This is a genomic window from Streptomyces sp. NPDC097595 (assembly GCF_044761525.1).
Lineage (GTDB): Bacteria > Actinomycetota > Actinomycetes > Streptomycetales > Streptomycetaceae > Streptomyces > Streptomyces drozdowiczii_A.
In genome coordinates this window covers 1-55,668 of sequence record NZ_JBIWCN010000014.1, presented here as the reverse complement: position 1 = coordinate 55,668, position 55,668 = coordinate 1, and the positions used below count along the sequence as shown (strand labels likewise).

Genomic DNA, 55,668 nt, shown 5'->3' with positions numbered 1-55,668 from the left:
CGTCCAAGACCCGCCCCGAGGTGCTCGACCAGTACATGGCCAACGCCGACCACGCGCTCGGCAACCCGTCCTGGGTGGTGGGCCGCCTCGTCGACGCGACCGGCTCGGCCGGCGCCCACTTCCTCAACGCCGTCTACGCGCAGCTGGCGGTCGCCGCGGTCTGTGTCGCGGTGTACCAGCTGCGCAACGTGGCGAGGGACCGCCGCTTCCCCGGCCACCACCTGGTGCGCACCTTCCTGGTGATCGGCCTGCTCGGCCCGGCGATCTACATGATCTTCCCGGTGGTCGGCCCGATCTTCGCGTTCGGCTCCGACGGCGGCCACTGGGCGGTGGCCGACATGTGGCCGGAAACCGCCGTGCCGATCGGCACCCCGCACCACATGCCGTTCGACGGGATCACCCCGCGCAACTGCATGCCCAGCCTGCACACCGCATGGGCCACCGCGATCTTCATCCACTCCCGCAAGGGCCCGAAGTTCCTCCGGTACGCCGGTACCTTCTGGCTCCTCGCCACGCTCGCCGCGACCCTGGGCTTCGGCTACCACTACGGCGCCGACCTCGTCGCCGGTGTGGTGTTCACGCTGACCATCGAGACGGGCATGCGCGCGCTGGAGCGCGGCTGGGACCGGCCGGCCGCCGGCCTGGTCGCCTACGGCACCGTGGTCTTCGCCGCGCTGCTGGTCTCGTACCGCTATCTGTCGCTGGAGATGGCCCACCACCCGTGGGTGTTCGGACCGCTGGTCGTCCTGTCCATGTGCTCGGTGATCTACGGGTACGTACGGATCGACCGGCGCTGGGAGCCGAAGGCGGCCACCGTTCCGAAACTGGAGCCGCAGCCGGAGATGGCCTGAGCCGCCGTCCACGTCCCTGGGTAACGCGTGACGTCGCACCATCGCCCCGCCGGTTCGCGAACCGGCGGGGCGGTGCCGTCAGAGGCCCGAGGCCCCAGGCCAGACCGTCAGAAGTCGCCCCGCGCGGTCCGCTCGGCCAGCTTCTGGAACTCGCCGAGGTCGTAATTGGCCAGCACCTTGTCCAGGCCGGTGAGGGCGCCCAGATACTCCACGAAACCCTGCGGTTCGTACTCGATCTGGAGGGCCACCCGGCTCGACTCGTCGTCCAGCCGGTGGAAGGTGACGACCCCGGCGTGGTGAACGCCCTCGATGGTCTTCCAGGCGATCCGGTTCTCCGGGATCACCTCGGTGAGTTCGGCGACGAACTCCTTGTCGGCACCGGGGAGGGAGAGCTGCCAGGCGAACCGGCGCGCGTCCAGCGGGTCGACGCGATTGACGTGGCTCAGGAAGGCTGGCCAGCGGGCGACATCGCTCCACAGGGCCCAGCTCACGGCGACCGGGGCCTTGATATCGACGGTCTCGACGATCGAGGAAGACATGGGGACTCCTAGTCGTGGTAGGTGCGATCAGTGCCGGCCGACACGCGCTGGGCGCGCGCGGCCAGGGTGAAGGGGTGTCCGGCGGGGTCCGAGTAGAGGCGGGTGTCGCGTGCGCCGCCGTTGTCCTTCGTGTCCAGGGGACGTGCGCCGAGGCCGACCGCTTCCCGTTCCGCCTCGTCCATGTCCTCGCGGGCGACCAGGATGCGCAGATGGGCCTGTTGCGAATCGTCGGGCCTCGGCCAGCTCGGCGGTGCGTAGCCGTGGTCCATGCGTAGGGCGAGGTGGATTCCGGCCGCGCCCACCACCTCGATCACATCGAGCTCGTCACCGGGACGGACCTCGGCGCCCAGCAGGGCGGCGTAGAAGTCCGCCAGCTCCTGCGGTTCGGCGCAGTCCAGCACCAGCAGACCCGTTTTCGGCACCGCCATGACCGTCCTCCTGTTCGCGGCTACTCGTTCTCCGGACGCCGCTCCACGTACCCGCACCTCCTCCGGTCACACCCGGTCACCTGCGATTTCATGGCCACAGCTCGTTCCATGCCTGCCCGGCGGATTACGGGGCAGACGGCCGTGCACCGGAAGGCAGAAGCCTTCCCCACCGCCGAGCAGGGGGGAACCCATGTCTGCCACTCAGCCGGAGAGACCCGTCCGGCCGACGGAGCCCCGTGCCCCCGCCGGTCCGGGCCGCTCCCCCGCCCTGAGGACCGGTGTCCGCACGGCAGGGCTGCGCCTCGCCGCGCTCACCGTCTGCCAGGCCGCTCTGATGGTGGGACTCGGGCTCCTGATCACCGGGCCCGCGCACTCCATCTGGCCGCTGAGCGTCGAGGACGAGGTCAACGAGGGGTTCGAGCGCCTGCGGACCGGCCCCCTGACCGATATGTCGTTCGTCGCGTCGGAGGCCGGCAACACCCTCACCATCATCGCGATCACCGTTCTGGTCTGCCTGGGCCTGGTGGTGCTCCCCCGGCTCCCGAAGTGGCGGCAGGCCGTCTTCCTGGCCGTCGGTGTCTCGCTCCAGTCCCTGGTGTTCCTGGTCATCACCATATGCGTGGACCGCGACCGGCCCGATGTGGACCGGCTCGACGCGTCTCCGCCGACGGCGAGCTACACCTCCGGGCACACCGGCGCGGCGACGGCCCTCTACGCGGGTCTCGCCGTGCTGGCCCTCCTTCCCGGCGGGCGCACCCGACGCAACAAGGTGCTGGCCGGGCTGCTGCTGCTCATCCCGCTCCTCGTGGGGCTCGCCAGGCTCTACCGGGGGATGCACCACCCCACCGACGTGCTCGGCGGCATGCTGAACGGCGCCCTGTCCCTCCTGGTCGCGGGCCGCGCCCTGCTGGCCGAGGGCACGAGCCCGGCCCCGGTCCCCAAGAACGCGATGGAGATCGCCCAGGAGGCGGCCGCCGAGCATGCCGAGCAGATCCCCGGCCGCACGGTGGTCGTGGTCAACCCGACGGTGACGGACGAGGTGCAGCGCGAGACCTTGCGGCTCGTCCTGGAGCAGCACGGGCGTCACGCGGCGGAGTTCGTCGAGACGACCGCCGACGACCCCGGCGGCGGGCAGGCCGCGGAAGCGGTGCGCGAGGGCGCGTCGCTCGTCGTGGTGTGCGGCGGCGACGGGACGATCCGGGCGGCGGCCGACCGGCTGGCCGGCACCGGCGTCCCGCTGGCCGTGGTCCCGTGCGGCACCGGCAATCTGCTCGCCCGGAACCTGGGCCTGCCGGTGGCGCCCGTCGACGCGCTGGCCGCCGCCCTTTCGGGCGCCGAGCGCCGGATCGACCTCGGCCGGATCGAGGGCGACGGCCTGCCCGCCACCCACTTCACCGCGATGTCCGGAGCGGGCCTGGACGCCGCCATGCTGGAGAACACGGGCAGTGCGGCGAAGGCCGCGATCGGCTGGCCCGCGTATGTGGTGGCCGGGCTGAGGAGTCTGCGGGCGCCGCGCATGTCGCTGTCGTTCCAGCTGGACGACGGGCCGGTGGTCCGTCGTACGGCGCGGATGGTGCTGCTCGCCAACATCGGGGACGTACAGGGCGGGGCCACACTCGTCCCGTCCGCCGAGCCGGACGACGGGCTCCTGGATCTCGCGGTGTTCGACCCGCACGGCCCGGGCGGCTGGCTGCGCGCCGTCGGGGCGGTGCTGCGCGGGCGTCCGAAGCCGGGCGGTTCCGCGGACACAGCCGTGGAGTACTTCACCTTCCGCCGCGCCGAACTCCGTTTCGCCTCAGCGCAGTCGAGGGAGCTGGACGGCGACCCGGTCGACCGGGGCCGCCGACTGGTGGCCGAGGTGCGTCCGGGGGCACTGACCGTGCTCCTGCCGTCCGGAGGTGAGTGATGGGTACGGCGACGCGGGTGCCGCAGACCCGTCACATGACGGGCGACGAGCTGACCGCGGACGAGGCGCTGGCATCGCTGCGCCGCTACGGGCGCTGGCCGTTGGTGCGTGACTCGTTCGTACGCTTCCGTTACGCCGACGGTTTCAGCCACTCGCGGGCGCTCGCGCTCCAGACGGTCCTCGCGGTGATACCCCTGGTGATCGCCTTCGTCGGCCTGTCGGCCTCGCTGCACACCGAGAACGTGGGCAGGCTCGCGGAGTTGACGATCCATCGGATAGCGGCGGGGCCGAGCGCCGAGGTGGTGGACGACGCGCTCGACCGCAGCCGCCGGCGTGCCGGTGAGGGGTCGCAACTCACGCTCTGGTTCGGTCTGCTCTTCTCGCTGGTCAACGTGACGACGGCAATGTGCCAGATAGAGCGCGGGGCCAACCGGATATACGGGGTCGAGCGCGACCGCCCCTTCCACCAGAAGTATTTCCGGGGCCTGGTGATGTCGCTGACGGCCGGCATCCCGCTGGGGCTCGGGTTCATCCTGATGGTCGTCGGCGGTGACCTCGTCACGGCCGCCGCGACGGTGTACCACCTCAGTGACACCGCGCGGTTCACCTGGGACCTGCTGCGCTGGCCGATCGGTCTGCTGCTGGCCCTGATGTCGGCGAGCGCGATCTTCCGGCGCTCCCCGCGCCGCAACCAGCCCGGCTACACCTGGCTGGCCTTCGGCGCGGCCCTCTATCTGGTGCTGTGGACGGCGCTGACGTATCTGCTGAGCCAGTACCTCTCCCTCAGCGGCTCCTTCGACACGGTCTACGGGCCCCTGAGCGCCTTCATGTCGCTGCTGCTGTGGGCGTATCTGACCTCCATAGCCCTGTTCCTCGGGCTGTCCTTCGCGGCGCAGCTGGAGGCTGCCCGCGCCCGTCGGCCCGGGCCGATTCAAGACGATCCGGGAGCATGAATGGTTGTACGAGCCACCACACGCCTGCTGCGGGAGCACCGCCGCCGGGCCGCCGACCGCGCGTTCGGGATGCGCCTGCTCGGGGCTGCGGCCGTCGCGGCGGTGTCGGCGGTGCCGTTCGCGCTGGTGCTGGTCCTCGTGGAGGGGCACTGGCGGCCGTTGCGGGCGGTGGACTCGGGTGCGGCCGGCCGGCTGCACCGGGCGGCGCTGGACCACCCGGCCTGGACGAGCGCGCTGCGTTTCCTGTCGGACTGGGTCTGGGACCCGCTGACGCTGCGCTGCGCGGTCGCGCTGCTGACCGGCTGGCTGCTGTACCGGCGGGCCTGGCGGCTGGCGGCCTGGTCCGCCGTCACGGCGGTGGCCGGGGGTCTTACGGGCCTCCTGGTGAAGGTGGTGGTCGAGCGGGCCAGGCCGTCGCTGGAGGATCCGGTGGCGCGAGCGCCCGGCTTCTCGTTCCCTTCGGGGCATGCGATGACCGCCACGACGACGTTCGCGGTGCTCCTGCTGGTCCTGCTGCCGCTGGTGCCCCGGCGCGGCCGGATGGTGTGCTGGGCGGCGGCGGTGCTGTCGGTGCTCGGTGTCGGCTTCACCAGGGTCGCCCTGGGGGTCCACTGGTTCAGCGATGTGGTCGGCGGCTGGCTGCTGGGGCTCGCCGTGGTGGCGTGGACCGCCTGGGCCTTCGAGGCGTGGCGCGCCGAATCCGGTCTGGGGCGCAGCGATATGACGGAGGGTCTGGAGCCCGAGCTGACGGGCACGGCCCCGGAACGCTGAGCGGCCGGTCTCAGCCCTCCGGGGCGGCGCGCTTGAAGTAGGCGGTGACCAGGGCGGATTCCACGCGTTCGACGCCGCCGAGGGTGCCGACGCGCTCGGTGAGGTACGTGTCGAGGGCCGATGCGTCCCGGCAGACGGCGACGGCGACCAGGTTGTGGGAGCCCGTCATGGTGCCGACGAAGGCGGCTTCGGCGTCCTCCGCCAGGTCCCGGGCCACCTGGCCAAGGCTGCCGGGCGCGACGGAGAGCCGCAGCATGCACTGCACGGAGAAGCCGAAGAGGGCCGAGTCGATCTCGACGTCGAGCTGGAGCACGCCCATGCGGCGCAGTTCGTGCAGCCGCCGGCGTACGGCGGATTCCGACCAGCCGATCCGCCGGGCCAGGTCCGGGTAGGCCGCGCGGCCGTCGGCGGCCAGGGCAGGCAGCAGCCGGTGGTCGAGGTCGGTCAGCTCCACCGGTTCGGCATCGACGGCCGGCTCGGGCGTGAGGGCGGCGATCTGGTCGTCGGTCAGCGCCAGGTTCCGGCCGGCCCAGCGCCGTTCCATGACCGGGCGCAGCACCCGGTGTGCCTCGACGTGGCTCACGTACGGCAGGCGGCCCAGCGCGGCGAGCGGCGCCGGGCCCTCCCCGGCGACACGGAAGACGCAGCCGATCTCGGTGCCGCTCGACAGTGCGGCCACCCAGGCGGTGTCGGGTCGGTGGGCCAGGGCGCGGGCGAGGGCGGCGCTCCGGGCGGGCGGGACGCGCAGCCGGACGAGCCATTCGGCGTGGCCGAGGCGGTGGCTGTTGGTGACTCCGGCGATGCGTGCGATGCCGGCGGACCGGAGTTTGCCGAAGCGCCGGGCGACGGTGCGGTCGGAGACGTCGAGCACTGCGGCGATCCTGCTGAAGGGGGCCCGGCCGTCGAGTTGGAGGGCGTGCAGGAGCCGCAGGTCGAGTGCGTCCAGCGGGACCGATTCCATCCGGGCAGTGTAGGCCGGTGTCGAATGCCGTCTCCGCGAGGCGGGTTGGGGCTGAGGGCCCGTGCGGGCCGGGAAGCATGGCGGGCGCGCTGCTCGCGGCGGGGCGCCCCGGTGTCCGCCTCCGGGAGCGCCGGGCGCGCGCCGGGGTTTCAGCGGAGTGAAACTTCTCACCCGGTTGGCGGTGTCGCCCCAGCTCGGCGGATTCTTCACTGGACTGGACCACAGAGGCCGATCCAAAACCCTTTACGACTCAGTGGTGTTCATGCGTCACTCGTGTCGTGCCCTCGTCAATTGAGTGGCTCCCCCGCACTCCGTGACAGGCCATCCCCCGCACCCGCCGCTACGCTCGGAACCGCTCCACGTGCTACGCGAGTAGACCCCCTTCGTGCCGCTCACCCCTGGAGGCTCCCGTGTTATCGATCCGCAGCCGCAGACCCGCACTCCGCAAGCTGGTGGCCCTCGGGGCCGTCGGCCTCGGCATGGTGGCGGTGCCCACCGTGACCGCGGTGCCGGCCTCGGCGTCGCCGCAGCCGCCCGCTTCGTCCAGTGGGGCCATCCCCCTCGGTGACGGGTACATGGGTGCCGGCTACCTCGCCGACGGCGACACGTTCGCCCCGGACAACCGGCACGTCGATCTCACTCCGGAGAGCAGCGCCTCCATCCAGGCGACGACGCTCCCCGGCATCGACATCTCGCACTACCAGGGCTCGATCAACTGGTCGTCGGTGAAGTCGGCGGGCATCAAGTTCGCTTACATCAAGGCCACCGAGTCCACCACGTACAAGGACCCCAATTTCAACGCCAACTACCTCAACGCCTACAACGCGAAGGTGATCCGGGGCGCGTACCACTTCGCGCGTCCCAACCTGTCCAGCGGAGCGGCCCAGGCCACTTACTTCGCCGGCCACGGTGGCGCGTGGTCGCGGGACAACCTGACGCTTCCGGGGATGCTCGACCTGGAAGGCGGCTGCTACGGCAAGTCGGCGTCCGCCATGCAGTCGTGGATCCTCGACTTCTACAACACGTACAAGGCCAAGACGGGCCGCGACGTCGTCATCTACACCAGCGCGAGCTGGTGGAACTCGTGCACGGGCGGCTGGAGCGGCATGTCGGCGCGCAGTCCGCTGTTCACCGCGCACTGGACGAGCGCGGCGAGCCCGACCATCCCCACGGGCTTCCCGTACTGGACGTTCTGGCAGTACACCGACTCCGGTTCGGTGGGCGGCATTTCGGGAGCCGTGGACCGCGACCGGTTCAACGGCGACGCCACCCGGCTGCTGGCTCTGGCCAACAACACCTGAGACACCGGCCGGACAGAGGGCGGCCACACGGTGCGGGCTCGGCTCGCACCGTGTGGCCGCCCTTCGGTCTCAGCGGGTCCCGGCGAGCCATTCGTCGTACGAGGTCGTGGCGATGCGCGCCCCGGGGCCCGCGATCAGCATGTCGCCCTCCACGGCCGCGAACATGCCCGCCCGGTCGTCCGTGACGACGGTGCGGCGGTCGCCCCGGGCGGCCAGCGTGAGGCGCCCGAGCTCGTCGAGGGGATACAGGTCCGGCCCGGCCACGTCGAGCGTCCCGTTGAGCGGCGCGCCGGTGGCGGTGTCCGCGAGGGCGGCGACCACGTCGGCCGTCGCGATGGGCTGGAGGCGTGTGGCGGGGAGCCGGACGGTGTCCTCGTCGGAGGTCCACGACATGATCGCGTCGATGAACTCGAAGAACTGCGTGGCCCGCACGATGGAGTACGCGGTGGGCCCGTTGCGCAGCAGCTCCTCCTGGAGCGTCTTCGCCCGGTAGTAATCCAGTTGGGGCACCCGGTCGACTCCGACGATGGACAGCACGACCTGGTGGCGTACACCGGCCTGCTCGCCGGCCGTCAGCAGGTTCCCCACGGTCGTGCGGAAGAAGTCGGGGGACGCCGCGTCGAAGGTGGGCGAGTTGGTGACGTTGACGACCGTCTCCGCACCGGTGAGCGCCTCGCCGAGGCCCTTTCCGGTGAGCAGGTCGACACCGGTCGACAGGGAGGCGGGCTCCACCGTGTGCCCGGCCTCGCGCAGCTTCGACACGAGCTGGGAGCCGATGAGTCCGGTACCGCCGATGACCGTGATCTTCATGGACGAGCCTTCCGTGAGCCGGGGGTGGCCGGCCGCCACCGTAAGCCCGGGGCCCCCGGCGGCAGGTGCCGGAACCCGGCCGTCCGGCAGCTCATGACCCGTACGGCTCAGCGCAGGATGCCGGCCTGCCGGGCGGCCCGCAGCCAGGACGGGAACTCCGAGAGGAGGCGGTCGTACAGCTCCTGGTCGGAGACCTGCTCGATGTCGTCCACGGCGAAGAAGCCGACGTTGTCCACCCGGCGGCCGGGCATGGTGTCGAACCGCTCCAGCACGCCGTACTGTGCCCGGCCGAGGCCGATGAACTGCCAGAAGACGGGTTCCTCGACGGCCGCGCGCAGCTCGCGCTCGATCTCGTCGTTCCGGTACACACCGCCGTCGGAGAAGAACAGGACGAGCGTGGGCGCGGGCACCGGGTGGGCGCGCACGTAGTCCCGGACCTCGGCGATGACCTTCTGCTCCTCGTTCTGGATGCCGACCGCGCGCATGTCGACCTGCCCGGGGACCAGCCCCTTCGGGGGCCTCTTCCGTCCGAAGAGGCCGACCTGGCCGACCCGCACGTGCAGCCGCAGCCAGTCGGGCAGTTCACCGATGGTCAGGTCGGGGAGCCGGGCCGGGTTCGAGGCGAAGGTCCACGCCTGCATCTCGCCGTCGTCGTCCAGCTGGGCGGCGACGGCCGCCATGCGCTCGGTGACACCCGCGACGGTGCCGCGTGTGTAGAGGGTGCTCATCGATCCGGAGGCGTCGAGGACGAGGATCACCCGGGCGGTCAGCCGGTCCAGGCCGTGCTTGCCGAGGCTGACGGCCACCTGCTCCTTGCGCAGTGAGAGCCGTTTGCGCATGTCGACCGGCAGCTGCTCCTCGCCCTTGCCGAGGCGCGGCGCGCCGGGAGCGGCGGGCGCCGGTGTCGTGCGGGGCTCGTCCACGGTGATGCCGAAGTCCGTCGCCAGGCCGGCGAGCCCGCTCGCGTACCCCTGGCCCACGGCCCGGAACTTCCAGCCGCCGGTCCGCCGGTAGAGCTCCCCGCACACAAAGGCGGTCTCCGGGCCGGCCGCCATGTCGAACCGGGCCAGTTCCGCGCCGGACACGGCGTCCAGCAGCCGCAGATGGAGACCTGGCACCTGGCCGAAGGTGCCGCCGTCCGCCGAGGCGCACAGGGCGACCCGTTCCACCTCGGGGCCCAGCGCGGCGAGGTCGGCCTCCAGCGTGTCGGAGCCGGGCTGTTTGCCGGGGTGGCGGACGGCCCCGGAGGCGTGCCGGGGCTGGTTGTAGAAGACGAAGTCGCCGTCCGAGCGGACCCGGCCGTCCACGCCCAGCACCAGCGCGGAGGCGTCGACGTCGGGCACGCCGGGCCCCGCCGTCCAGCTCAGCACGGCTCGGACGGCGGATGCGGCCACCGGCATGTTGGCGCCCTTGCTCAGTGTCGTCACGGGTCCCAGTGTGCCTGCCGGTGTTCCGCGCGGTCGACCGGGTCCGGGAACGCTATCCGGCGAGGGCCGCGTGGATCTGCCGGGTCGTCTGCGCGGCGATGCGCGGGTCGGTGGCGCCGTAGAAGGAGTAGGCGTTCAACCCGGTGGCCAGGGCCCAGCCGCGCCCCCGTGTCCAGGTCGCGTCGTCCGGGCCGAGCGCTTCGCGGAAGGCGGCCCGGCTGCCCGCCGACAGCAGGGTGTGGGCGATCATCAGGTCGCAGGCCGGGTCGCCGAGGCCGAACCCGCCGAAGTCGATGACCGCGCTGAGCCGGCCGTCGCGGGTCAGCAGATTGCCGGTGTGGAAGTCGCCGTGCACCCAGACCGGGGGCCGGTCCCAGGCGGGCGCGTCCAGTGCCGCGTCCCACACCTTCGTGATGGCCCCGGCGTCGAACACCCCGTCCAGCGCGGCGATCGCCGCGCGCGTGGCGTGGTCCCGGCCGTACAGGGACTCCGAGCTGCGGTCGATGTCGGGGGTGAGCGGGAGCCCGCCGCGCTCGAAGCTGTGCAGGGCCGTCAGGAATCCGGCGAGCGCGACGGCGGCCTCCTCCGAATCCCCCAGGGCCTCGACGGTGGCGGGCTCGCCGTCCAGCCAGCGGGTCACCGCCCAGGGCCACGGGTATCCGAGGCCCGGCTGCCCCACCGCGACCGGCTCGGGGACAGTCAGCGGAAGGTGCGGGGCGAGCCGGGGCAGCCAGGTGAGCTCCTTGCGGGCCTGCCCGATCGCACCGGCGTAGCGCGGCAGCCGTACGGAGAGCTCGCGGCCGAGCCGGTGGATCACATGGTCCGAACCGGTCTGGGCGAGCCGTTCCAGCGGCAGTCCGGCCCATTGCGGGAACTGGCTGTCGACCAGCCGCCTGACCAGTGGGGTGTCGATCGCGGGGCGGTCGCTCGTGGCTGCCAACGGCGGTTCCCTGTCCTCGGCCCACTGCGTGCGGCGGGCGCTCCGGGCCATCACACGGCCCCGCGCGCCGGCATGTCGAACCCTTTTCCAGGACCATGCGGCCCTTTCCGGCCAGGCTGTCAGAATTGCGCCATGGCTCAGCACGAATCGGATCACGGCTATCTCCTGGACAACCAGCAGTCGGAGGCGGGCATCCGCTTCGGCGCGCTCTCCGCACTCTTCGACCCGGTGACGTTCCGCCATGTCGATCAGCTGGGCATCGGGCCCGGCATGCGGTGCTGGGAGGTCGGTGCGGGCGGGCCGTCCGTGCCGCTCGGTCTGGCCGAGCGGGTCGGCCCGGACGGGGCGGTGGTGGCCACCGATATCGATGTGTCCTGGACCGAGGGCGTCGCCGGCGGGGTGATCGAGGTGCGGGCCCATGACGTGGCCGCCGACCCGCCGCCGGAGGGCGGTTTCGACCTGGTGCACGCGCGGCTGGTCCTGGTGCACGTCACCGACCGCGCGGAGGCGCTGCGCCGGATGGTCCGGGCGCTGCGGCCGGGTGGCGTGCTGCTGCTGGAGGACGCGGACCCGGGCTTGCAGCCGCTGCTGTGCCCGGACGAGTCGGGGCCGGAGCAGCGGCTCGCCAACCGGCTGCGCTCGGGCTTCCGGTCGCTGATGGCCGGGCGCGGCGCGGATCTGGAGTACGGCAGGACGCTGCCCCGGCTGCTGCGCGAGGCGGGTCTCGACGATGTCCGGGCCGACGCGTACTTCCCGGTCACCTCGCCGGCGTGCACGGTCCTGGAGGCGGCGACGGTGCGGCAGATCCGTGGCCGCCTGGCGGCGGCGGGGCTGGCCACGGACGAGGAGATCGACCGCCATCTCGCGAACGTGGAGACCGGCCTCCTCGACCTCGCGACGGCGCCGATGATCTCCGCGTGGGGGCGCCGGCCGCGGCAGCCGTGAGCAGGCGCTGGTCACCCGTCAGGCGGCCGCTTCCGCACGCGCCAGAAGAGCCGGGAGGCCGGCGAGGAGCGGGGCCTCACCGCACGCCGAGGCGACGACCACCTCCTCCAGCGCCCACAGGTGCGCCCTGATCCTGGGCGGCGGCAGGTAGGCGGTGTCGGCGGTGAGCATGACGGCGAGGACGCCTTCCTCCTCGGTGACGTGGACGCAGTACCGGCAGCCGAGCTTGTCCTCGGTGGCCGGGAAACCGAACTCCGTACGGGCCCGTGCGGAGCGCAGCTCCGCCGCGCTCGGTGGTGGCCCTTCGTCCGGCGGGCGTACGAAGAACCGCTGGTCGTTGTAGCAGCAGTACGGGTGTACGGGGGTGCCGCGCTCCCGGCCGACGCGCTCGCGCAGGGCCTCCCAGGCGACCGGGTCGTAGGACGCGGCCCGGTATCCCGCCAGGGCCGCGCGCCAGGCCACCGGCAGCAGGTCCGTGAACCGTTCGGCGCCGGTGGTGTCGAGCAGGAACGGCGCGTCCTGGGAGAGCATCGCCACCAGGTCGCGCCGGTCCTCGGCGGCCCGGTTGGCGACGATGGGCATCATGGCGGCCGCGGGGTGGCCGCCCTCGGCGGCGGCCAGGGCGGCCAGGGCGGTCATCAGGACCGTCGATCCGCTGATCCGGTGCGCGGCCGCGAGTGTGTCCGTCCCCCGCATCAGCGCCTCGGACACCAGCCGGCCGCTCCAGAAGCGGGGGGTGCGGGGTGCGGCGGCCTGCCGGGGGAACATCGTCGGCGGCATGGTCCGGTAGAAGGACTCCCAGCGGGCGAGGGCCCGTTCGCTGCGACGTACACCGGCGGGTGTGTGCTGGTCCCGGGCGAGGTCGAGGGGGTTGGTGCGCGGGGGCCGCCCGGCCGAGCCCCGGCGCACCAGCAGCCGCAGGTCGCGTACGACTTGCTCTGCGGCCTGGCCGTCGGCCGCGAGGTGGCAAAGGACCAGGGCCGCGTGCGTGACCCGGCCCCGGTGGCAGACGGCGCCGACGCGCAGCGGCCATTCCCGCGCGTAGTCGAAGCGGGTGGCGGTCAGTTCGTCCAGCAGGGCACGTGCGGTGGCCTCGGTCCGGTCGGCGTCGGGCTCGTCCACCACGGTGACCGGCAGGGCGCCGCAGTCGGTGAGCGACTGGCGGGGTTCGCCGCCCTCGCCGTCGTAGAGCCGGGTGCGCAGCGCCTCGTGGCGTTCCAGCAGGGCGGTGAGGGCGGTGGCGAGCCGGGGCAGGTCCGTGACCCGTCCGCGCTCTCCCAGTGGGAGCAGGCGCCCGATGTTGAAGTAGATGTCGTTGGGCGCGGTGCGCAGAATCGCGTTCCAGATGGCCCGTTGGCCCCAGGTGAGGGGTGCCGTGCCCGCCCTGTCGCCCGCGAAGGGGATGTGCAGGGTGCGGGCGGTGGCGAGGCCGTTCATTCCGCCACCAGCCGGGCCGCCAGGCTGTCGACGCTCTCCTGGTAGAACGCCGGGTCGGCCAGGTCGAGTTCCACGCCGTACTCGTCCTCCAAGGTGTCGGCTAGGCGGAGCAACGCCAGGGAGCTGACACCGAGTTCGGTGAGGGTGCCCCGGGCGGTGAGGATCTCGGCCGCGGCGAGCTGCCCGTCCATGGCGTCGCTGATGAGCCCGGCGATCCGGGCGCGTGGATCGGTGACCGGGTCCTGCGCGGTGCTCAACTGTCCTCCCTCCCGGCCAGTCGGCGGCGCAGGCTCAGGGGCCTGATGTCGGGCCACACCTGGTCGACATGGGCCACGCACTCGTCCTCCGTGCCGCTGAACCCCTCGGCACGCCAGCCGGCGGGCAAGGGTGTTCCGGCGGGCCAAAGGGCGTGCTGTTCCTCGTCGTTGACCGCCACCAGATAGCGGAGGGCGGGTGTGTTCACTGGTTCTCCTCGATGAGTGCGGCGACGCACGCGGCGACGCCGTGGACGGTGGGGCTGTCGAAGAACACGTCGAAGGGCACGGCGACGCCGTACTCCTTGCGGATACGGCCCGCGATGGCCGTGATGGTCAGGGAGTGGCCGCCGAGGTCGAACAGGTCCTCGTCGGGGCCGAGGTCGTCGAGATCGAGCACTTCGCGCCAGATGGCGAGGACGGTGCCGGTGATGCCGTCGTCGCCCGCGTCCGCGACAGGGGTTCCGCCGGTGGCCCGTTCACGCGGCGGTTCGGGCAGGGCGGCCCGGTCGAGTTTGCCGTTGGGGGTGAGCGGCATGGCGTCGAGGGTCACGTACGCGTCGGGCAGGGCCGCCGCCGGCAGCTGACGGGCCAGGTGCTCGCGCAGGGTGTCGGGCGTCGGCGGTACGCCGGCCGGTGCGGGCACCACGTAGGCGACCAGCCGTCCGGGCTCGCCGTCCGGGGCCTCCCGCAGCACCGTCACCGCCTGTGCGACCTGGGGGTGGCTGCCGAGGGCGGTGTCGATCTCGCCGAGTTCGATGCGGTGGCCGCGCACCTTCACCTGGGTGTCGGACCGGCCCGCGAAGGCGATGCGGCCGTCGGCGGTGAGCCGGACGAGGTCGCCCGTGCGGTAGAGGCGGGCGCCGGGCGGGCCGAACGGGTCCGGGACGAAGCGGGATGCGGTGAGTCCGGGGCGGCCCCGGTAGCCGTGGGCGACGCCGTCGCCTCCGATGTACAGCTCGCCGGTCAGCCCCTGCGGCAGGGGCTCAAGACGGGCGTCCAGGACATAGGTGCGGGTGTTGGCCAGCGGGCGGCCGATGGTGACGGGGTCATCGGGTCCGAGCTCGGCGGCCGTGGACCAGACCGTCGTCTCGGTCGGCCCGTACACGTTGACCAACCGGCCGACGGAGGCGCGCAGTTCGCGGGCCAGGGCATCCGGCAGGGCCTCTCCCCCGGTCAGGGCCACCAGGTCCGATGCGTCGAGCCCGGCGGCGAGCATGGTGCGCCAGCCGCTGGGGGTTGCCTGTACGTGGGTGAGGCGGTGCCGGCGGACCAGCTCGGCGAGGGCCGTGCCGTCGCGGTGGCGGCCCTCGGGGACGAGGACGACGGTGCCGCCCGTGACCAGGGGCAGGAAGAGTTCGGCGGTGGAGATGTCGAAGGAGAGCGAGGTGAGCCCGAGCCAGCGGCTGCCGGGGCCCGTGCCGGTGGTGTCCCGCAGGGCGGCGAGGAGGTTGGCGAGGGCCGCGTGTGACACTTCGACGCCCTTGGGCACACCGGTGGAGCCGGAGGTGTACAGCACATAGGCGGGGTCCGTGAGGGCGGGCGGCGCGGCCGCCGGCGGGGCTTCGGGGAGCCGGCCCAGGTCCTCCGGCCCCGGGTCGCCGGCGGCCTCCAGTGTGATCCCGGAGTCGGTGCGCAGGAACGCCAGGCGCTCCGCCGGGTGGTCCGGGTCGAGCGGCAGGTAGGCGGCACCGGCGGTGAGCGTGCCGAGGGCGGCGATGAGTTGGGCGGCCGAGCGGGGCAGCGCGATACCGACGAGGGCACCGCGCCCGGCCCCCTGGGCGCGCAGCCGGTGGGCGCGGCGGCGGACGGCCGCGTCGAGTTCGGCGTACGTGAGGCTGGTGTCGCCCTCGATGACGGCGACGGCGTCCGGGGTCGCGGCGGCCTGGGCGGCGAACAGCTCGGGCAGGGTGGCGGGGGCGTTGCCCGGGGCGCGGGTGGTGTCGGCGAGCAGCGTCGCGCGTTCCCGGGGTGGCAGGACCGGCAGCCGGCCGAGGGGGGTGTCCGGGGCGGCGACGGCACCGTCGAGCAGGGTGAGGAAGTGGTCCAGGACGCGGACGGGCGCCTCGCTCTCGAAGGCGGCCGTGCGGTACTGAAGGCTGCCTTCCAGGCTGTCGGAGGCGTCGACCAGTTGGAGGTGCGCGATGTTCCGGGCGGTGTGCGCGAAGCCGGTCCACTCGGTGCGCACATCGAGGCCGGGGCCGAAGTCGGCGGGCCGGGAGGTGTCGCGCCGCCGGTAGCTGAGGGAGACCGGGCACAGCGCGGTGCGCGGGGTGAGTCCGCGCACCGCACGGCTGAGGGGGACGGTGCGGTGGGCGTAGAGGGCGCGCAGCTCGGTCCGGACCTGGTGGGCGAAGTCCGCGAAGGTGAGGTCCGGGCGTGGGTGGGTGAAGAGGGGCAGTTCGTTGACGTGGAGGCCGGCCTGCCGGGGCGCGCCGGGCACGCGGGTGGAGAGTTCGACCGCGGTGGCCGGGGCGGTGGTGCCGTAGCGCAGCAGCAGGGCGTGCCAGGCCGCCGTGAGGAGTTCGAACCGGGTGACGCCGAGCGTCGCGGCGGCGGTCACCAGCCGGGCGTGCCACTCCCCGTCGCGCCGGAAGCCGCAGGCGCTGCCGGGGGCGGGGGCGACGGGGTCCGCGTGGTGGGCGGTGAGGCCGGGGAGGGCGGGTGCGGGGCTGTCGCGCCAGCGATCGGCCCAGAAACGGGCCGCGTCCTGGACGGCCGTCTCGCAGACGGGCTGCGGGGGCGTCGGCGCCTCGGCCGTCAAGGGCGCGTCGCGCTCCCCCGTCACCGCCCGGTACGCCGTGGCCAGTCCGGTGACCAGGAGATCCTTGGACTCGCCGTCGAACACGAGGTGGTGGGCGACCACGAGCAGCAGGTGCCGGTCCGGGGCGGTGGTGAACAGCGTGGCGCGTATCAGGGGCTCGCCCGGCCCGAAGCGGGCGCCGGTCTCCTCGTCGCGGAGCTTGCCGAGGTCGTCGGACGCGGCGGTGACCAGCCGCAGGGGCGGTGCCTCCCCGGGGAACAGGCCGGGCCCGGCGGGATCGGTCCGGGCGGTGAGCACGGGCGTGGCCCGTGCGCAGTCGCCCCAGGCCGCCGCCAGGGCCGCGGGGTCCAGAGGCCCTTGGAAGTGCAGGGCCAGGCTGAGGTGGTACGCCGAACCGGTGTCGAGCGTCTGCTCGGTGACCCAGAGGCCGTGCTGGGCCGGGTCGAGCGGGGCCGGTGCTTCGAAGGAGGGGGTCATGGGGTCGCCTCGTCGTCCAGGAGCCGGTGGAGTTCACGTTTGAGGACCTTGCCGCCCTCGTTGCGGGGCAGGGTGGCGCGGAAGAGGATCCGGGCCGGCAGCTCGTGCGCGGCGAGCCGGTCGAGCAGGAACGCCCGCAGCCGGGTGGTGTCCGGCTCCTCCCGCCGGGGCACGACGACGGCGGCGACGACGCTGCCCAGCACCGGGTGCGGGATGCCGAAGGCGGCGGCGTCGGCGATGTCCGGGTGGGCGTGCAGCGCGTTCTCGACCTGGAGCGTGGACACCTTGTGGGCGCCGGACTTGATGACGTCGCGCTCCCGGTCGAGCAGGTGGAGGTGGCCGTCCGCGTCGAGCCGCCCGATGTCCCCCATGCGCACCCAGCGGCCCCGGAAGACCTCGGCGTCCGTGTCGGGGGCGCCCAGGTAGGCGCGGGGCGCGGTGGGTGAGCGCAGCCATATCTCGCCCGGTTCACCGGTGGCCGCCGGGCGCCCTTCGGAGTCGGTGATGCGCAGGTGGTCGAGTGCGGCGGGCCGGCCGGGTGAGTCGGGGTGGTCGGGGTCGAAGAGCAGGGTGATCTGGGCGGGCGCTGCCTCGGTGGAGGTGTAGTAGTTGACGATCTGCGCGCCGGGGAACGCCTGCGACAGCCGGAGCGCGACGGGTTGCGGGAGTGCCGCCGCCGTCGAACCGACCAGCTTGACCGTGCTGAGGTCGCGGCGGGTGAGGGCGGTGGAGGCGAGCAGTTCGATGGCGGTGGCGGGCACCAGGAAGAGGCTGCCGACCGCGTGCTCCTCGATGAGCCGGGCGAACCGCAGCGGGGTGAACTGCGGGGCGGCTACACCGCAGGCCGCCGTGTCCAGGCAGTTCACGAGCATCGTCTGCCCGGCGTTGGTGCCGATCGGGAAGCTGTGCAGGAAGGTGCGCGAGTGGCGCAGGGGCCTGCGGCGTTCGTCCAGCGTGCAGCCGTGGGCGAGGTTGGCGTGGGTGGCCCGGACGCCCTTGGGCAGGCCGGTGGTGCCGGAGGTGTAGAGGTACTGCGCCGGTGCGGACGGGTCGGGCAGCGGCAACCCGTCCCCGGCACCGGTCTCCCCGGACTCGATGTCCTCTGCGGACGCCTGCCACACCCCTGCGGGCAGCCGGGACGGTGGCCCGCCCTCGCCGTGCAGGACACCCGCGCACCGGCTGTCCTCGACGATGTGCGCGGTGGCGGCCGGGGCCAGCCGGTCGGACAGGGGTACGGCGATGCCGCCCGCCCACTGCACCCCGCAGTAGGCGACCGCGTAATCGGTCCACCCCGTACTGCCGTAGCGCAGCCCGACCGGGTCGCCGGGGCGCAGACCACGGGCGAGCAGGCCGTGGGCGAGGGCGGCGGCCCGGTCGTGCCAGGTGCCGAAGTCCAGGGCGCGCGGCCCGTTGCGGAGGGCGACGCGGTCCGGGTGGAGGGCGGCGCGGTGGACCAGCAGCTCGATCAGGGAGCCCGGGGGCGCGATACGGGTCATCGGTCGTCCCCCGCGGAGGCGGTGAGCGCGGCCGCGCGTTCCCGGAGTCCGATGAGGTCGTCGGGTTCGGCGTCCGGCACATCGCGGTCGAAGCGGGCGAGGACCGGCAGCCGCAGGGCGAGGGCCACCAGCGCCAGCATGACCAGGCAGCACAGCAGGTACATCAGCCCGATCCCGCGCCCCGGCCCCGTGCCCAGCACCCGGCCCACACTGTCGGCCAGCACCCCGTCGTCGGCCAGCAAGGGGTCGAACAGCCGCGCGCCCAGGGGTGCGACGAGTCCGTGGCCGATGGGGAGGGTCGACCAGGCGACCATGGTGTTCAGGGCGAAGACGCGGCCGTGGAAGCGCTGCGGGACCTTCACCTGGACGATGGTCGAGTACACCCCGTTGACCAGGGCGATGGCGCAGGACATCCCGAAGGCACCGGCACCGATCACCCAGAGGTCGGCGCGCAGCCCGGTCACGGCCCCGGCCAGGGCGAACACCCCGGCCAGCGCGAGCATCCCGCGCACCCGGTGTCTGCGGGGCCCGCCCCACACCCCCATGATCAGACCGCCCGCGACGGCCCCGGCCCCGCCCGCCGTGGCGACCGCCGCCGCCCCGTCCAGGGTGTCGAAAGACAGCACCAGGGGCGTCACCAGGAGGAACAGCGGCGACAGGAAGAGGTTGAGCGCGGCGAACCACAGGAGCATCGACCGGAAGCCCCGGTGCCGCCAGGTGTAGGCGAAACCCTGTTTGATCTCCTCGATGACCGGTTCCCGGCGGGTCCAGGGCAGGGTGCGGGGAAACCTCACACAGACGAGTACGGCGACCGCGACCACGTAACTCGCGATGTCGAGGATCAGGATGCCGCGCAGACCGATGCCCGCCATCAGCGCCACCGCGACGAGTGGCACGACGAACTGAGCTGCACCGAAGGCGAGTTGGACGATGCCGTTGGCGTGGCCGAGATAGCGCTTGGGGACCAGTTGCGGGATCGCGGAGCTGTACGCGAGGCGCTGGAAGGTGAGCGCCACGGAGAGGACGCCGAGCAGCACGTACAGATACCAGGTGTCCAGTGCGCCGCCGAGCAGCAGGCACAGCATGGCCACCTGGCTGAGCCCCGCCGCGAGGTCGCCCGCGAGCATGACCTTGCGCCGGTCGAACCGGTCCACGACGGCACCGGCCAGCGGGCCGACGAGGATGCCGGGCAGCATCGCGACGACCGAGTACAGCGCGAAGCGGGCCAGGGAGCCCGTCTCCAGCAGTATCCAGACGGGCAGGGCGAATTCCGTGAGCGCGGAACCCAGGATCGAGCCCAACTGCCCGAGCACGACGGCCAGGAAGCGCGCGGCCCCGGGGGCGGGGGCGCCCGCGGCCTTCACGTCGTCACCGTCCGGCGGGTCCGCCTCGGCGTCACCCGGCGGTCCGGTCTCCGCGTGGAACCACCAGGCCGCGTCCGGGGAGCGTTCGGGCAGGGCTTCGGTGGTCTCCTCGCGGATCGCCTGATGGACGCTCGTCACCGCCTCGGCGACCTCGGCGGCCCGGTACTTCACGAAGAAGTGGCCGCCCTGGTCGATGACCGCTACCGCCGAGCGCTCGGCGAGGAGCAGCCACTCCCGGTAGCGCTCCTGGTAGAAGTCGGCGGCCGGGTCGCGGTCGCCGACGAGCGACACCAGCGGGGCCCGCAGCCTGGGGGCGCCGGCCTCGACGTCCGCGATCGCCCCGGTGAAGTACTCCTCGGCGGCCTGGCTGTCGCGGCGCATGTTGCCCACGATGAACTCGGTCTGCTCCCGGTCGAGCTGGGAGGTGTCGACGCCCATGCCCGTGAGCCAGTTGACGTACACCCGGTTGCCGAGCAGCGACTCCAGGGACGCCACCTTGGAGAGGGCGCCGAGCACGCGTCCGCGCGGCTTGGCGAAGGGGAACTGCGCACCCGCGTACACCGCTTCGAGCTCGCGGCCCGACGCTTCGAGCAGCCGTGCGGTCGCCACGGCAAGGGCGGTGCCGACACCGCAGTGCCCGTACACGATCAGCGGGCCTGTGACCCGTTCGCGTATCTCGGCGGCCAGGCTCTCCGCGAGTTCCCCGAACGGCAGATGCTCCTCCGTCACACCGACGTCATGGCCCGGAATGGCGACGGACCACAACTCGTAGCCCTCCGGCAGGAGGTCGGCGACGGGCTGGTACACGACCGCGCTGCCCCCGCCGTACGGGACACAGACCAGGGTGGCGCGCAGGCGTCCGGCCGGGGCCTGCGGGGTGAGGCGGTGCAGCAGTCTGCGGGGGCCCCGGGCTTCCTCGGGGGTGTCCGCAAGCGCGGCCAGGTCCCTGACGGTCCGACAGGTGAACAGGTCCATCACACTGACCGGCCGGGCGCCCGCCTCCGGGAGCAGTCTGCGGGCGCGGGCGACGACCTGGGTGGCGAGGAGCGAGTGGCCGCCGAGGTCGAAGAAGTCCTCGTCCACACCGACCGCGTCCAGCCCGAGCACCTCCCCCCAGATCGCGGCGAGCACCCGCTCCGCCGGGGTCCCGGGCGCACTGGCCGCGCCGGTCGCCCGGTGGATCTGCGGGGCGGGCAGCCCCCGCCGGTCCAGCTTCCCGTTGGGCGTGAGGGGAAGGGCGGGCAAGGCGGTGAAGGAGGCGGGCACCATGTAATCGGGCAGCACCTGCTTGAGCGCGGTGCGCAGCTCCTGCGGGTCGGGCGCGGGCCCTTCGCCTGCGGTGACGAGGTAGGCGGCGAGCCGCTTGTCCCCCGGGGTGTCCTCGCGTACGACGACGGCCGCCTCGCTCACCGGGGGCAGGGCGCGCAGGGCCGCCTCGATCTCGCCGGGTTCGATGCGCAGGCCGCGCAGCTTGAACTGCTGATCGGTGCGGCCGAGGTGTTCCAGGGCCCCGTCGGGGCGGCGTCGGCCCAGGTCGCCGGTGCGGTAGAGCCGCGAGCCTGGCGGGCCGTACGGGTCCGGGACGAACCGGCTCGCGGTGAGGCCGGGGCGCCGGTGGTAGCCGAGGGCCACCCCGGTCCCGGCGATGTGGATCTCACCGGGGGCGCCCGGGGGCACCGGCCGCAGCGCCCGGTCCAGGACGTAGAGGCGGATGTTGTCGACCGGGAAGCCGATGGGGACCACATCGGACGGCCCCGCGCACTCCCAGGCCGACACGTCGACCGCCGCTTCGGTGGGCCCGTACAGGTTGGCCAGGGCGCAGCCGGGCAGCGCCTCGCGGAAGGCACGCACCGCGTCGGGCGGCAGCGCCTCGCCGCTGCACACGACGCGACGCAGGGCCGTGCACCGCCCCGCCCCCTCCTCGGCGAGGAAGAGCGGCAGCATCGAGGGGACGAAGTGGGCCACGGTGACGGGTGCGGAACGGATGAGTTCGGTCAGATAGGCGGCGTCCTTCTGACCCCCGGGACGGGCCAGCACAAGGCGCGCGCCGGTCATCAGCGGCCAGAAGAACTCCCATACGGAGACGTCGAACCCGGCCGGCGTCTTCTGGAGCACGGAGTCCTCGGGACCGATGGGATAGCTCCGCTGCATCCACAGCAGGCGGTTGACGATGCCGCGGTGGGTGTTCGGCACACCCTTGGGACGGCCGGTGGAGCCGGAGGTGTAGATGAGGTAGGCGGGATCGTCCGGTGTCGGAACACCCGTCGTGGGAGCGCTCCCGCGAAGCGGATCGTCGTCTTCGAGGTAGAGGACAGTGGCACGGCAGCCCTCGGGGACGGGAATGTCCCGCTGAGTCAGGAGCACCCGCGCGCCGCTGTCGTCCAGCATGAACGCGAGCCGTTCGGGCGGGTATTCGGTGTCGAGCGGGGTGTAGCAGGCGCCGGTGCGCAGTACGGCGAGGAGTGCGGCGACCAGGTCCGGGGAGCGTTCCGCGCCGACGGCGACGACGTCCCCTGGGCCGGTGCCGGCCGCGACGAGCCGGGCGGCGATGCGGTCGGCGGCGGCGTCCAGTTCGGCGTAGGTGAGGCTGCGGTCGTCGCCCGTCACGGCGGTGGCGTCGGGGGTGCGCGCGATCTGCTCGGCGATGAGGGAGACCAGGGTGGCGTCGGCCGGGACCAGCACCTCCGTACGGTTGAAGTCAGCGATCTCCAGGGCGCGTTCGTCATCCGCGAGCAGGTCGAGTCCGGACAGCGGCACGTCGGGCTCGTCGGCCACCGCGTGCAGCAGCCGGTGGAGGTGGGCGGCGAGCCGGGCGATGTCGGCCTCGGCGAAGAGGTCGGTGTTGTAGTTGAAGGCGCCGCGCAGCCCGTCCGGCCACTCCATCAGGAAGAGTTCGACATCGAAACGGGTACCCGAGGCGCGCAGGCCGTAGGTCCCCGCGTCGAGTCCCGGACCGGCGGTGGCCTGGCGCCCGGTGGCGTAGTTCTGGACGGCGAGCACCGCCTGGAAGACCGGGGAGCGGGAGACATCGCGTTCCACGTTCAGCTCGGTGACCAGCTGCGCGAACGGCAACTCCTGGTGGGCGTAGGCCTCCAGGCAGGTTTCGCGGGTGCGTTCCAGCAGCTCGGCGAAGGTGGGATCGCCGTCGAGCCGGGCGCGCAGTGCCAGGACGTTGACGAACATGCCGACCAGGCCTTCGAGTTCCGGCTCGGGGCGGCCGGCGACGGGTGACCCGACGGCGAAATCGCGCTGTCCGCTGAACCGGGCCAGGAGGTCCTGGAAGGCGGCGAGCAGCACCATGTGGATCGTGGCGCCGTGCGCCTTGCCGAGGGCGGCGAGCCGGTCGAGGAGTTCACGCTCCACCCGGAATCCGTAGCCGGCCCCGTCGAAGGTCTGCCGTGCCGGGCGGGGCCGGGCGGTGGGCAGGACGAGCGGTTCCACTCCGGCGAGCTCGTCCGCCCAGTAGGCGACTTCGGCGGCGAGCGCGTCCCCGCTCAGCCGGTCCCGCTGCCACTGCGCGAAGTCGCCGTACTGCACGGGTAGTTCGGGGAGCGGGTCGCCGTCCCCCTCGATGCGGGCCGCATAGCAGCGCAGGATCTCGGAGACCAGGATCTCGCTGGACCAGCCGTCGCTGACGCTGTGGTGGACGACCAGCAGCAGGATGTGGTCGCGGTCGGATACGCGTACGAGCAGGGTCCGCAGAAGAGGACCGGCGGCCAGGTCGAAGGGCTCGGCCCCCGCCTCGTCGACGAGCCGGGCCGCGTGCTCCTCGTCCTGAGCCTCCACGAAGGGCAGTGGCGCGGGCGCGGGCTCCGCGATCTCCAGCACCGGGCGGCCGTCGTCGGTCACCGGATAGCGGGAGCGCAGCGTCTCGTGGCGGGCGGTGACGGTGTCCAGGGCGCGGGCCAGTGCCTCCCGGTCCAGTTCGCCGCGCAGCCTGCGCGCGACGGGGATGTTGTACGCGGCGGTGCCGGGCGCGAACTGCTCCATGAACCACAGGCGTTCCTGCGCGAAGGAGAGCGGCGGCACGGCGCCCTCGGGTCTCCGGGGCACGACGGGGCGGGACGCGGCGGCGCGGCCGGTCTTGAGCCGGCGGCTGAGCAGGGCGCGCTTGGCGTCGGAGAGGCCGGCGGGGGATGTGGTGGTGTCGCTCATGACGGCGTTCCGGTTCCTTCCAGGGTGGCGCCGTCCGAGGCGAGGAGGGCGGCGGCCTCCTCCTCGGACAGGGCGTCGATCTCGGCCATCAGGGCGGCCTCCACGGCCCCGGCGAAGGCGGCGACCGTGCGGTGGGTGAAGAGGGTGCGCAGGGGAACGGTGAGTTCGGCGGTGGCCCGGACGCGGGCGATGACCCGGGTGGCGAGGAGCGAGTGCCCGCCGAGGTCGAAGAAGTCGTCCAGGGCGCCTACCCGTTCGACGTCCAGCACCTCGCGCCAGATGTCGGCGACCAGCTCCTCCGCCTCGGTGCGCGGGGCCAGATAGCCGGCGCGGAGTTCGGGGCGCTGCTCGGGCGCGGGCAGGGCCGCGCGGTCCAGCTTGCCGTTCGGGGTGAGCGGCAGCCGGTCCAGGACGAGGACGGCGGCGGGCACGAGGTGGGCCGGTAGGAGCGCTCCCACGGCGCTCCGCACGGCGGCGGGATCCATGCCCGAGGCGGCGGGGACGACGTAGGCGACCAGGGTGTCGCGGTGGGCGACGACCACCGCCTCGGCGATCCCGGGCTGGGCGAGGAGCGCGCTCTCGGTCTCGCCGGGCTCGACGCGGTAGCCGCGCACCTTGAGCTGGCCGTCCAGCCTTCCCAGGAACTCCAGGGCGCCGTCGGGCCTGCGGCGCACGAGGTCGCCGGTCCGGTAGCGGCGGGCGCCCGGCGGGCCGTACGGGTCGGGGACGAAGGCGCGCGCGGTGGCGCCTGGCCGGCCGGTGTAGCCGTAGGTCACCCCCGTACCGCCGATGAGGAGTTCGCCGGGGGTGCCGGGCGGGACCGGGCCGCCGTGCTCGTCGCACACGGTGGCGGTGACGCCACCGATCGGGGTGCCGATGGGTGGACGGGCGCGGGAGTCCGCGTCGCCGAGGTCGGCGGTCGTGGCGATGACGGTGGTCTCGGTGGGGCCGTAGGAGTTGACGAGGCGTACCCGGTCGCCGAACCGCTCGCGCCAGGCCCCGACGGCGGCGGCCTGGACCTGGTCGGCGCCCAGGATCAGCAGCCGCAGCCCGTCCGGCCAGGGGACGACGTCCGGGTCGCCGACGAGGTGCTGCCAGTACGGGGTGGGCAGGTCCATGACGGTGACGTCGGAGGTGAAGTCCTCGGTCAGCTGGTCGGGCAGCGGGGCGCCGGGGTCGGCCACGACGAGGGTGGCCCCGGCGGCCAGCGCGGGGAACAGTTCCTCGGCGCAGGTGTCGAAGCTGAGTGAGGCGCAGTGCAGGACGCGGTCGTCGGCGGTGATTCCGTACCCCTCGCGCATCCAGCGCACCCGCTCGGCGAGCGCCCGGTGCGGGACGAGGACGCCCTTGGGCTTGCCGGTCGAGCCGGAGGTGTAGACGAGGTACGCGGGGTCGTCGGGGTGGGGCGCGGTGGGGTCAGTGGGCTCCGCCCCCGCCGGGCCGGTGTGGGCGGCGTCCTCCACGTACAGCGTCCGGACGCTCCCGGGCAGCTCGGGCGATGGGGTGTCGCGGGTGGTCAGGACGGTGCGGGCGCCGCTGTCCGCGACCATGTACGCGATCCGGGCGGGCGGGTAGTCGGGGTCCAGGGGGAGGTAGGCGGCGCCGGCGCGCCAGGCGGCGAGCATGGCCACGACGGCGTGCGGTCCGCGCGGCAGCAGCACGCCGACGGTGTCCCCGCGCCGCACCCCCTCGGCGGCCAGCCGTCCGGCGAGGCTGCCCGCGCCGTCCCACAGTCCGGCGTACGAGAGCGAGGTGTCGCGCCCGCGCAGGGCCTCGCCGCCGGGGCGGTCGCGCACGGTCAGGGCGAGGGCGTCGTGCACGGTGGACGGGCCCCCGGGCAGCGCGGGACCCCGGCCGGCCGCGTCCAGGGCGGCGCGCTCCTCCTCGTCCAGCAGCGGCAGGAGGTGGACCGGGGTGTCGGGGCCGTCCGCCGCTCCGCGCAGCAGCATCTCGAACCAGCGCGCGAGGCGGGCGACCCGGTCCCCGTCGAGCAGGTCCGTGCGGTAGCCGAAGACGGCGACCACGTCCTCGCCGTCCCGGCGCACGTCGAGGGTGAGGTCGAACTTGCAGGCCCGCATGGCGGGGTCCAGCTCGGTGCAGCCGAGACCGGCGAAGGACGCGTCGCGCAGCAGGCCGGCGTCCTGGGTGTGGACGGTCAGCATCGTCTGGAACAGCGGGGTGCGTCCGGGGTCCCGGTCGAGGCGCAAGGATTCGGCCAGTTCCTCGAAGGGGATGCGGTCGTGGGCGAAGGCGCCGAGCACCGTGGTGCGGGCGCGGCGGAGCAGGTCGGCGAAGGTGGGCGTCCCGGTCAGGTCGGAGCGCAGGACCAGGGTCCGCGAGAGGTAGCCGATGACCCGTTCGGCGTCGGGGCCGGAACGGCCCGCCGTGGGAACGCCGACGCAGAAGTCGCGTTGTCCGGTGCAGCGGTGCAGGGTCGCCTGGTAGGCGGCGAGCAGCACCATGAACGGGGTGCAGCGCCGGGCCCGGGCCAGGGCGTCGATCATGGGCCCCGCGCCGGTGAGGGTCCGGGTGTGGAAGGCGCCCTCGGGTGAGGTGTGTTCGGGGCGGGGGCGGTCCAGGGGCAGTTCCAGGGCGGGGGCGTCGGCCAGGCGTTCCCGCCAGTAGGCGAGGGCTTCGCGCGCCTGCGCCTCGTCCGCTTCCCGCTCGTGCTCGGCCGGGTGCGCGGGCGGGGCGGGCAGGTCGGCGGTCCCGCCCCGGAGGTGTGCGGTGTAGTGGGCCGCCAGCTCTTCGCGCAGGACGTTGAGGGACCAGCCGTCGGCGACGATGTGGTGCAGGACCACGCACAGGACGTGCTCGGCCTCTCCCGTACGGAAGAGGGCGACACGCAGCAAGGGGCCCCGGGCGAGGTCGAAGGCGCGGTTGGTGCGCTCGGCGATCAGCGGTTCGAGCCGGTCCGGCTCACCGCGCAGGTCGCGGCATTCCACGTCGACCGGGCCCGGCTCGGCCACGAGTGCGGCCGGTTCGCCGTCCTCGGCGGGGAAGCGGCTGCGCAGCGCCTCGTGCCGGGCCGCCACCGCGTCGAAGGCCGCGCGGAGGGCGGGCTCGGACAGCTCTCCGGAGAGGCGCAGCACGAGCGGAATGTTGTACGAGGCGTCGCCGGGGTCCATCTCATGCAGGAACCACAGGCGCTTCTGGCCATGCGTCAGGTACGACTGGACGGCCTGGGTACTCATCCGACTCCCTCGGCGCGCACGCCGAGCGGCGTGGTGTGCGGTTGCTTCAGGTCAATGGGGACGTGTGGAGCGTGTGGGGGACGGAGCGACGCGGTGGCACGGGGATACCGCGGCGGCCGAACGGTCTCGTCATCAGCGAGATCCGGTCATTCACGGCTTCAGGTGTTGCGATGTTATGAACAGCACACGCATGCGTCAATGCAAGACCTGTACACACAAGTGGAGTTGAGAAATCCGACCCTCGTATACGACCGGGCCGACGAGATCACGCCATACCCGTCCGGGCGTTCATCCCTTCGGCTGGATCTTGGGCGCAAATTGCGCTTTTCGCGTCCTTCCGGGTGGTGAATGGGGGCGTGTGACAGCAAACCCCCGGCCCGAGGAGCGTGGACCATCATGAACAACGCGGACAGTGCGTCGCAGAGCGTACAGACGATGTATGCGGAGCGATTCGCCACCGATCTCACCGACAACCGTGCGGAGCAGAAGGAGCTCACCGCACAGATCGAGCGGCTGCGGGACCGCCTGGAGCAGCTGAGGACGGACGAGACCTGGCTGACCGGAATGCAGGCCGCGCTGCCGGGAGAGACGGCGCCCCCGCGGCCGCGCCGCGCGCCGCGCACCGGTCGGAAGCCGGCGGAGACCGACGCCCCCGCGGGCACAGCCGTCCCGGGCCCCCGGCCCGCCGGGCGCGCCAAGGCGAGGCCGTCCCGGGCCAGGACGAGCGTCAAGAAGGCGGTGCCCACTGCGGCCGCTCCCCTGCACCAGCTCATCCGCGCCCTGATGCCCCTGGGCGAACCGCGCCTGGTGCGCGAGGTGCACGCGGATCTGGCGAAGGCGCACCCGGAGCGCGGCACGTCGGTGCAGGTGGTGCGCAACACCCTGGAGACGCTGGTGAAGCGGGGCGTCGTCGGCAAGGGAATCCAGAAGGGCACCGCCATGTACACCGCGACCGCACCGGCAGCGTCCGAGGGCGACGAGGCCCCGGCGGCCGGCTGAGGGGCGCGCGAGGCCGTGTCACACGTCCGGCCCCCGGGGAGCGTGCTCCCCGGGGGCCGGACGGTGGTACGACGGCGTCAGGCGGCCGTGATGTTCTCCGCCTGCGGGCCCTTCTGGCCCTGCGTGATGTCGAAGGTCACCGCCTGGCCCTCCTGGAGCTCACGGAAGCCGGAGGCGTTGATGTTCGAGTAGTGAGCGAAGACGTCCGGCCCGCCGCCGTCCTGCTGGATGAAGCCGAAACCCTTTTCGGCGTTGAACCACTTGACGGTTCCGCTGGCCATGCCGGTGCCTCTCAGTCGATATCGGGAGCCGCACCACGCGGTCCCAGTGGTGTCATGCTCCGCCCCCTGCACAGCAAGGCGCCCGCGCCGGAGCACGGGCGGTTTCGGCGAACCACGACTTCCGGCAGTGACGCTACATGGCGAAACCCCTCTCCACCAGAGAGCAACGACTTCGCGTCGCGCCGGATGCCGGGGAAAGCCGCTGATGGGGCCGTAGTCACGGGGAACCGGGGGCCGGTGGCGATCCGGACACCCGCGACGGTGTCACCGGACCGGAGCACCGGAGGGGGACGAACGGGCTCCGGATGGAGCAGTGCCCGCCGGGACGAAAATGGTGCGGCCGGCAGGGGGGCTGCCGACCGCACCGAGTACCGCCCCGCCTCGGCCCGGGAGACCGAGGTGGGTGACGGAAAGAGCCAGATCAGCGGACCGTGGTGCGCGGTCCGTCCCACCGGAGGGACGAAATACGGTCTGCTGGTCAAGCCCTTCCCGCCACCGTTCTGAACGGGTGCGGAATTCCGGCTGCGAACATTGCCAGGAGAGGACAGCAGGAAGACCGCACGTCAGGCGCGGGCTCACCGCCCCGAAGAGCCGCGGTCCGCTGCCTCACGGGCTCCAGCATGGAAGGTAAACAGACTGTTTTCTACGTCCAGTTTTTAGCGCTAAGCCACGTCGCGCCAATTAGGCTCTCGCCCGCGCAACCGGGCCCATACGCGGGGGATTTGATCGCATGACCAATACCGACAAGACGGCACTTCGGACACTGCTCAGAGTCCGTCGTGCACTGATCGACCCCACCGGGCACGGTTTCCACCGTTCGTCCCGCCAGGGGCGCCGCGCACCCGGTCTGTCCCAGCACCAGGTCGACCAGTTGCTGCACCGCACCCCCGGTACCTACCGACGGCTGGAGTCCGGTGCCTGGCCGAGGCCGGACACCGGATTCCTCCGTGATGTGGCGATGCTCTTCGCCCTCAACGAGCAGGAGTGGGTGTCGCTGTGCCGGTACGCCGGCATAGGCGACCCGCCGGGCCCGCTCACCGCCCGCTCGGGCAAGGAGGTGCCGGGTGTGTGGCAGGAGGCCATCGACGGGATGACCCATCCCGCGTACATCACCGACGCCTCCTGGGAGCTCATCGCGCACAACGGCGAGTTCGAGCGGCTGTTCCCGGGCGGGGACGTGCCCACGAACACCATGCGGTGGATGCTCCTCGAACCACAGGGCCGCGAGATGCTCATGGACTGGGACACCGCCTGGGCCCCGTTGGTCGTGCCGCAACTCCGGGCCGCGCTCGCGAGCCGGCCCGACGACGAGGTGCTCCGCCGACTGGAGAAGGACGTGCTGGCCGACCCGCAGTGTGCGCCCATCTGGGAGTCGGGCGGCGCGCACATCCATCCCGACGGTGACGAACGGCCCATCCGCCACGCGGTGGACGGTCCGGGGTGGGTGACGATGTGCGCCGCGCAGCCCATGGCGGCCCCGGGTGCCCGCATGATCGTGCTCGTCTTCCACGCGGGCGCGCGGCGCGCGCACACCCGCGTTCCCGTCCTGCGCGCTCCGTAAGGCTTCCCTCCGGGGTTCCGCGGTGTTGTGATCAGGGCGGGCACGGCCATTTGTGGCTTAGGTTGTGCCCACCCCCACATCGCCGCCGCACCGTGCCCGCCGGAGGATGTCGTGCCTGCCTACATAGCCCGCCCCACCACCGTGTTCCCCGCCCACAAAGTGACCACCGGAGAGATCGCGGACGACATCCGCGCCCATCACCCGGACCACCCGCGGCTCGCCGCGATCCTCCGCATCGTGGCCAACACCGGGGTGCGCAGCAGGTACTTCACCCGGCCGCTGGCGGCACCGACCGTGTCGGGGGACGCCGGTGTCACGGCCCGGAGCGAGGCGGCGTTCGCGGACGCGCTGGACATGGCGGAGCAGGCGGCACGGGGTGTGCTCGGGGCGTACGGGCTGGGGCCGGGCGATGTGGACGCGATCATCACGACGCACTCGACCGGCTGGTCCGTCCCCAACATGGACATCCACCTCATGAACCGGCTGGGCCTGCGCCAGAACGTCCGCCGGATCGCTCTGACGACGCTGGCGTGCGCGGGCGGCACCCAGGCGCTGATCCGGGCCGTCGACCTGCTGGCCGCGAGACCCGGGGCGACCGTTCTGGTGGTCGCCGCCGAGGTCATCTCCTCCGTGTACAACCATCAGGACGACGCCGTCGAGCACATGATCTACAAGGTCCTGTTCGGGGACAGCGCGGCGGCGACCCTCGTCACCGATGCCCCGCTGGGCCCCGGTTTCCGTGTGGGCTCCCCGGCCGACACCTACGAGCACGCCCTGGCCGACAGCCTGACCCGGTACGCCGGCCGCGTCGATCCGGCCGGGTTCCACTTCGACAGTACGAAGGAGGCGTTGAGCGCGGCGGACGATGTGCTGCCCAGTCTGCTGACCTGGCTCGGCCGGCCCTCCGTGGACTTCGGGGTCATCCATCCCGGCAGCACGCGCATCATCAGCGACACGGCCACGGCCCTCGGCCTCGACGCCCACGACACCCGGCACTCCACGGCCACCCTGGCCGACGAGGGCAACCTCGGCGGAGTCTCCGTGCTCCGCATCCTCGAACGCACCCACGCCGAACCGCCGCCGGCAGGCGCCGAGGGGATCACCGTCGCGTACGGGCCGGGCTTCGCCACGGCCGCGCTGCGCGGGACCTGGGCCGCCTGAGCGGCCGGGCGCCGGGATGCGGCCGCTCAGGACCGCCCGGCCGGGTGGCGGGCCAGGAGGAGCGCAAGCGCCGCGAGGGTGATGCCGCAGGTGATCCGCCCCTCGGCCGTCCGGCAGGTATGCTCCCGGCGGGGTGGGCCGTAGCGCAGTGGTCGTCGCGCCTCCACGACATGTAGGAGCACGCCGGTTCGAATCCGGTCGGCCCGCCCCGTCCCCCGGGCTCGGTTGACGCGCGCCCCTCGGGGCCGGTTTCCTGACGCGATGACCGATCTTCGTATCGAGCGGGTGGACGGCGACGCCTCGCTCCTGGACTGGCAGTTCGTCCACAACGCCATCATCCCGACGGCCGCCCTGTCGTTCGCGGAAGTGAAGGAGCGCGCGGGGCGCAACCGGTTGTGCGTCGCGTACGCGGGGGACGTGCTGGTGGGGTGTTCCACGGTGCGCCCGCCCGGCGCGGACAGCCCGGTGGGGACCGTGATCGCCCGCATCCTGCGCGGGCACCGGGGCCGGGGGTTCGGCGGGCAGCTGTACGCGCACGGGCTGGAGCTGGCCCGGGGGCTCGGCGCCGAGGTCATCGAGACGTGTGTCCTGGAGTCGAACCCCGAGGGCCTGCGCTTCGCGTTGCGGAACGGTTTCGTGGAGACCGAGCGGTACGTCCTGCCGGGCGACACCGTGCCGTTCATCGACCTCCGGCTCGCCTGACGTCCGTCACGCCGCGCACGCGTACCGGGGCCCGCCGTCCCGCTCGGCAGGCCCCGGGTCGCGCGGAACGCGGTCAGGCGGTGTGGAGCGTCAGCCCGTACCGGTTCAGGATCTCGTTGATCGGCTGGTGCCAGGTCTCGCCGCCGGAGCTGCAGTTGCCCCAGCCGCCCGAGGTGACGCCCTGCGCCTGGTCACCGCTGATGAAGGAGCCGCCGGAGTCACCGCCCTCCGCGCAGACGCTGGTCTTGGTCATCTGGTAGACCGCGCCGTCCGCGTAGTTGACCGTGTCGTTGGTGGCGAGCACATTGCCGCAGTGCCAGTGCGAGGTGGAGCCGGAGCGGCAGATCGAGGCGCCGATCGGGGCCACGTTGGAGCCCCGGACCAGCTGGTCGGAGACGGTGCCCCAGCCGAGGACGACGGGGACCGTCCACCAGCCGTTGCCCACGCTGACCCACGCGTAGTCGTCGCCGGGGAACGAGGAGCCCTGGAAGTTGCCGATGAAGGAGCCGTCCCAGCCGCTGACCCCGGCACCCGCCCGGCCGCAGTGGCCGGCCGTGACGAAGCCGCCGTAGACGGAGAAGCCGATGGAGCACCGTACGTTGCCCGTGTAGTACGGGTCGCCGCCCACGGTCCCGGCCGAGAAGGTCCGGGGCGCCTCGGAGGTCTGCTCGACGGTGACCGGACCGGCCGCGCGGGCCTTCTGTACGAACGCCTGGACATCGTTGTCAGAACGCTGCGACGCGACGACGTCCACGACGACGGAGTTGGTGCGGGGATCGACGTGCCAGCTGCTGACGCCCTGCGGCGCGTCCAGCTTGTCCAGCTTCGCCTTGACCGAGTCGAGGCGCTTCTCGGTGTGGGTCACCATGCGCACGGCAGCGCCCGTGGCCCGAACGGCGTCGGCCTGATCCGCATCGGTGACGGCGACGGTCAGACCACCGGTCGCGGGGTCGAACCAGGAGCCGCCGTACGCCGCCCCGGCGGCGTGGCGCGCCTTCGGCTGGAGTGCGGTGGCGGTCTTCTCCTGAGAGAGCCGCGCCTTGGCCTGACTTGCCGTCAGGCCGAGGTCCCGCTGCATGGCGGTGAGCAGGCCGTCGGATGCGGGAGCGGGGGCGGCGGGGGTGTCGGCGGCGGAGGCCGAGGGGAAGCCCGCGCCCGCCCAGGCTCCGAGGAGGAGTACGGCGGAGAGTGCGGCCCTCAAGGCTGTGGAGCGTCTCAAGGTCTTGGCCCTTCTGTTGTTCCGGCTGGGTGGGGGAGGAACAGCAGGCGTCCGAGGCGTCCTCTGTGAGAGCGCTCTCAGAGTGTGCCGCTCCGGACTGTAGCGGAGAAGTTGTTAGCAGGTCCATGCCAATGACATGGGTGACCGTACGGGCCGCCCGCTGAGTAGCCGTACTCATTCCCCACGCGCGGCCCCGTCCTACCGTCACATCAGATGAAGGAGCAGGTCCGGCCGCTGGGCGGGCCGGGACGCGAGCAGGGGGCGGGCGGAGATGGGTGGATCGCCGAGACGGCGCATGACGGCGGCCGGGACGGCCGGGGCCCTGGCCTTCGGACTCGCGGCCGCGCTCACGGGGTGCGGCGTGGTGACCACCACGAAGGAGGACCGCGCGTACGCCGAGAAGCTGGCCGAGAAGTACTACCCGGGCGTCCTCCGCGTCATCGAGGCGCACACGCTGATCCCGCACTCCAGCGGTTCGGAGATCACCTTCGCGATGACCGACGACCCCGACGCCGTGGTCCGGACGCGGGTGGACGCCGACGCCGGCACCTGCAACACCCATGACTGCCGGGGTGCGATGGACGAGGCGGTGGAGCGCGGGCGGCGCGAGGCGGCGGCGCTGCGCGTGCTCCTCAGCGCGTTCCGGCGCTGCGGCCACGAGGTGATCGCCGTCGATCCGCAGACCGGGGCGCCGTGGATCGCCGCCTCCCCCACCAACGAGACGGTCTCCGCCCTGCTCAAGGACATCGGAGCCTGCGCGCGGCAGTGGAAGGACGGGACCGAGGTGAAGGGCGCGTCGGTCAACCTGGTCTCCCCGGCCGTCGCCGAGAAGCGGCCCGCGGGCAAGAAGTCGCAGCCGACGGCCATGCGTCTGGGCGCGCCCCCGCTGCTCGCGGCCCTCGGCTCGCACGCGTACTACAGCGCCGGCTACTCCGCGAAGGACGGGCGGGTCGATCCGGCGTCGGGCAGCGCCCGCATCGTCCGCCCGTTCGCCGAACGGCAGAAGTTCGCCGCGACGGTCCATAGCGCCGTCAAGGACCGGCTCCGCGCCGAACATCCGCGCGTGCAGGTCAGCGACTACGAGTGGATCTGGCGCCTGGAGCCGGGGACCATCGACCGCCTCACCGGGTACGTCCTCTACTGCGAGGAGCCCGACGGGGACAAGCCGTGCCTGGGCGACCGGGCCGTGCTGGCGACCACCGACCCCCACGGCGGACTGCTGGGCGAGCTGCGGGAGATCGGCAGGGTCCGCGAGGACCGGGGGCCGCTGGAACTGCCCCCGATGTGAACCGCCGCGTCAGGAGCGGGCGGGGCGGTAGGTGTACGTGTCCCACAGCGCCCGGACCGCGTCGCCGTCCCGCCAGTGCCCGGAGACCGCCGCGCGGTCCGGCGTACCCCACACCCTGATGTGCCCGGTGCCCGGCTCCCAGCCCGGGTCGCCGGTGGCCGCGAACCCGGCCCAGGCCGAGCTCATCCGGTCCGCGAGGGCCCGGTCATCGGCCGTCGGCGCGGCGCCGCCGATGAGGAACCGGAGGCGCTCGTCGTCCACGTTGCCGAAGGCGAAGGGCACGTCGGCGCAGTGCCAGGCGCGCACGCCCCCGCCCCTGCGGTCGAACCGGGACAGGAAGACGCGGCCGCCCGCCGCCGCGTGGGCCTCGGCGAGCCGGCTGCTGTACTCGCCGAACATCAGGTCCCCGTACACGGCGAGGTGGAGGTCGTACGGTTCGGCGCCGGGCATGAGCGCGCGGTACCCGTCGACGAGCCCGGACGGCAGGCCGAAGTCGGCGGCGAAGCGGTGCAACCGCTCGTCCGTGGGGACCTCGCAGGCGCTGCCCACGGCGTCCATCAGCCAGTACTCCTCGGTCGTGTGGCAGACGAGCAGGTCGACGTCCCGGGACGCTCCGGCGGCGACGAGGGCGAGCGGGTCGTCGCGCAGAACCTCCCCGTCGGCGACCGGACCGTAGATGACCGGGTCCCAGTGCAGCGCCCCGGAGCCGGGGTCCTCGCGGTAGTCCCCGACGACCCGGTCCGAAGCCGTGAGCAGCTCCTGCGGGGCGGCCCCGATCACGGAGGCCCCCATGGCGGCGGCCACTCGGGCGGTGACCTGCTCGGCGAGCTCCGGGGCGAAGACGGGGCCGACCGCGCTGTGGGCGATCACCCGGCGGAAGAGCCCGTGGGCGCGGTCCATCACCATCAGGCAGACCGCCGATGTGGCTCCGGCCGACTGTCCGGCCAGGGTGACGTTGTCCGGGGCTCCCCCGAACGCGGCGATGTTGTCGCGGACCCATTCGAGGGCGGCGATCTGGTCGAGCAGGCCCCGGTTGGGCGGGCAGTCGTCGTCCGGGACCCGGCCGAAGCCCTCGAAGCCGACGCGGTAGTTGAGGGTGACGACGACGAGGCCGGTGCGGGCCAGGGCCGTACCGTCGAAGTCCGGCTGGGCGCTCGATCCAAAGGTGTAGGCGCCGCCGTGGATCCAGACCAGCACGGGCAGCGGGCCCGACGCGGTCGCGGGGGTCCAGACGTTCAGGCTCAGGACGTCCTCGTCGCCGGTCGACCAGGTGGGAGCGCCCGGCAGTTCGGCGGACTGGGGCGGGACGGGGCCGAACTCCGTGCACTCGCGGACTCCGGGCCACGGGGCGCGGGGGCGCGGGGCCCGGAGGCGGTTCTCGCCGAACGGCGGCTCGGCGTAAGGGATTCCGAGGACGGCGACGACGCCTCTGTACGGTGCGCGTCCGCGTACCCGGCCGCTTGCCGTCTCGTACACACCGCTGTTCGTCAACGCGTCCCAACTGCCCTTCGATCACCGCTCCCGGTCGGCAGCGGTGATCAGGATGGCTCACTTCAGGCGTCGGCGCGACGGGAATTCGGAGGAGTTGATCAAGGAGGCGGTCAGCCGGCCTGTCCGATGGCGCTGCGGAGCATGGCCACGGTGGTCGCCGCGGCGGCCCGTTCCGCCTCGTCCTGCGTGGCGCGCACCCGTTCCTCCAGCAGCACCACGGCCGCCTGGAGTACGCCGACGCGCACCGGTACGGACCGCATGGCCGTCAGTACGGCCGCCGCCTGTTCGGCCGGTGTGGCGGGCGCGGCCTGCGGGATGAGGGTGGTGATGCCGCGCCCGAGCGCACGGTCACGAGGCGGCTGGGCCGCGGGTGTGGTCACCGGGGAATTCTGCCGCACCCGGTGCCCCGATCGGGTCAGCGACCTGGCCGTGCCGGTGCGTTCTCCCGCGCGCCGTCGTGGACGCGGAGCAACAGGGCGGTCAACTGGGCGCGTTCGCGGGAGGTCAGAGGTGCGAGGACATCGTCCTGTACGGCCAGCGCCTCGGACTTGAGGCTCTCCAGCAGGGCGCGGCCGGCCGGTGTGACGGTGACCGTGACGCGTCGCCGGTCGGCGGTGTCGCGGGCCCGCTCCACCAGGCCGGACGAGCCGAGCCCGTCCACGATCTTCACGACGTCGCTGCGGTCGATCGAGAGCCGCGCGGCGAGTTCGCGCTGCACATGGGGGCCGAAGTCGGCGAGCGCGGCGAGGACCGCCATGTGCCAGAGCCTCAGCCCGCGTTCGGCCAGCCGGTCGGCGAGTCTGCCGCGCGCCGCCTTGCCGGTCTTGGACATGAGGTAGGTCGTCATACCCAGGAGGCTGGGAGGGGTTTCGTTCATCAGGTATATCGTAGGGCCAACCCCATGATGGGTGTGCACCTACTGAAGGAGTCTCCGTGGACGCGCTGCATCCCCGCCTGCTGGTCGACCGGTTCGCCGACTGCTTCCGCTTCTACGACGCCGTGCTGCCGGAGCTGATCGGTGCCGTACGGGCCAGTGGCAACGTATCGGGGCCGTACGCGCACTGGGACGTCGAGGGTGAGGGCGTGCTGGTGCTGTTCGACCGGGGCGCGATGGCGACGGTCGCCGGTACGAAGCACCTGCCCGCGGACCCGCCGCCGGCCCAGGACCGGTCGATGCTCGTCCTGCGCGTGGCGGACGTCGACGCGGGCCTGGCCCTCTGCCTCGGCCACGGCGCCGAGTCGGCCGCGCCCGCGTGCGACCGCCCGGAGTGGGGGCCGGGGCTGCGCACCGCCCATGTGCGCGACCCCGAGGGGCATCTCGTGGAATTGCAGTCCTACTGACCGGTGCCGGCCGCCGTCACTTCTTCGCCCAGGCGCGCATCGCGGAGCGGGAGGAGAAGTCGGCGACGTCCTTGTCGAGCGGCTGGTCGGTGTACTGGTGGATGCGCCAGGAAGCCTTGATGCGCGGCTTGCCCGCTTTCACATAGTCGGCGATCCAGAGCCCGTCCCCGGCGTACGACGTGGTGTCGTGGTTCAGCCAGAAGTAGCGGTTGCAGTAGAGCAGGACACGGTGGTGCGGCCGCAGGCGCTTGACCTCGCGGATGAAGCGGTCCTTCTCGGCGTTGCTCGCCCTGGTGCCCTCGCCGTTCTGCTCCCAGTCGACGGCGAGCAGGTCACCGGCCTTCTCGGGCGCCTTGCTCAGGAAGTACTCGGCCTGCGCCGTGATGTTTCCGGGCCACAGGAAGTGGTAGAAGCCGACGACGCATTCGGCGTCGCGGGCCCGCTTCGTCTGGTCCGTCAGGCGTGGATTGACGTACGAACGGCCCTCGGTGGCCTTGATGAAGACGAAGTCCAGTCCGTCCGTGTCGAACGAGGACTGATGGGCGCTGACATCGACACCGTGCAGCATGGGCGCCGCCTTTACAATCGGGGTGCTCTGTTCCGCTTACTTTCCCTGTTCGCCCGCTTCCCACCCTCACTCGAAGCACGAATGCGCGTGTGTGCCGGGGCGCACGCTCCGGCACACACGCGCGGGCGGCATGCGCCCACCGCCCGTCAGGCGTCGAAGCCGGTGGAGCGGCTGGCCTTCTCCCAGGCGAGCGTTTCGGCGCGCGAGGCATCGAGCGCACCGAGCACGGCGTCCGTCGCGTCGTTGCCGAGCGGCAGCCGCAGCGGGGTGTCCTCGGCGGCCAGCGCGGTCAGGATGGCCGCGGCGGCCTTGGCCGGGTCGCCCTCCTGCTTGCCGTCCGATTCGGGCAGGCCGCTGCGGACCGGGCCGACGGAGTCCGCGTAGGCGTCGAGCGGCGCCGACTGGCGCAGGGCGCCGCCGCCGGCGAACCCGGTGCGGAAGGAGCCCGGTTCGACGATCAGGACCTTGATGCCGTGCGGGGCCACCTCGGCGGCCAGCGCCTCGGACAGGCCCTCCAGGGCGAACTTCGTCGCGGAGTAGCCGCCGACGCCGGGGAAGGTGAACCGGCCGCCCATGCTGCTCATCTGGACCACGGCGCCCGAACCGTTGCGGCGCATGTGCGGCAGCACGGCCCGGACCAAGGCCGCGGGGCCGAAGAAGTGGAGGTCCATGAGGTCGCGCAGCTCGCGGTCGGTGGTCTCCTCGACCGCGCCGACGAGCCCCATGCCCGCGTTGTTCACGAGCACATCGATCCGCCCGTACCAGAGCACGGTGTCCGCGACGACGTCGGCGATGCGGGCGGTGTCGGTGACGTCGAGCTGGACGGCGACCGCGCGGTCGGGGTGGGCGGCGACGAGAGCGTCGAGCGCCTCGGGCCGGCGTGCCGTGGCGACGACCGTGTCCCCGGCGGCGAGGGCGGCCTCTGCGATGGACCGGCCGAAGCCGGAGGAGGCGCCGGTGATCAGCCAGACGCGGCCCTGGGCGTGGTCGCGGGCGGGGGTGGCGGGGGCGGTGTTCATGTCCAACTCCGTATTTTCGTCGGCGCGTTGCGGTGATCCATTTATGTCATCCGCGCCCATGAGCGGTCCAAGACATGGATTCTCCGGAGCGATAAAGGCGGCTTATGATCGCGCCATGGAACTGCGCCAGCTGCACTACCTCACGGTGATAGCCGAGGAGGAGAACCTGGGCCGGGCCGCCCGCAGGCTCTTCGTCAGCCAGCCGGCTCTCTCGTACGCGCTCAAGAGTCTGGAGGCCGAGCTCGGCGTGAAGCTGTTCGACCGCCACGCGGGCGGGGTCTCGGCCACCCCTGCGGGGCGCGATGTGATCGCCGAGGCGCTGCTCACCGTACGCCAGGCCGAGCGCGTGACAGCGGCGGCCGAGCGGCACACGCGGGGCGAGACGGGTGTGCTGCGGGTCGGGTTCGAGGCGAGCGGGGCGGGCGAACTGACCACCAGGGCGCGGGCGGAGTTCGCCCGCCTCCATCCCGGGGTGCGGGTGGCGCCCAAGCGCTACGACTGGGGGCAGGAGGCCGACGCGCTGCGGGACGGCCTCACGGACGTGGCGTTCGTCTGGCTGCCCAACGACCTGACCGGGCTCACGTACGAGACGGTGCACACCGAGCCCCGCGTGGTCGGACTGCCCACGGCGCACCCGCTGGCGTCCCGCTCCGGCGCCTCCATCCTCGATGTCAAGGACGAGCCCCTGCTGTGGACCCGGCGGGCGCCCCGGCAGTGGGTGGACTGGTGGGCCGTCAACCCGCGCCCCGACGGGTCGGCCCCGGTCTGGGGGCCGACCAACGACAACGTCGAGGAGATGCTGGAACAGGTGGCGCAGGGGTCCGCGATCTGCTTCGCACCCGAGAGCATGGCCCGCTACTACGCGCGCCCCGATCTGTCCTGGGTGCCGCTCACCGACGTCGAGCCGCTGCGCGTGGTCCTGGCCTGGGCGGACGGCGCGGACACGGCACTCGTACGGGGCTTCGCCCAAGTGGTGCGCGAGCTCGCCTCGGAGGCGTAGCCGCTCATTCCGCTCCGGGGGCGGCCTCCGGGGCGGCCGGCAGGCTGTCCATGAAGGAGCTGACGGAGAACACCGCGTTCCCCGCTCCGGGCGGGCCGTAACCGGGAGGCGAGCTGAGCCCGAACTCCTCCATCGTCGCGCGGTAGGACTCCAGGAGCCGGATGTGGTACTCCAGCGGCGCCCCGTCCGGGTTGGTCTTGCCGAGCGGGGTCGTCGGCTCCGGGCACCAGGTGGTGAAGCGCGGGGTGATGCCGTGCGACATGAAGAAGCGCAGGCCCTCGGTGGTCGAGTCGATGGCCTCCTTCACCGTGCTGAAACCGAACGGCTCGGCCATCTCCACACCGGCCACGAAGTTCGGGATGACGTTGCGGGCGCCGAAGACGTCCGCGGAGTCCAGGATGCGGCGGTGCCACTCGTCGCGGCCGACGTAGCGCTCCTTGCCGGGGCAGTACAGCTCGAACAGCCGGCGGTCCCAGACCTCGTAGTTGGGGTGGTAGATCTGCACCCCGTAGTCGTGGAAGCGCTGGACGTCCGCCTTGGGCAGGGCCTGGGCGACGACCTTCCCGATCCAGCGGCCCGGGAAACGCTCCTCGATGGCCTTGGCGTACTGACCGTAGAAGTCCGCCTCGTCCCGGCCGCCGATGTGCGAGGTGATGGCACCGCCGGTGAGGGTGTACGCGGTGGAGGTCTTCGCCGTGTCGTACCGGTCGATGATCTCCAGCGCCTCCAGCACCTCCTCGACCGGCTTCACCCCGGTGTACGGGCGGCCCGCCGCCTTGTGCTGGCGCCAGTTGTGGTTGATGTCGCAGTACTGGCACTCCTCCTTCGCGCCGAAGTACTGGCAGACGCGGAAGACGGTGAGGTAGACGAGGTAGCCCCACTGGATGGTCGGGGCGACCTCCATCACGGACTTCCCGTTGGCGAGCGTGTGCCGGTAGTAGTCGGGCATCGGGGGCAGACCGACGTCGGAGATGCGCCTGCCGTCGAGGTAGAGCCCGAGCATCCCGTCCTTGTCCGCCGCGACACGGTACGGGGACGCGGGGTTGACGCGCACGGAGACGACGGTGCGCCGCAGCTCGTACGGGCCGCCGGTGAGCACGATCTCCTCCGGCGGGCGGCGCAGCGCGGCCGCGCCCAGCTCGGGCAGGGTCCCGTGGTCGAAGGAGAAGATGAAGTACGACTTCGGCTTGACGTCACCGCCCTCGTTGTCGCTGAGCGCGGACTCGTCGAAGGCCAGGCCGCCGCGCAGCAGGTCCTCCTTGATGACGGCCTCACGCGGCACGTGCGGGAACTGCTCCATCAGCCGTTCGACGAGCCGGGTGCGGTCTGCGGTGCCGGGCTCGGTGCGGCTGGGATCGGTGCGGCTGGGCATGTGCGGGCTCCTCGGTCGGTCGTCGGCGTGTTCCGGATGCGACGTCTGTGCAACGAACCACGGCCGCGGGGCGTTCTCTTCCCGGCTGCCGGATGCGTCACTCCCCACTTCCGGATCCTATGTGACCGGTCAGTAAGGTGTGGGGGCGGGAGCCCGTCGGCCGTGCGGCCGGTCCGACGCCCGTGGTGACCGCAGCCGGCCGCGGAACGGAAGTGCTCCATGCCACGCACCATGTCCGTGTCGGACAGCATCGTCGTGCACACCGGACCGCTGGAGGTGTACGCCCGGCTGAGCGACCCGACCGCTATGGGGCGCTGGAGCCCGGAGAACCTGGGGGCGCGGGTGCGGGGGGACCGCCGCGAGGCGTACGTCGGCATGGTCTTCGACGGCCGCAACAAGCGGGGGCCGGTGAGCTGGACGACACGGTGCACGGTGACGGTGGCAGATCCGGGGCGGCGGTTCGCGTTCCGGGTCCACGCGATCGGTGCGCGGCGGCCGTTGCTGCGGGGGCCGATCGCCACGTGGGAGTACCGCTTCGAGGCGGTGGAGGGCGGCACCCGGGTCACGGAGACCTGGACGGACGACCGCCGGGCCTGGCCGGACGTCGTGGCCAACGCCTTCGACCGGGTGGCCACGCGGGGGCACACCTTCGCCGTGTTCCAGCGCCGGAACATCCGCACCACGCTCGAACGCCTCAAGGCGGCCCTGGAGTCCCCGGACGCCTGACGGGTCACGCCGTCCAGTGCGCGGGGCGGCCGAGCGACGCCGGGAGCCGGGTGGCGCCGCTCCCCCGGGCCGCGTTCACCTGCGCCTGGGTCAGGAACAGCGCCCCGGTCAGGTCGGCGCCGGACAGGTCCGCGTCCCGGAAGTCCGCGCCGATGAGGTCCGCTAGGCGCAGGTCGGCGCCGCCGAGGTCCGCCGCGATGAGGTAGGCGCCGCGCAGATCGGCGCCCCGCAGGTCCGCCTTCCCGAGCCGGGCGCCCATGAGGTCGCCGCCCCGGTGGCTGCGCTTCTTGCGACCGGGGGCCGTGGCGCGTACGAGTTCGCTCACGCGTCCGAGGAGCACGGCGACCTCGCCCCGGTGGGCGGCCACGTCGAGCTTCTCCAGGGCGGCGGCATCGAGGCGGGTCAGGGCTTCGGTCGCTTCGAGGGTGCGCCGGATCTCGCCGCGCAGGGAGCGGGCGGGGGCGAGGCCGGCCGCCTCCGTCAGGTACCAGAGCAGCTCGTGGAGTTGCCGGACGACCGGGAAGACCTCGAACATCTGCCGCGCGGTCTCCGGTGCGGCGCGCCAGTCCCGGCCGCCGAAGATTTCCACCGACACCTTCTGACCGGCTCCGAAGCAGTCGTAGACGGTGCAGCCGGGGAACCCCTCGGTGCGCAGCCGGGAGTGGATGCCGCAGCGGAAGTCGTCGCGGAGGTTCCGGCAGGGCGTGCCCGCCGCCTTGTTGACGGCGAAGTCGGCGGAGCGTGTGAGCGTCAGCGCCACGCAGCACAGGGCGAAGCAGCTGCCGCAGTCGGCGCGCAGGGCATCACGGCCGTCGCCGTCCTGGCGGTCGGTGCCGGAGGGCCGGTCGGTGTCGGGCACAGGGGTGGATCCTTCGGGGCGCGGTGTTCACGAGCAGCACCGGAGCCTATCGGCTTCGCGTCCGGTCCGCCGTTGTCGGTGGGGCGGCGCACACTGGCAGCAGTGCTTCACGGGGACGGGACGGAGGGGGTCGCGGATGGGCGGCGAGGGGGAGAGCGGGTTCGAACCGGCGACCGGGGACGGTCCGCCGGCTTCCGGCGATGCGGCGGCTCGCACGGCTTCGGTGCGGTCGGCGTTGGCGGGGCTGTTGCAGATCAGGCGGCTGGCGAACGGCGGCCGGGCCGACCCGGAGTCGGTGCCCGCGCCGTGGGAACTGCACCGTCCGGTACGGGCCGTGGCCTTGGCCCTGGAAGCCGCGGGGCTGCCCGCCTCGGCCGTCGGCCCGTCAGGGGGGCGCACGGCGAAGGGTTACCGGGTGACGGAGGGGGCGTCGCCGGGCACGGTGCGGGTGGAGTGGCCGGGGCCGGCCGGGAGCGGGGCGGCGTACGAGGAGGAGAGTGAGCTGACCCGGTGTGCGGGGGCGCTGCGGGAGTTGGGCTGGACCGCGCTGCTGTACCGGGGGCCGCGCGGTCGCCGGTTCCTGGAGGTCGAGCCGCCGGCGGGTCGGCCGGACGGCCGATAGCCGCCGTGCCGTGCCCCTCGTCGGCCGCCGTTGTCAGACCCATGGGGGATGCTGTTGGGGTCCGACACCTCTGACCTGGAGATGCTGAGATGCGCAAGGACGAACTCGCGGCGGCGCAGGCGTATGTCCGTTTACTGGAGGCCACCCGGGCCGCCCTCTCCGACCCGGACGACGCCCCGGTGTACCTGCCGCTGCTCACGTCACCGATGGAGGAGGCGGACGGGGCGCTCCGGCGGGCGGGGTTCGCGGGCAACGAGACGCGGTTCTTCGAACTGGTCGGGTCGCTCCGGCCGAGCCTGACGGGCAGCGGCCACTGAGAAGGGGCGCCGGGGCGGTCCCGCCGGAGGTGCCTCAGCCGGCCTCGGGGAGCGGTGCGAGGCCGAGTTCGCGGTCGCCGAGGGGCGCGAAGTGGCGGGCCACGTCCTCGGCGGTGACCTGGGCGAGGTCGGCGGGGTGCCAGCGGGGTTTGCGGTCCTTGTCCACGATCTGGGCGCGGACGCCCTCCACCAGGTCGGGTCCGGCGAAGGCTGCGGTCGAGACCCGGTACTCCTGGTCGAGGACGGCTTCGAGTCCGCCGAGGCGGCGCGCCCGTCGCACGGCTTCGAGCGTCACCTTGAGCGAGGTGGGCGCCTTGGCCAGGATGGTCGCCGCGGCCTGCTTGGCGGCCGGGTCCCCGTGGCCTGTGAGGCGGTCCACGATCTCCTCGACGGTGTCCGCCGCGTAGCAGGAGTCGATCCAGGCGCGGTGCGCGGCGAGCTCGCCGCCGGGGGCGGGGCAGGCGTGGTCCGCGACGGTCGCGGTGACGGCCTCGGGGGTCGTGCACTCGGCGAGCGCGGCGACGAGAGCGGGCAGCCCTTCGGCGGGCACGAAGTGGTCGGCGAGTCCGCAGAGCAGCGCGTCGGCCGCGCCGACCGCCTCGCCGGTGAGCGCGAGATGCGTACCGAGTCCGCCGGGTGCGGCTCCCAGCAGGTACGTTCCGCCGACGTCCGGGACGAACCCGATCCCGGTCTCCGGCATGGCGATGCGGGAGCGCTCCGTGACGATCCGGACGGAGCCGTGGGCGGAGACCCCGACGCCGCCGCCCATGACGATGCCGTCCATCAGGGCGACGTACGGCTTGGGGAAGCGGGCGATCCGTGCGTTGAGCAGGTACTCGTCCCGCCAGAAGTCCAGCGAGGCGGTGCCTCCGGCCAGGGCGTCGTCGCGGACGGCACGGATGTCGCCGCCGGCACACAGGCCGCGCTCCCCCGCGCCGGTGAGCAGCACGGCGACGACGGCCTCGTCGCTGCCGGCCGCGTCGAGCGCGTCGGCCATGAGCCGCACCATGGCGTGGTTGAGCGCGTTCAGGGCGCGGGGCCGGTTGAGCGTGAGATGGCGGACGCGTCCTTCGGTGTGCAGCAGGACGGGGTCCTCGTGGTTCATGCGTGCGCTCCGCTCAGCCCGGGTGCCGTGCCGTCCGCCGGTCGGGGGACGATCCTCCGCTGCCATTGTGCGCGGGCCCCGGAGGGGTGGTCGGTGCGGGGTGGTTTCCGCTGTGGCAGGCGCGCCGGACCGGCCGGACAATTGAGGCACGCCGTACGGCGGACCCGCCGGACGATCCTCGGAGCTGGAATGACCGATCAGAACCGGCCCCCGGTCGTTCCCGGCCCGCCCGGCCGGCCGGAGGGCAGGACGCCGGTCGGCGAGACCGGTACGGCGGAGCGGCTCGCCCTGAACCGGACGGGCAGCTTCGACTGGGACCTCGATGCCTGGACTCTGGACATGGACGAGGCGGGCCTGCTGGTCTTCGGTCTGGATCCGGCCGCTTTCGACGCCCGACCGGAGTCCCTGGCGGAGGTGCTGGAACCGGAGGAGCGTTCCCGGCTGGGCGTGGCGACGGACGAGGCGCTGAACGGCGCGGGCAGCTCGTACAACGTTCACTTCCGGATTCCGCTCGCCGACGGCCGGGATCAGTGGACGCATGTCCAGGGGCGCATCCTGCGCGGCGAGGACGGGAGGGCGCGCCGGGTCATCGGGCTGGTGCGGGACGCGACGGCCGAGGTCACCCATTCGGACTTCGTGCTGGAGCTGGAAAAACGGCGACGGCGCCAGACCGACATAGTGGAACGTACGACGAGTGCCTTGTCGCGTGCGGTGACGGTGGACGATGTGACCGCCGCCCTGACCGGCCCCGGCGGGCTGGCGCGGCTGGGTGCGGACGGGCTGGCGCTCGGGCTGCTGGACAACGCGGCGCTGAACGTCATCGCGCTGAGCGGTGAGTCCTTGGAGGTCCTGGACGACCTGGGCTCGGGCCGGCTCGACCCGACGTATCCGCTGGCCGACACCGTGCTCAGCGGGCGCCCCCGCTTCGTCGGCTCGCTGGCGGCGCTGACGCGGCGCTACCCGGTGCTGGAGCCGCACGTGGGCCGGCTGAGGTTCCAGGCGGCGGCCTATCTGCCGCTCGTCGCCCAGGCGAGGACGCTCGGCGGGCTGGCCCTGTTCTACCGGCAGCGCACCGCGTTCACGGCCGACGAGCGCAATCTGTGCCTCGGGCTCGCCGCGATCGTCGCCCAGTCCCTCCAGCGGGCCAAGCTGTTCGACGAGGAGCGCGAGTTCGCCACCGGGCTCCAGTCCGCGATGCTGCCGCGCCGCATCCATGACATCGAGGGCGGCGAGATCGCGGTCCGTTACCACGCGGCGTGGAGCGGCCGCCAGGTCGGCGGTGACTGGTACGACGTGATCGCCCTGCCCAAGGGGCGGTTCGGGATCGTGGTGGGCGACGTCCAGGGGCACGACACGCACGCGGCCGCGATCATGGGACAGCTCCGGATCGCGTTGCGCGCGTACGCCGCCGAGGGGCATCCGCCCTCCACGGTGCTGGCCCGTGCCTCGCGGTTCCTCGCCGAGCTGGACACGGACCGGTTCGCGACGTGCGCCTATGCCCAGGTCGATCTGCAGACCGGGACCGTGCGAGTGGTGCGGGCCGGTCATTTCGGGCCGCTGATCCGGCACATGGACGGCCGGGTCGGCAGCCCCCGGGTGCGTGGCGGCATGCCGCTGGGCATCTCGACCGACTTCGGCGACGAGGAGTATCCGGAGACCCGGCTCGACCTGGTGCCGGGCGAGACGCTCGTGCTGTACACCGACGGGCTGGTGGAGGAGCCGGGCGCCGATATCGACGCGGGGGTGCGCACCCTGATCACCGAGGTCAGCGCGGGACCGGCGGGTGCGGAGGCGCTGGCCGACCATCTGTCGGACCGGCTGTGGGAGCGGTGGGGCTCCGGTGACGACGTCGCCCTGCTGGTGCTGCGGCGCAGCCCGGACCCGGGGTCGCCCAAGGCGCCGAGGCTCCACCAGTACATCCACCAGGCCGACCCGGAAGGGCTGTCCGAGGCGCGGACCATCGTGCGCCAGGCCCTGACCGACTGGGACATGGCCGAACTGGCCGACGACGCCGAGCTGGTGACCGGGGAGCTGCTGGTGAACGTGCTGCTCCACACGGAGGGCGGGGCCGTCCTGACCCTGGAGGTGCTGCCCGAGCCGGTCCGCCGGGTGCGGCTCTCGGTGCAGGACCGGTCCAGCGCCTGGCCCCGCCGCCGGTCACCGGGCGAGACCGCCACATCGGGCCGGGGGCTGCTGCTGCTCGACGCCGTGTCCACGCGCTGGGGCATCGAGCCCCGGGGCGAGGGCAAGGCGGTCTGGTGCGAGATCGGACCGAGCGCTCCGCCCACCACGCCCCCCGTGCACCGGCACGGTTCGGCACCACCCGGGGGCGGTCCGCGAGGCGGGGGCGGACAACGGTGAGGGGCGTACCGCCACGTCGCGCGTGACGGTACGCCCCTCGGCCCCGCTGCCCCTTCGCTGTACGCGTCCGGGCGGCGCGGTCTACGTCAGTGCTGTGCGGTGCGGCGCTTGCGCACCGACCACATGATGCCGCCGCCCGCCAGCAGCACGGCCACCGCCGCGCCACCGATGATCGGCGTGGCGGACGAGGAACCGGTCTCGGCCAGGTCCGGCGAGCTGGGGCTCGGCGTCGCCGCGGCGGGCGCGGACGACGACGGAGCGGACTCGCTCGGCTTGACGGTCGCGCTGGGGGACGCCGTGGTGGGCGTCTCGGACGGCTTCGACTCGGTCGGGGTCGGCGTCGTCTTCGACGGCGGGGTGTCCTCGCACACCGGCGCCTGCTTGGTGTCTTCCTTCGAGTACTGGTCGCCGTCCCCGGCCTTGACGACCAGGTACACCGTCAGAGGCTGGTCGTGCTCCGGCAGCGCGAGCTTCTTCTCGAAGTCCTTGCCGAACTTCTCCGTCGGCAGCAGGGCGTTGCCGTCGACGGTGACGGTCACCTCGTTGGTGACATCGGCGTTGTACTGGGTGAGGTGCAGGCTCACTTCGTCACAGGTCACGTCCCAGGTGGGGGTGTGAGCTGCGGCCGGACCGGCGGTGAGGACCGCGCCGGAGAGGCCGACCACCGCGGCGGCGACGAGAGTTCCCGCTGCGCGCCACGATCTCCTGGGTATGGTCATGGATATTTCCTCCGCAGATGTTTCGCGCCCGTATGGGCGGTGCAGGGCACAGTACTGCCCCCTTCCCCACTGTGTGCACCCGCCCCTCAGCCGTTTCCGCGTCACAACCACCCCCACACCGTCGCTGGTTGGGACATGCCGGACACAGGCCGGCACCGCCCGCTCGTCCCCGGCGCCCCGTCCCGTGCTCAGAGCCGGCGGTGCATGATGTGGACCCCCACGAAGCCCTCGACGGGGTGGTTGAACCCTTCGGGCAGGGTGCCCAGGATGTCGAAGCCCACCGAGCGGTACAGCTTGACCGCGGCGGTGTTGGTCTCCACCACCGCGTTGAACTGCATGGCCCGGTACCCGGCCGTGCGCGCCCAGTCGATGGTGTACTCGCACAGGGCGCGTCCGACTCCCTGCCCGGAGTGCCGGGGGTCGACCATGTAGCTGGCGCTGGCGATGTGCGATCCGTTGCCCATATGGTTCTTGTTCATCTTCGCCGTGCCGAGGACGGTGCCGTCGTCGGCCACCGCGACCACGGTCCGGTTGGGCGGCTTCAGGAGCCACCAGTCGGCGGCGTCTTCCTCCTGGAGGTCGAGGGGGTAGGTGAAGGTCTCACCGGCTGCGACGATTTCGTGGAAGAACGGCCAGATGGCGGGCCAGTCCTCGGGGGTGGCTTCCCTGATCAACATGGCGCCCAGGATGCCTGGCCGGGCCCGCGATCACCAGCGGTTATCCGGAGCGCCCCGCTCCGCCCCGCCCGGGCCGGCCACCCGGTCCGGGCTCGTCGCCGCGCCCCGCGTACGCACCGATCCGCCCTCCGGCCCTCCGCCTCCCGCCGGGCCGCACCGCACGCGCCAGCCCGCCGCGCCGGGGCCGGCGGAGCCCCAACCCCCGGGCCGCGCGACCCCGCAGCCTGGCCAGCAACCCCGGGGAGCCTCCGAGGCGGGTGTGCCCGACGGGGACGGACCCCGGCACTGAAGCCGCAAACCCGGGCCCGGGAAGCCCCCGTCCAGGTGCGGGAAGACCCGGCCCCAGCTCGGCAAGCCCCGGTCCGGCCTCGGGAAGCCCCGCTCCGGGCTCAGCTGGCTCAGGTCCGGGCCCGGCCGGCTCGCCGGGCAGCGCCGCCCCGCCCGGCCCGCGCGGCTGCACCCGGTCGGCCGGACCGGAAAACGCCCCACCCACCGCATCCCCCAGCCCGTCCCTCGCCCCGCCCCCCGGCCGTGGCGCCGGCCGCGCTTCCCGAGCGGCGTCCAGCTCCGTGATCAGGCTGATCCGGCGCCACAGGATCTCGTCCGGTTCGTCGGCAGGCATCAGCCGGTCCATCGCCTCGCGGCCGGCGACCGACCCTCGTCGTCCGAACACCGCCTCCGGCCTGACCCTGGCGAAGTGGGCGCGCTCGTAGGGGTCGTCCACCACCTCCGCCAGCTGGACCGGATCCAGGGCCTGGGCGACGATCGCCGCGCGCACCCATGGGTCGTCCGTGAGGGCGAGCAGGCGCTCGATCCGACGGGAGCGCCAGTTGCGCGGCCGCCAGTCGGCACCGGCGTCCAGCCGGCCGCGCATCCAGGGCGGGCTGTTGCCCACCAGGAGCTCCGGCGATCGGGAGGCCAGCGCTTCGAGCTCCTGGGCGAGATAGACCCACACCACCGCCCGGTACCGGTTGAGGTAGAAGGCGACGGGTGTGAGGCATCCGGCCCGGGCGAGCCGGGTGAACCGGACCGGACTGATCCCGAGCAGCTGGGCCCCCTCGGCGGTCCCCACCGTGCGCACCCGTTCACGTAGAGCCCCGGGGAATCCGTCCTGGGCCCGCAGGCGCTCGATCTCCTCGTGGTCGATCCTGGGCCGGCCGTCCGGCCCGCTCCTCGCCCGGACCGCCCCCAGGTACACGGCGAGGTCGAACTCGTTCCGCTTGAGGCCGAGCTCCGAAGCGGCGCGGGCCGCGCCGAACGTGCACCCCGTTCCGTCACGCACGGTATCCGGCGCCGACATCTTCCCAGGACCTGAATCGACCTCAAAAACCTCGTTCTTCTGCTGATTCGTCGTTGCCATGACGTCACTCCCCCGTTAGCACGATTACTCTCTGCAACCAGAGTAGTCCGGGAAAGTCAACCGCCGCCGAGCCTGTGGATAACTCCACGGACCCGGCGGCGGCCGGAGTGCGTCCGGGACTTCAGAGCCGGTTGACTCCCCCGGTCCCGTCCTGCCGTGAGTCGACGCCGAGGTGCGGTCCCACCCGGTTGACCAGAAGCGTCATCTCGTACGCCACCTGGCCGACGTCGGACTCCGCCTCACTCAGCACGCACAGACAGCTGCCTTCCCCCGCCGCCGTCACGAAGAGCAGCGCCTCGTCGAACTCCACCATGGTCTGCCGCGCCTTTCCGGCACGGAAGTGCCGGCCCGAACCACGGGCCAGGCTGTGCAGCCCCGAAGAGACGGCCGCCAGGTGCTCGGCGTCCTCACGGGCGAGCCCGGTGCTCGCACCGGTCACCAGACCGTCGTTCGACAACACCAGGGCGTGCCGTATGTGCGCCACCCGCTTGGTGAGATCGTCCAGGAGCCAGTCGAGTCCCCTGTCCATCGCCATTCTGTTTCCTCCCCGTTCACGCGTTCCCCGTGCCTCGCTGTGGGCAAGCCTTGCGCACGGGCCACGTACGGGCAAGCACGCCGCTCCCGGCACAGGGCGGGAAGCGGCCACCTCCGCTCAGCCGTAGGAGAGGTTCTCGCAGGGGTCGTCGTCCGCCGACCGGGCCTCGTCGGCGACCGCGGCCGGCACCTCCGGCGTGGCGGACGCGGCGTCGGGTGCGGCGGACGGCCCGTCCGCGTAGTCCTGTCCGACGGTGACCTGGATGCCGCTTCCCGCGTCGGCGGACTCGGTGATCCGTGCGCCGGGGAAGAGCCCTGCCGTGGTGCGGGCCTCGTCCCGGAGCCCGGGGCCGTACGCGACGACGGTCGCGGAGCGGGTCTGGTCCTGCGCGGTGGCCGTGTTGGTGACGGTGAAGCCCTGTGCGCGCAGAAGCCCGGCCGCTTTGGCCGCGAGTCCGGGCACCGTGGTGCCGTTGTAGACGGCGACCTGAATGCCCTCACCCGATACGGGGGACCGAGAAGCCTTGGGGGACGCGGTGGTGTCCGCCTTGGCGTCGAGGGGGCGGTCGGCCTTCAGCGCGGCCCACAGCGCGTCGGCGTCCGGCTCGACGACGGCGACGCGCTCACCCTCGTACCGCCATGGAACGGTGACGAACTTGGTGTTGTGCAGGTCGATGTTCTTCATCGAGAGGGCGAAGGAGAGCAGCTTGTCGGCCGAGCCGAGCCCGGGGTCGACGGTCATCGCGTCGGTGGCGGCGTCGGCCAGCGGCAGAAGGGTCGTGGGGTTCATGCCGCGTGACTTGATCTTCTTGACCAGAGAGGCGACGAATGCCTGCTGCCTCTTGATCCGCCCTATGTCGGAGCCGTCACCGATGCCGTGGCGCAGCCGCACGTAGTCGAGGGCCCGTTGGCCAGAGACCGTCTGCGCGCCCTTCTCGAAGACCAGGGTGCCCCGGGTGGTGCGCTTGGGGTTGAGGTCGCGCTGATGGATGTCGTTCGGCAGGCACACCTGCACTCCGCCGACGGCGGAGGTCAGCGCGGAGAAACCCGCGAAGTCGATGACGACGGTGTGGTCGACGCGCAGTCCGGTGAGCTGCTCGACGGTGTTCTGGGTGCAGGCCGGGTTGCCCTCGACGGTCTCCCCCACCGAGAACGCCCCGTTGAACTGGCTGTGGTGGCGCGGGGCGGTCCAACTGCCGTCGGGCTTCCGGCAGGCCGGGATGTCGACCATGGCGTCACGGGGAACGGATACCGCCACGGCATGCTTACGATCGGCGTAAACATGCAGCAGAAGCACCGTGTCCGAGCGCCCGACCTCACCGGTGGCTCCGCCCAGCCCCTTGTTCTTGCCCGAGCGGGTGTCCGACCCAATGACCAGGACGTTCTGCCCGCCGGAGGAACCGGGTGGCCGGTCTCCGGAGACACCGTCGGCGCTGAACGTGTCGATATCACCGGTCAGTTTCAGATATCCCCAGCCGATCCCGGCGACCAGCAGGACGAGGAAGGACAGCGCGGACACCGCCGTCCGCCGCAGCCGGCTCCCCCTCCTCCCCGCCCCTGTCGCTCTGTTCCTGCTTGCCATGGGCCACCCCGTTCGTACGGCTGCCGCGCGGGTCCGCCTCCCGGCGGCCCGTACGGTCGTGCAGTTGTGCGGTTTTCTGGTCGTGACGTGCGGTGGCTTCGTGCGCCCCCGGACCTGACCATCGTCAGTCCGATCCCCTCTCCCCACAGGGCCACGGGAAACATTGACCGGAAGACACCGGAAGCCGGTGGGGCACAGGGCGTGTTCCCCGCGCGCCCCTCGATGAATCACGTGGGACGCCACCCGCGCCCTGGGCAAATCCTCGCGTTTCCTGAAGAGTGAGGGGACAGCCGCCGTCCGCTCCGGGCGACGGCCGGACCGCGGGCGGCTGGAACGTGCGGCACGCGGTCGGTGAACCACTGGATCATTGGAGGAAGTTCATGGGTGTGACCCTGGCCAAGGGCGGCAACGTCTCCTTGTCGAAGGAGGCGCCCGGCCTGACCGCGGTGACGGTCGGCCTGGGCTGGGACGTACGCACGACGACGGGGGCCGACTACGACCTCGACGCCAGTGCGCTGCTGTGCGCGGATCACGGAAAGGTGGTCTCCGACCTGCACTTCGTCTTCTACAACAACCTCAACAGCCCGGACGGTTCCGTCCAGCACACCGGGGACAACCTGACGGGTGAGGGCGACGGCGACGACGAGTCCATCAACGTGAACCTGTCAGCGGTCCCCGCCGACATCGCGAAGATAGTCTTCCCGGTCTCCATCCATGACGCGCAGAGCCGGGGGCAGAGTTTCGGCCAGGTGCGCAACGCGTTCATCCGCGTCGTGAACCAGGCCAACGGTGTGGAGCTCGCGCGGTACGACCTCAGTGAGGACGCTTCGACGGAGACCGCGATGGTGTTCGGCGAGCTGTACCGGCACGGCGGCGAGTGGAAGTTCCGCGCGGTCGGCCAGGGTTACGCCTCCGGTCTGGCGGGTATCGCGAAGGACTTCGGCGTGAACGTCTGAGGGTGACCGCCCCACCGGCCCGGCTCCGCGTCAGCGGTGGCCGGGCCGGCTGCGTCCGGGCTGCCGTCACTCGGAGTGCGACGGCTCCCCTTCCCGCGCGCTACGACTGATGGCGCTCGGCCACCACGCCCTGGGCCCGATGTCCACGACCAGCGCGGGCGCCAGCAGCGACCGCACCACCAGTGTGTCCAGCAGGACGCCGAAGGCCACGATGAACGCGATCTGCGCGAGGAAGGCGAGCGGGATCACGATCAGCGCGGCGAAGGTGGCGGCCAGCACCACGCCCGCCGATGTGATAACGCCGCCCGTGCTCACCAGGCCCCTCAGCATGCCCTGGCGTGCTCCGTGCTCCAGCGCCTCCTCGCGGACCCGCGACATCAGGAAGATGTTGTAGTCGACGCCGAGGGCCACCAGGAACACGAATCCGTACAGGGGCACCGAGGCGTCCGTACCGCTGAAGCCGAAGGCGTGCGTGAAGACCAGAGCGGAGACCCCGAGCGTCGCCAGGAAGTTGAGGCCGACGGTGGCCACCAGCAGCACCGGCACCAGGACCGACCGCAGCAGGCCCATCAGGATCAGCAGGATGATGACGAGCACCACCGGAACAATGATGTTCCGGTCGCGTTCGGCCGTGCGCTGGGTGTCGTACTGCTGGGCCGTGTAGCCGCCGACGAGCGCGTCCGCCCCGGGTACGTCGTGCACAGCGGTACGCAGCCGCTTGACGGTCTCCGTCGCTCCGTCGCTGTCCGCCGCATCCTTCAGGGTGACGTCGACGCGGACCCGGCCGTCGACCACGAGCGGCTTGCCCCCGCCGGGCCGGCCCGACGCCGTGACGGGCGCGGCAGCGGCCACCCCGGGTGTCGCCTCGGCGGCGGCGGTCACCTCGTCGGCGCCGTCGGCGTCGGCGATGACGACGGCCGGGTTCCCGGAGCCGCCCGGGAAGTGCTTGCTCAGCGTGGCCTGGGCGGAGACGGAAGGGGCGTCGTTCACGAAGATCTCGTCCAGCGGGACGCCGTGGGACTTCAGGGTGGGGGCGAACGCGGCGCAGGCGACCAGGAGGACCGCGCAGGAGAGCCACACCTTGCGCGGCGACCCGTCGACGCGCGCGGCGACCCGGCGCCAGATCCCGTGCCCGCCGGTCGCCTCGTCCACGGGGCGCGGCTTGGCCGGCCAGTAAGCCGCCCGCCCGCACAGCACCAGCACGGCGGGCAGGAAGGTCATCGTGCTCAGGACCGCGCAGACGATGCCGATCGCGCCGACGGGCCCCAGGGCGCGGTTGTTCGTCAGATCGCTGAGCAGCAGCGCGAGCAGCCCCAGCGCCACCGTGGCGGCGCTCGCGACGATGGCGCCGAAGGAGCGGCGCAGCGCCGCGCGGGCGGCGGTCGTCCGGTCGCCGTGGACCGCCAGTTCCTCGCGGAAGCGCGCGGTCAGCAGAAGCGCGTAGTCGGTGGCCGCCCCGATCACCAGGATCGACAGGATGCCCTGGACCTGGCCGTCCACGAGGACGACGTCGTGGTCCGCGAGGACGTAGACGATGGCGCAGGCCAGTGCGAGGGCGAAGACGGCACTGATGATGATCAGGAGGGGCAACAGCACACTGCGGTAGACCAGCAGCAGGATCACGAGGACGGCGGCGAGCGCCACCCCCAGCAGAAGTCCGTCGATCCCGGCGAACGCGTCCTTGAGGTCGGCCTGGGTGGCCGCGGGCCCGGCGATCTCGGCGCTCGTGCCCGCCACCGATCCGGCGGCCGCGCGCACCCGGTCCAGGGTGTCCGGGAGTTCGTCGCCGAGGTCGGAGCGGAGCTGTACGACGCCAGACAGGGCTTCGCCGTCCTCGGACGGCAGCGCGGGTGACGGTGCGCCGACCACGCCGGGCTTGCCGGACAGGGAGGCGAGCGCATGGGTCGCGGACGCGCGGGCGCCGTCCGGGAGCCCCCCGTCGTCGCCGGTCCAGACGACGATCGCGGGCACGGTCCCGGCCCGCTGGAACGCCTTCTGCTCGTCCGCGACCTGGGTCGACTCGGCGCTGCGCGGCAGGAACGCCGCCCGGTCGTTGGTCGCCACCTCGCCGAGCTTTCCGGCGTACGGGCCGAGCGCCCCGCCGATTCCGAGCCAGACGACGAGCAGGGCTACGGGTAGGAGCCAGCGGACGATGCGGTGCCTCGGTGGGGGCTTCATTGCTTCCTCAGGGATCGACACATGACACACATGACCCGAAGTCTCTCGGTCATTCATTATCTCAATGATCAAGAGATATTAGTGTAGAGGCATGCGCACCGCAGACGAGAGCCCGGACAGAGGCACGGACGACGGGCCCACGAGCCTTCAATCGTTCGCTGTACTGCTGCGCCGTATGAACAGCGAGTTCAACCGCATCGCACATGAATTCGCCCAGGCACAGGGCCTGCACCCGACGGATATGCAGGCCCTCGTCGCCATCCTCGACGCCGACCGGGACGAGGGCGGTCACGCCATGACACCGGGGCGGCTGCGTGAACAGCTGAATCTCACCTCGGGGGCGGTCACCGCGTGTCTGGACCGGCTGGAACGCGCGGGACACATCCGGCGGGTACGGGACAGCAGCGACCGGCGTGTGGTGCATCTTCACTACGCGGCCGCCGCGAAACATGTGGCCCGTGACTTCTTCAAACCGCTGGCGGCGGGCACGGAGGCGGCGCGCACTCAGTTCGCCGACGACGAGCTGCGTGTCGTGATCCGCTTTCTGCAGGCGATGAACGAGGAGCTGGCGCAGTTGCGCCGCACCGGTCCGGGGGCCTAGATGTATTGACCCGCAGCGTTGTTGACGCGGCTGATCGGGGGTTGGCCTCCGAGTGCGGTGTGGCAGCGGTGGTGGTTGTAGGTGTGGAGGAAGTCT

General features: G+C 72.6%; 48 protein-coding genes, 1 tRNA gene and 1 pseudogene (1 of these 50 only partly in view). 20 read left to right on the top strand and 30 right to left on the bottom strand.

The window, feature by feature from the left end; all coding sequences use genetic code 11:
• Window positions 1–851, top strand: partial view of a phosphatase PAP2 family protein gene (locus ACIQZN_RS21825; protein WP_403996641.1) — the 3' portion only. The gene continues 466 nt to the left of window position 1, outside the view; only the last 851 of its 1,317 coding nucleotides appear in the window; the start codon falls outside the window, past its left edge; the stop codon is at window positions 849–851.
• 107 nt (window positions 852–958) lie between these two features.
• Here ACIQZN_RS21825 and ACIQZN_RS21820 read toward each other — a convergent pair whose 3' ends face one another.
• Window positions 959–1,390 (bottom strand): SRPBCC family protein, encoded by a 432-nt coding sequence (locus ACIQZN_RS21820; protein ID WP_403996262.1) that lies wholly within the window; start codon window positions 1,388–1,390, stop codon window positions 959–961.
• 8 nt (window positions 1,391–1,398) lie between these two features.
• The gene (locus ACIQZN_RS21815; RefSeq protein ID WP_403996259.1) at window positions 1,399–1,818 is read right to left on the bottom strand and encodes a VOC family protein; all 420 of its coding nucleotides are present in this window, start codon (window positions 1,816–1,818) and stop codon (window positions 1,399–1,401) included.
• A gap of 190 nt (window positions 1,819–2,008) precedes the next feature.
• Here ACIQZN_RS21815 and ACIQZN_RS21810 point away from each other — a divergent pair, with 190 nt between their 5' ends.
• The 3 genes from ACIQZN_RS21810 to ACIQZN_RS21800 are packed head-to-tail and all read left to right on the top strand — an operon-like array spanning window position 2,009 to window position 5,448.
• Window positions 2,009–3,724 carry a diacylglycerol kinase family protein gene (locus ACIQZN_RS21810; RefSeq protein WP_403996257.1) on the top strand — a complete coding sequence of 572 codons (1,716 nt, stop codon included), beginning with the start codon at window positions 2,009–2,011 and terminating at the stop codon, window positions 3,722–3,724.
• Window positions 3,724–4,677: a YihY/virulence factor BrkB family protein gene (locus ACIQZN_RS21805; protein WP_164637028.1), complete on the top strand. Its 954-nt coding sequence runs from the start codon at window positions 3,724–3,726 to the stop codon at window positions 4,675–4,677. Before ACIQZN_RS21810 ends, ACIQZN_RS21805 begins: the two co-directional genes overlap by 1 nt.
• Entirely contained in the window at window positions 4,678–5,448 is a 771-nt protein-coding gene (locus ACIQZN_RS21800; RefSeq protein ID WP_403996254.1) for a phosphatase PAP2 family protein, read from the top strand.
• Between the two features lie 10 nt (window positions 5,449–5,458).
• On the opposite strand, the gene ACIQZN_RS21795 is transcribed toward ACIQZN_RS21800, so the two are convergent.
• On the bottom strand, window positions 5,459–6,409 hold the full coding sequence (locus ACIQZN_RS21795; RefSeq protein WP_403996251.1) for an Lrp/AsnC family transcriptional regulator: 951 nt from the start codon (window positions 6,407–6,409) through the stop codon (window positions 5,459–5,461).
• A 410-nt stretch (window positions 6,410–6,819) separates the two neighbouring features.
• On the opposite strand from ACIQZN_RS21795, the gene ACIQZN_RS21790 reads away from it, so the two are divergent.
• Window positions 6,820–7,710 carry a GH25 family lysozyme gene (locus ACIQZN_RS21790; RefSeq protein WP_403996248.1) on the top strand — a complete coding sequence of 297 codons (891 nt, stop codon included), beginning with the start codon at window positions 6,820–6,822 and terminating at the stop codon, window positions 7,708–7,710.
• Window positions 7,711–7,779: 69 nt separating this feature from the next.
• Here ACIQZN_RS21790 and ACIQZN_RS21785 read toward each other — a convergent pair whose 3' ends face one another.
• The 3 genes from ACIQZN_RS21785 to ACIQZN_RS21775 all read right to left on the bottom strand — a co-directional run bounded on the left by ACIQZN_RS21785 (window position 7,780) and on the right by ACIQZN_RS21775 (window position 10,938).
• Window positions 7,780–8,520 (bottom strand): SDR family oxidoreductase, encoded by a 741-nt coding sequence (locus ACIQZN_RS21785; RefSeq protein WP_403996245.1) that lies wholly within the window; start codon window positions 8,518–8,520, stop codon window positions 7,780–7,782.
• 107 nt (window positions 8,521–8,627) lie between these two features.
• A complete protein-coding gene (locus ACIQZN_RS21780; RefSeq protein WP_403996242.1) occupies window positions 8,628–9,947 on the bottom strand; it encodes a VWA domain-containing protein in 1,320 nt (439 codons plus the stop codon).
• A 52-nt stretch (window positions 9,948–9,999) separates the two neighbouring features.
• Window positions 10,000–10,938: an aminoglycoside phosphotransferase family protein gene (locus tag ACIQZN_RS21775; protein WP_403996240.1), complete on the bottom strand. Its 939-nt coding sequence runs from the start codon at window positions 10,936–10,938 to the stop codon at window positions 10,000–10,002.
• 81 nt (window positions 10,939–11,019) lie between these two features.
• Here ACIQZN_RS21775 and ACIQZN_RS21770 point away from each other — a divergent pair, with 81 nt between their 5' ends.
• The gene (locus ACIQZN_RS21770) at window positions 11,020–11,832 is read left to right on the top strand and encodes a class I SAM-dependent methyltransferase (RefSeq protein ID WP_403996237.1); all 813 of its coding nucleotides are present in this window, start codon (window positions 11,020–11,022) and stop codon (window positions 11,830–11,832) included.
• 18 nt (window positions 11,833–11,850) lie between these two features.
• On the opposite strand, the gene ACIQZN_RS21765 is transcribed toward ACIQZN_RS21770, so the two are convergent.
• The 7 genes from ACIQZN_RS21765 to ACIQZN_RS21735 are packed head-to-tail and all read right to left on the bottom strand — an operon-like array spanning window position 11,851 to window position 26,973.
• Entirely contained in the window at window positions 11,851–13,269 is a 1,419-nt protein-coding gene (locus ACIQZN_RS21765; protein ID WP_403996234.1) for a condensation domain-containing protein, read from the bottom strand.
• Entirely contained in the window at window positions 13,266–13,526 is a 261-nt protein-coding gene (locus ACIQZN_RS21760; protein ID WP_403996231.1) for an acyl carrier protein, read from the bottom strand. The genes ACIQZN_RS21765 and ACIQZN_RS21760 overlap by 4 nt, the downstream gene beginning before the upstream one ends.
• On the bottom strand, window positions 13,523–13,732 hold the full coding sequence (locus tag ACIQZN_RS21755) for an MbtH family protein (RefSeq protein ID WP_403996228.1): 210 nt from the start codon (window positions 13,730–13,732) through the stop codon (window positions 13,523–13,525). Before ACIQZN_RS21755 ends, ACIQZN_RS21760 begins: the two co-directional genes overlap by 4 nt.
• Window positions 13,729–16,764 carry an amino acid adenylation domain-containing protein gene (locus ACIQZN_RS21750; RefSeq protein ID WP_403996225.1) on the bottom strand — a complete coding sequence of 1,012 codons (3,036 nt, stop codon included), beginning with the start codon at window positions 16,762–16,764 and terminating at the stop codon, window positions 13,729–13,731. Before ACIQZN_RS21750 ends, ACIQZN_RS21755 begins: the two co-directional genes overlap by 4 nt.
• Window positions 16,761–18,260: a class I adenylate-forming enzyme family protein gene (locus tag ACIQZN_RS21745; protein ID WP_403996222.1), complete on the bottom strand. Its 1,500-nt coding sequence runs from the start codon at window positions 18,258–18,260 to the stop codon at window positions 16,761–16,763. Before ACIQZN_RS21745 ends, ACIQZN_RS21750 begins: the two co-directional genes overlap by 4 nt.
• Window positions 18,257–23,779, bottom strand: a complete 5,523-nt coding sequence (locus tag ACIQZN_RS21740; RefSeq protein WP_403996219.1) for an amino acid adenylation domain-containing protein — start codon at window positions 23,777–23,779, stop codon at window positions 18,257–18,259. Before ACIQZN_RS21740 ends, ACIQZN_RS21745 begins: the two co-directional genes overlap by 4 nt.
• On the bottom strand, window positions 23,776–26,973 hold the full coding sequence (locus ACIQZN_RS21735) for an amino acid adenylation domain-containing protein (protein WP_403996216.1): 3,198 nt from the start codon (window positions 26,971–26,973) through the stop codon (window positions 23,776–23,778). The genes ACIQZN_RS21740 and ACIQZN_RS21735 overlap by 4 nt, the downstream gene beginning before the upstream one ends.
• A 396-nt stretch (window positions 26,974–27,369) precedes the next feature.
• On the opposite strand from ACIQZN_RS21735, the gene ACIQZN_RS21730 reads away from it, so the two are divergent.
• Entirely contained in the window at window positions 27,370–27,972 is a 603-nt protein-coding gene (locus ACIQZN_RS21730; RefSeq protein ID WP_403996213.1) for a hypothetical protein, read from the top strand.
• 77 nt (window positions 27,973–28,049) lie between these two features.
• On the opposite strand, the gene ACIQZN_RS21725 is transcribed toward ACIQZN_RS21730, so the two are convergent.
• Complete coding sequence (locus ACIQZN_RS21725; RefSeq protein WP_018104984.1) at window positions 28,050–28,253, bottom strand: cold-shock protein; 204 nt, start codon at window positions 28,251–28,253, stop codon at window positions 28,050–28,052.
• 730 nt (window positions 28,254–28,983) lie between these two features.
• Between ACIQZN_RS21725 and ACIQZN_RS21720 the strand changes: the two genes are divergently transcribed.
• From ACIQZN_RS21720 to ACIQZN_RS21705, 4 genes are all read left to right on the top strand, one after another.
• A complete protein-coding gene (locus tag ACIQZN_RS21720) occupies window positions 28,984–29,814 on the top strand; it encodes a helix-turn-helix domain-containing protein (RefSeq protein ID WP_403996208.1) in 831 nt (276 codons plus the stop codon).
• 111 nt (window positions 29,815–29,925) lie between these two features.
• The gene (locus ACIQZN_RS21715) at window positions 29,926–30,975 is read left to right on the top strand and encodes a PhlD (protein WP_403996205.1); all 1,050 of its coding nucleotides are present in this window, start codon (window positions 29,926–29,928) and stop codon (window positions 30,973–30,975) included.
• 134 nt (window positions 30,976–31,109) lie between these two features.
• Window positions 31,110–31,182: transfer RNA gene (locus ACIQZN_RS21710), tRNA-Ser, on the top strand.
• A 54-nt stretch (window positions 31,183–31,236) separates the two neighbouring features.
• Window positions 31,237–31,677, top strand: coding sequence for a GNAT family N-acetyltransferase (locus ACIQZN_RS21705; RefSeq protein ID WP_403996202.1), 441 nt, complete (start codon window positions 31,237–31,239; stop codon window positions 31,675–31,677).
• 73 nt (window positions 31,678–31,750) lie between these two features.
• Here ACIQZN_RS21705 and ACIQZN_RS21700 read toward each other — a convergent pair whose 3' ends face one another.
• Window positions 31,751–32,896, bottom strand: coding sequence for a S1 family peptidase (locus ACIQZN_RS21700; RefSeq protein ID WP_403996199.1), 1,146 nt, complete (start codon window positions 32,894–32,896; stop codon window positions 31,751–31,753).
• A 295-nt stretch (window positions 32,897–33,191) separates the two neighbouring features.
• On the opposite strand from ACIQZN_RS21700, the gene ACIQZN_RS21695 reads away from it, so the two are divergent.
• Entirely contained in the window at window positions 33,192–34,184 is a 993-nt protein-coding gene (locus tag ACIQZN_RS21695; protein ID WP_403996196.1) for an SCO7460 family lipoprotein, read from the top strand.
• Between the two features lie 9 nt (window positions 34,185–34,193).
• On the opposite strand, the gene ACIQZN_RS21690 is transcribed toward ACIQZN_RS21695, so the two are convergent.
• The 3 genes from ACIQZN_RS21690 to ACIQZN_RS21680 all read right to left on the bottom strand — a co-directional run bounded on the left by ACIQZN_RS21690 (window position 34,194) and on the right by ACIQZN_RS21680 (window position 36,552).
• Entirely contained in the window at window positions 34,194–35,660 is a 1,467-nt protein-coding gene (locus ACIQZN_RS21690) for a carboxylesterase/lipase family protein (protein ID WP_403996193.1), read from the bottom strand.
• A 125-nt stretch (window positions 35,661–35,785) separates the two neighbouring features.
• The gene (locus ACIQZN_RS21685; RefSeq protein WP_161211006.1) at window positions 35,786–36,055 is read right to left on the bottom strand and encodes a hypothetical protein; all 270 of its coding nucleotides are present in this window, start codon (window positions 36,053–36,055) and stop codon (window positions 35,786–35,788) included.
• Between the two features lie 35 nt (window positions 36,056–36,090).
• Entirely contained in the window at window positions 36,091–36,552 is a 462-nt protein-coding gene (locus ACIQZN_RS21680) for a MarR family winged helix-turn-helix transcriptional regulator (protein WP_403996190.1), read from the bottom strand.
• Window positions 36,553–36,608: 56 nt separating this feature from the next.
• Here ACIQZN_RS21680 and ACIQZN_RS21675 point away from each other — a divergent pair, with 56 nt between their 5' ends.
• Window positions 36,609–37,016 carry a VOC family protein gene (locus ACIQZN_RS21675; protein WP_403996187.1) on the top strand — a complete coding sequence of 136 codons (408 nt, stop codon included), beginning with the start codon at window positions 36,609–36,611 and terminating at the stop codon, window positions 37,014–37,016.
• Window positions 37,017–37,032: 16 nt separating this feature from the next.
• Here ACIQZN_RS21675 and ACIQZN_RS21670 read toward each other — a convergent pair whose 3' ends face one another.
• The gene (locus tag ACIQZN_RS21670; protein WP_403996184.1) at window positions 37,033–37,584 is read right to left on the bottom strand and encodes a glycoside hydrolase family 25 protein; all 552 of its coding nucleotides are present in this window, start codon (window positions 37,582–37,584) and stop codon (window positions 37,033–37,035) included.
• A gap of 146 nt (window positions 37,585–37,730) precedes the next feature.
• Window positions 37,731–38,603, bottom strand: a complete 873-nt coding sequence (locus tag ACIQZN_RS21665; RefSeq protein ID WP_403996181.1) for an oxidoreductase — start codon at window positions 38,601–38,603, stop codon at window positions 37,731–37,733.
• A 115-nt stretch (window positions 38,604–38,718) separates the two neighbouring features.
• On the opposite strand from ACIQZN_RS21665, the gene ACIQZN_RS21660 reads away from it, so the two are divergent.
• Entirely contained in the window at window positions 38,719–39,603 is an 885-nt protein-coding gene (locus tag ACIQZN_RS21660) for a LysR family transcriptional regulator (protein ID WP_403996178.1), read from the top strand.
• Window positions 39,604–39,607: 4 nt separating this feature from the next.
• On the opposite strand, the gene ACIQZN_RS21655 is transcribed toward ACIQZN_RS21660, so the two are convergent.
• Entirely contained in the window at window positions 39,608–40,975 is a 1,368-nt protein-coding gene (locus ACIQZN_RS21655) for a radical SAM protein (RefSeq protein ID WP_403996175.1), read from the bottom strand.
• A gap of 219 nt (window positions 40,976–41,194) precedes the next feature.
• Between ACIQZN_RS21655 and ACIQZN_RS21650 the strand changes: the two genes are divergently transcribed.
• Window positions 41,195–41,701, top strand: a complete 507-nt coding sequence (locus ACIQZN_RS21650) for an SRPBCC family protein (protein ID WP_403996172.1) — start codon at window positions 41,195–41,197, stop codon at window positions 41,699–41,701.
• A 4-nt stretch (window positions 41,702–41,705) separates the two neighbouring features.
• Here ACIQZN_RS21650 and ACIQZN_RS21645 read toward each other — a convergent pair whose 3' ends face one another.
• On the bottom strand, window positions 41,706–42,560 hold the full coding sequence (locus ACIQZN_RS21645) for a pentapeptide repeat-containing protein (protein ID WP_403996169.1): 855 nt from the start codon (window positions 42,558–42,560) through the stop codon (window positions 41,706–41,708).
• A 136-nt stretch (window positions 42,561–42,696) separates the two neighbouring features.
• On the opposite strand from ACIQZN_RS21645, the gene ACIQZN_RS21640 reads away from it, so the two are divergent.
• The gene (locus ACIQZN_RS21640) at window positions 42,697–43,182 is read left to right on the top strand and encodes a hypothetical protein (protein WP_403996166.1); all 486 of its coding nucleotides are present in this window, start codon (window positions 42,697–42,699) and stop codon (window positions 43,180–43,182) included.
• 89 nt (window positions 43,183–43,271) lie between these two features.
• The gene (locus tag ACIQZN_RS21635) at window positions 43,272–43,499 is read left to right on the top strand and encodes a hypothetical protein (RefSeq protein WP_073862049.1); all 228 of its coding nucleotides are present in this window, start codon (window positions 43,272–43,274) and stop codon (window positions 43,497–43,499) included.
• A 34-nt stretch (window positions 43,500–43,533) separates the two neighbouring features.
• Here ACIQZN_RS21635 and ACIQZN_RS21630 read toward each other — a convergent pair whose 3' ends face one another.
• Window positions 43,534–44,604, bottom strand: a complete 1,071-nt coding sequence (locus tag ACIQZN_RS21630; protein ID WP_403996163.1) for an enoyl-CoA hydratase/isomerase family protein — start codon at window positions 44,602–44,604, stop codon at window positions 43,534–43,536.
• Window positions 44,605–44,793: 189 nt separating this feature from the next.
• Here ACIQZN_RS21630 and ACIQZN_RS21625 point away from each other — a divergent pair, with 189 nt between their 5' ends.
• Entirely contained in the window at window positions 44,794–46,965 is a 2,172-nt protein-coding gene (locus ACIQZN_RS21625; protein ID WP_403996160.1) for a SpoIIE family protein phosphatase, read from the top strand.
• Window positions 46,966–47,051: 86 nt separating this feature from the next.
• Here ACIQZN_RS21625 and ACIQZN_RS21620 read toward each other — a convergent pair whose 3' ends face one another.
• The 5 genes from ACIQZN_RS21620 to ACIQZN_RS21600 form a co-directional block, all read right to left on the bottom strand.
• Window positions 47,052–47,684: an LAETG motif-containing sortase-dependent surface protein gene (locus tag ACIQZN_RS21620; protein WP_403996157.1), complete on the bottom strand. Its 633-nt coding sequence runs from the start codon at window positions 47,682–47,684 to the stop codon at window positions 47,052–47,054.
• A 188-nt stretch (window positions 47,685–47,872) separates the two neighbouring features.
• Window positions 47,873–48,361 (bottom strand): GNAT family N-acetyltransferase, encoded by a 489-nt coding sequence (locus ACIQZN_RS21615; protein ID WP_403996154.1) that lies wholly within the window; start codon window positions 48,359–48,361, stop codon window positions 47,873–47,875.
• 40 nt (window positions 48,362–48,401) lie between these two features.
• Window positions 48,402–49,643 (bottom strand): DUF6397 family protein, encoded by a 1,242-nt coding sequence (locus ACIQZN_RS21610; RefSeq protein ID WP_403996151.1) that lies wholly within the window; start codon window positions 49,641–49,643, stop codon window positions 48,402–48,404.
• 199 nt (window positions 49,644–49,842) lie between these two features.
• On the bottom strand, window positions 49,843–50,256 hold the full coding sequence (locus ACIQZN_RS21605) for a roadblock/LC7 domain-containing protein (protein WP_403996149.1): 414 nt from the start codon (window positions 50,254–50,256) through the stop codon (window positions 49,843–49,845).
• A 117-nt stretch (window positions 50,257–50,373) separates the two neighbouring features.
• Window positions 50,374–51,774, bottom strand: coding sequence for an LCP family protein (locus ACIQZN_RS21600; protein WP_403996146.1), 1,401 nt, complete (start codon window positions 51,772–51,774; stop codon window positions 50,374–50,376).
• Between the two features lie 443 nt (window positions 51,775–52,217).
• On the opposite strand from ACIQZN_RS21600, the gene ACIQZN_RS21595 reads away from it, so the two are divergent.
• On the top strand, window positions 52,218–52,793 hold the full coding sequence (locus ACIQZN_RS21595) for a TerD family protein (protein WP_391265871.1): 576 nt from the start codon (window positions 52,218–52,220) through the stop codon (window positions 52,791–52,793).
• Between the two features lie 66 nt (window positions 52,794–52,859).
• Here ACIQZN_RS21595 and ACIQZN_RS21590 read toward each other — a convergent pair whose 3' ends face one another.
• Window positions 52,860–54,971, bottom strand: coding sequence for an MMPL family transporter (locus ACIQZN_RS21590; protein ID WP_403996143.1), 2,112 nt, complete (start codon window positions 54,969–54,971; stop codon window positions 52,860–52,862).
• 91 nt (window positions 54,972–55,062) lie between these two features.
• Between ACIQZN_RS21590 and ACIQZN_RS21585 the strand changes: the two genes are divergently transcribed.
• Window positions 55,063–55,572 carry a MarR family winged helix-turn-helix transcriptional regulator gene (locus ACIQZN_RS21585; protein WP_403996140.1) on the top strand — a complete coding sequence of 170 codons (510 nt, stop codon included), beginning with the start codon at window positions 55,063–55,065 and terminating at the stop codon, window positions 55,570–55,572.
• On the opposite strand, the pseudogene ACIQZN_RS21580 reads toward ACIQZN_RS21585, so the two are convergent.
• Window positions 55,569–55,668, bottom strand: a pseudogene (locus ACIQZN_RS21580) (IS481 family transposase); the annotation flags it as partial. The gene ACIQZN_RS21585 and the pseudogene ACIQZN_RS21580 sit on opposite strands and share 4 nt — an antisense overlap.

What these genes read in the sequence shown, in the direction of transcription:
- ACIQZN_RS21705 (WP_403996202.1), top strand. Translation starts at nt 31,237, where the DNA reads ATGACCGATCTTCGTATCGAGCGGGTGGACGGCGACGCCTCGCTCCTG.
- ACIQZN_RS21720 (WP_403996208.1), top strand. Translation starts at nt 28,984, where the DNA reads ATGACCAATACCGACAAGACGGCACTTCGGACACTGCTCAGAGTCCGT.
- ACIQZN_RS21655 (WP_403996175.1), bottom strand. Translation starts at nt 40,975, where the DNA reads ATGCCCAGCCGCACCGATCCCAGCCGCACCGAGCCCGGCACCGCAGAC.
- ACIQZN_RS21640 (WP_403996166.1), top strand. Translation starts at nt 42,697, where the DNA reads ATGGGCGGCGAGGGGGAGAGCGGGTTCGAACCGGCGACCGGGGACGGT.
- ACIQZN_RS21745 (WP_403996222.1), bottom strand. Translation starts at nt 18,260, where the DNA reads ATGACCCGTATCGCGCCCCCGGGCTCCCTGATCGAGCTGCTGGTCCAC.
- ACIQZN_RS21725 (WP_018104984.1), bottom strand. Translation starts at nt 28,253, where the DNA reads ATGGCCAGCGGAACCGTCAAGTGGTTCAACGCCGAAAAGGGTTTCGGC.
- ACIQZN_RS21595 (WP_391265871.1), top strand. Translation starts at nt 52,218, where the DNA reads ATGGGTGTGACCCTGGCCAAGGGCGGCAACGTCTCCTTGTCGAAGGAG.
- ACIQZN_RS21635 (WP_073862049.1), top strand. Translation starts at nt 43,272, where the DNA reads ATGCGCAAGGACGAACTCGCGGCGGCGCAGGCGTATGTCCGTTTACTG.
- ACIQZN_RS21630 (WP_403996163.1), bottom strand. Translation starts at nt 44,604, where the DNA reads ATGAACCACGAGGACCCCGTCCTGCTGCACACCGAAGGACGCGTCCGC.
- ACIQZN_RS21775 (WP_403996240.1), bottom strand. Translation starts at nt 10,938, where the DNA reads ATGGCCCGGAGCGCCCGCCGCACGCAGTGGGCCGAGGACAGGGAACCG.
- ACIQZN_RS21765 (WP_403996234.1), bottom strand. Translation starts at nt 13,269, where the DNA reads ATGAACGGCCTCGCCACCGCCCGCACCCTGCACATCCCCTTCGCGGGC.
- ACIQZN_RS21785 (WP_403996245.1), bottom strand. Translation starts at nt 8,520, where the DNA reads ATGAAGATCACGGTCATCGGCGGTACCGGACTCATCGGCTCCCAGCTC.
- ACIQZN_RS21625 (WP_403996160.1), top strand. Translation starts at nt 44,794, where the DNA reads ATGACCGATCAGAACCGGCCCCCGGTCGTTCCCGGCCCGCCCGGCCGG.
- ACIQZN_RS21670 (WP_403996184.1), bottom strand. Translation starts at nt 37,584, where the DNA reads ATGCTGCACGGTGTCGATGTCAGCGCCCATCAGTCCTCGTTCGACACG.
- ACIQZN_RS21795 (WP_403996251.1), bottom strand. Translation starts at nt 6,409, where the DNA reads ATGGAATCGGTCCCGCTGGACGCACTCGACCTGCGGCTCCTGCACGCC.
- ACIQZN_RS21650 (WP_403996172.1), top strand. Translation starts at nt 41,195, where the DNA reads ATGCCACGCACCATGTCCGTGTCGGACAGCATCGTCGTGCACACCGGA.
- ACIQZN_RS21815 (WP_403996259.1), bottom strand. Translation starts at nt 1,818, where the DNA reads ATGGCGGTGCCGAAAACGGGTCTGCTGGTGCTGGACTGCGCCGAACCG.
- ACIQZN_RS21820 (WP_403996262.1), bottom strand. Translation starts at nt 1,390, where the DNA reads ATGTCTTCCTCGATCGTCGAGACCGTCGATATCAAGGCCCCGGTCGCC.
- ACIQZN_RS21695 (WP_403996196.1), top strand. Translation starts at nt 33,192, where the DNA reads ATGACGGCGGCCGGGACGGCCGGGGCCCTGGCCTTCGGACTCGCGGCC.
- ACIQZN_RS21590 (WP_403996143.1), bottom strand. Translation starts at nt 54,971, where the DNA reads ATGAAGCCCCCACCGAGGCACCGCATCGTCCGCTGGCTCCTACCCGTA.
- ACIQZN_RS21605 (WP_403996149.1), bottom strand. Translation starts at nt 50,256, where the DNA reads ATGGCGATGGACAGGGGACTCGACTGGCTCCTGGACGATCTCACCAAG.
- ACIQZN_RS21770 (WP_403996237.1), top strand. Translation starts at nt 11,020, where the DNA reads ATGGCTCAGCACGAATCGGATCACGGCTATCTCCTGGACAACCAGCAG.
- ACIQZN_RS21680 (WP_403996190.1), bottom strand. Translation starts at nt 36,552, where the DNA reads ATGAACGAAACCCCTCCCAGCCTCCTGGGTATGACGACCTACCTCATG.
- ACIQZN_RS21805 (WP_164637028.1), top strand. Translation starts at nt 3,724, where the DNA reads ATGGGTACGGCGACGCGGGTGCCGCAGACCCGTCACATGACGGGCGAC.
- ACIQZN_RS21735 (WP_403996216.1), bottom strand. Translation starts at nt 26,973, where the DNA reads ATGAGTACCCAGGCCGTCCAGTCGTACCTGACGCATGGCCAGAAGCGC.
- ACIQZN_RS21800 (WP_403996254.1), top strand. Translation starts at nt 4,678, where the DNA reads ATGGTTGTACGAGCCACCACACGCCTGCTGCGGGAGCACCGCCGCCGG.
- ACIQZN_RS21750 (WP_403996225.1), bottom strand. Translation starts at nt 16,764, where the DNA reads ATGACCCCCTCCTTCGAAGCACCGGCCCCGCTCGACCCGGCCCAGCAC.
- ACIQZN_RS21730 (WP_403996213.1), top strand. Translation starts at nt 27,370, where the DNA reads ATGAACAACGCGGACAGTGCGTCGCAGAGCGTACAGACGATGTATGCG.
- ACIQZN_RS21620 (WP_403996157.1), bottom strand. Translation starts at nt 47,684, where the DNA reads ATGACCATACCCAGGAGATCGTGGCGCGCAGCGGGAACTCTCGTCGCC.
- ACIQZN_RS21810 (WP_403996257.1), top strand. Translation starts at nt 2,009, where the DNA reads ATGTCTGCCACTCAGCCGGAGAGACCCGTCCGGCCGACGGAGCCCCGT.
- ACIQZN_RS21740 (WP_403996219.1), bottom strand. Translation starts at nt 23,779, where the DNA reads ATGAGCGACACCACCACATCCCCCGCCGGCCTCTCCGACGCCAAGCGC.
- ACIQZN_RS21660 (WP_403996178.1), top strand. Translation starts at nt 38,719, where the DNA reads ATGGAACTGCGCCAGCTGCACTACCTCACGGTGATAGCCGAGGAGGAG.
- ACIQZN_RS21665 (WP_403996181.1), bottom strand. Translation starts at nt 38,603, where the DNA reads ATGAACACCGCCCCCGCCACCCCCGCCCGCGACCACGCCCAGGGCCGC.
- ACIQZN_RS21615 (WP_403996154.1), bottom strand. Translation starts at nt 48,361, where the DNA reads ATGTTGATCAGGGAAGCCACCCCCGAGGACTGGCCCGCCATCTGGCCG.
- ACIQZN_RS21585 (WP_403996140.1), top strand. Translation starts at nt 55,063, where the DNA reads ATGCGCACCGCAGACGAGAGCCCGGACAGAGGCACGGACGACGGGCCC.